We start from the raw sequence: 57,671 nt of genomic DNA, 5'->3' as shown, positions 1-57,671 counted from the left end.
TCGCCGAGCGCGAGCGGCCCGACCACCATCCCGACATCGGCCTTCTTCGAGTTGCCCACCGAGCTGCGAAAGTCTCCCCGTCGGACGCTGCCCGTCGAGGACGCCCTGCCGAAGTTGTGTGCCAACGAGTTCGGCACCGGAGGCCGGCAGGTGACGGCGAGCGCCGCGATGACCGTCACCTACCAGTCGGCGGGCGCCACCGCCGGCGATGTGGCGCAGGGGACGATCCACCAAACCATCTTCACCTTCGACGGCGACGGCGCCACCGCGTACATGGCACGTCTGCGTACCGCCCTGGAGGCGTGCCCCACCTACCAGCAGTTCGGGAACCGGGCCACCGCCAAGAGCAAGGCCGTGCCCGGTGTCGGCGACGAGGCGCTGCTGCTGACCCGCACGTGGCCCGAGACGAGCCTGAACGGCGAACACACCGGCCGCGAGGCGACCAGCCAGATCGCGGTGGCACGCGTCGACACAGTGGTGACCGTGTTCGACGACCAGGGCTGGGAGGGCACCAGCGGTAACCCCGCCGTCCTGGACCGGGCCCTGCGTGAGGGTGTCCGGACCATCGACGCCTGGCAGGGGTAGTCCCCTCCGGTCCCGGGGTCTTCGGCGCGTCCAGTGCTCTGCCGCGATCGGTCCCGGTGGCGCACGCGCCGAAGACCCGCCGCTGGCGAAGTGGTGGCTCACCGCCTTGCGATGATGCGGTCCGTGACCTCCTCCTCCCCCGATCCGCTCGACCTGCGTGGCGTACGACGTGCCTACGACACCGTCGCCGAGGACTACGCCACCCTCCTGCCAGACACCCGCGCCGAGGCCGCACTCGACCTCGCCATCGTCGACGCGTTCGCCGAGGCGGTGACATCGGGCGGCGACCCCCGGGTCCTCGACGCCGGCTGCGGCCCGGGCCGGATGAGCAGGTACCTCACCGACCGTGGGTGTCTGGTGCACGGCGTCGACCTGTCACCGGGCATGATCGCCCGCGCCCGGCGGGACCACCGCGACCTGATGTTCGCCGTGGGCTCGCTGACCGCCCTGCCCTACCCGGACGCCCGGTTCGCCGGTGTGCTGCTGTGGTATTCCACAATCCACACACCTCCCGCCGGGCAGGCGCGCGTCTTCGCCGAGGCGGCCCGGGTGCTTCGCCCAGGTGGCCACCTGCTCGTCGGATTCCAGGCCGGTGACGGCACACGCGACCTGTCCGCGGCCTACCGCCGCCGGTTCGGGCACGAGATCCAGTTGGCGCGACACCGCTACCCGCCGGATCGGGTCGCCGCCGAGATCGAGGCCGCCGGCCTGCGGGAGGAGTGCCGCCTGGTGCGACGCGCTCGGGGCACGGAGAGGGACGACCGGGCGTTCCTGCTGGCCACGGCTCGTCGCGTCAGCGGTTGAAGGCGAGGTAGAGCCCCAGGCCGAAGTTGACCACCAGGACGATCGCGCCGACCACGGCGAACGCGCGCTGCCAGGCCGTCCACCGGACCTTCCTCTTCGACGCGGCGAAGCCCGCCTCCTGCACCCGGACCGCGGCGATGTTGTCGCGTTCCCTGGTGTCTCGAAGATCCGAGGTCACACTGGCAGTGAACACGGCCGCGTTGGCGCGAAGCTCCTCGGTGAGACTCTGCAACGCCCGGGTCATCGAGTCGATCGAACCGTTGATGTGCCGCAGGTGCTCGTCGTGCCCGTCCAGACGCTGCTCGACCCGGCCGGCATCGAGACCGCGGTTGTAGGCGGCCGCCTTTTCGTTGGTGTCTTCCGGGCTCGTCATCATCGTCTCGGCGGGCACGACGAGGCGGCATCGGCCCCGCGCGCCGGTGTGCCCTCCATGGCGACCCGTCGCAAGGGTCGGCGCCGGAGGGCGGTGCTGGTGGTACGCATGGACGGAACCTCCTCCCGACCACCGCGCCGCCGGTTGGTCGTGCCTCAGTGGTACCACTCCAGCATCGCTAACACCACTGTCCAGATCCGACAAACTCCCAGGTCAGAGCATCGCAGACGTCCCCCGCTGGGGTGGGTGGTCAATCCTCGCGTAGGGCGTCGAGGCGCGCTCGCAGCGCCGCCGCGATCTCGCCCGCCGCGCCGATCTGGTCCGGCGTGAGGGCGTCGACGAAGAGTTCACGAATGGCGCGCAGGTGGGGAAACGTGGCTTTGCCGAACGCCTCGGCGCCGGCAGTGGTGAGCAGTACCTCCGCCCCCCGGGGGACTGTCGCGCACTCCTGGCGGCGGATGAGGCCGCGCCGCTCCATCCGCCCCAGATGGTGGGAGAGGCGGCTGCGTTCCCAGCCGATGTGCGACGCGAGTGCGGACGAGCGCATCGCCTGCTCCGGTGCCTCGCTGAGAGCGAGCAGGACGGCGTAGTCCCCCGTCGACAGGGAGGAGTCGCCCTGGAGACGGGATTCGAGCCGGGAACCCAGCGCCGCAGTCGTCTCGATGAAGTCCCGCCAGATCCGCAGCTCCTGCGCCGTCGGCAGTTGGCGTCCTCCCCGCCGGGCAGGTGTGGTCTCCGTCATGCCATTCTCCCGGGAATTGACGTGTCAATCGCCAAGTTAGCATCATTGACACGTCAACCGATAGGTCCGCTCCCGCGGATCTCCCACGGGGAGCACCGAGGAGGACACGATGACAGCCGCAGATTTCGAACTGGGGCTCAACTCGTTCGGGGAGGTGGCCACCGACGGCGACCGGGTCCTGAGCGACGCCGAGACCGTACGGCTCCTCGTCGAGGAGGCACGACTCGCCGAGTCGGTCGGGCTCGACGTGTTCAGCCTCGGTGAGCACTACCGGGAGGGCCACAACGACTCGGCCACACCCGTGTTGCTCGCGGCAGCCGCGACGGCGACCGAGCGGATTCGCCTCGGCACCTCGGTCACGGTGCTCAGCACGAACGACCCGGTACGCCTCTACCACGAGTTCGCCACCCTCGACGCCGTGTCCGACGGCCGCGTCCAGATGGTCCTCGGACGCGCGTCGGCGACCGAGTCGTTTCCGCTGTTCGGCTACGACCTGGCCGACTACGAGCGGTTGTTCGAGGAGAAGTTGGACCTCTTCCTCCGGCTTCAGCGCGACGAATCGGTCACCTGGTCCGGAACGGTACGAAGTCCCCTCACCGGCCAGCGCCTGCATCCCCGGATGCGGCCCGGCGGCATCCCGACCTGGATCGGCGTCGGGGGCAGCCCGAACTCGGTGATCCGCGCCGCCCGGTACGGTCTCCCGCTCCTGCTGGCGATCATCGGTGGGCGACCACAGCGGTTCGCCGGCCACGTCGACCTCTACCGCAAAGCGCTCGAACAGTTCGGGCATACCCCGCAGCCAATCGGGCAGCACTCCCTCGGCCTTGTCGCAGACACCGACGAGGAGGCGGTGGAGACGTGGTGGCGGTACTGGCAGCCGGTCGCGGCGGCGCTCGCCGCGGAACGCGGCTTCTACAAACCGGACCGCGCACGCTACGAGGCCGAAATCGACCACGGCGCGCTCTTCGTCGGGTCGCCCGAGACGGTGGCCCAGAAGATCGCCACGGTCGCCCGCGACCTGCGGCTGAGCCGCTTCGATCTGAAGTACGACATCATGCACCTGCCCCGCGAGGCACGCGCGCGCACGATCCAACTGCTCGGCAGTGCGGTCGCACCGCGAGTCCGGGAGCTGCTGGCGAAGGAGCCCACCCATGTCTGATCTCTCGTTCGGCCTGGACACGTTCGGCGACGTACCGCAGGACGACACCGGCAAGCTCGTCTCCCACGCCGCGGCGATCCGCCAGGTCGTCGACGAGGCCGTGCTCGCCGACCAGCTCGGGGTCGACGTCATCGCGCTGGGCGAGCACCACCGGCCGGAGTACTCGGTGTCGACGCCGGAGACGGTGCTTGCGGGCATCGCCACCCGTACCTCACGGATCCGACTGGCCTCCGGCGTGACAGTGCTGAGTTCGGACGACCCGGTCCGGGTGTTCCAGCGTTTCGCCACGGTGGACGCGTTGTCGCAGGGCCGGGCCGAGGTCATCCTCGGTCGCGGCTCGTTCACCGAGTCGTTCCCCCTCTTCGGCTACGACCTGCGCGACTACGACACGCTGTTCGAGGAGAAGATCGAGCTGTTCGTCAAGCTGCTCGACGAGAAGCCGGTCACCTGGAGCGGCACCCTGCGTGCCCCGCTGGAGAATGCCGACGTCTTTCCCAAGACGGAGTCGGGACACCTGAGCACCTGGGTCGGCGTGGGCGGCTCACCACAGTCGGTCGTCCGCACCGCCCAGTACGGGCTCCCCCTCATGCTCGCCATCATCGGCGGCGCTCCCGAACGCTTCGCGCCCTACATCGACCTGTACCGCCGGGCGGCCGACCAACTCGGCACGACCGCGCACCCGGTCGGCATGCACTCGCCCGGCTTCATCGCGGACACCGACGAGCAGGCCAAGGAGATCTACTGGCCGCACTACCGGATCATGCGGGACCGGATCGGCAAACTGCGCGGCTGGCCACCGATCCGCCGCCAGGAGTTCGACTCCGAGGTGGAGAACGGCTCCCTCTACATCGGCTCGCCGGAGACCGTGGCCCGGCGGATGGCCCGCGCGATCCGCAGCCTCGGCGTCGGACGGTTCGACCTCATCTACTCGGCCGGCGCCCAACCGGTCAGTGCCCGGATGCGGGCCGTGGAACTGTACGGCTCCAAGGTGATCCCCATGGTCCGCGAGCTGCTGGCCTGATCAGCACGTCAGAACCGAGAGGACGACATGTTCGACAACGACCGACCCCAGACCCTTGGTGTGCTCGGGGCCGGCAAGGTGGGCACGGTGCTCGCCCGGCTCGCCGTCGCCGCCGGCTACCGGGTGCGGGTCGCCGGCTCCGGCGACCCGGCGAAGATCGCCCTCACCGTCGAGGTGCTCGCTCCGGGGGCGTCGGCCACCACGGCGGCCGACGCGGTGGCCGAGGCCGACATCGTGATCCTCGCCCTGCCGCTGGGTAAGTACCGCAGCGTTCCCGCCGAGGCACTGCGCGGCAGGCTCGTCGTCGACGCCATGAACTACTGGTGGGAGATCGACGGCATCCGCGACGACCTCACCGACCCGCGTACCTCGTCAAGCGAGATCGTCCAGGCGTTCCTGTCCGGGTCCCGGGTCGTCAAGGCGTTCAACCACATGGGCTACCACGACCTTGAGGACGAGGCGCGGCCGGCGGGATCGGCCGGCCGCAAGGCCATCGCGATTGCCGGCGACGACGCCACGGACCTCGCCACGGTCGGGGCCCTCGTGGACGCGCTGGGTTTCGATCCGGTCGTCGCCGGCCCCCTGGCCGAGGGCGTACGTCTCGAACCGGGCAGCGAGTTGTTCGGTGCCAACGTGAGCGCCGACGAGGTGCGGGCCATGCTCGACCGCTTCCCTGACTCCGAGCGTGGACGGACCATTGCCGCTGCCCGGGAGGCGTCGTAGTCGTCGGGCTCCTACCGCGCCCCGTGGGCGTACCGGAAGGTGGCCGCCGCCTGACCGCGGCCGGGGCGACCCGCGGTCAGCGCTGGTCGGGTGCGGAAGCGGCCTACCGATCAGGAATCGAGAAGCCCGGCCGGTGTCGCCCGGTCTAGCCTTTTCCCAGGTCGCCGGCAGCACGCCGAGACCGGACGACGAGAGGGAGCCCGCGAATGTCCGCGATGACCACCACGACCGGGTCCGACGGTTTCAGCCCGGAGGAGCGGGCCGCGATGAAGGAGCGCGCCGCCGAGTTGCGCGCCGAGGGCAAGAAGGGCGCGAAGAAGGCCGACGGGCTACAGGCGATCCTGGACCGGATCGCGCAGATGGAACCGGACGACCGGGCGCTCGCCGAGCGCGTGCACGTGACGGTCACCGCCGCCGCCCCGGATCTGTCACCCAAGACGTGGTACGGGATGCCCGCCTACGCGAACGCCGACGGCAAGATCGTGGTCTTCTTCCAGGACTCCGGCAAGTTCAACTACCGCTACTCGACCCTGGGCTTCCAGGACGCGGCCAACCTCGACGACGGCGACCTGTGGCCGGTGGCGTACGCCCTCCAGAAGTGGAGCCCCGCGGTGGAGAAGAAGGTCGTCGAGCTGGTGCGGGCGGCGATCTCCTGACCGTCGTCCCCCCTTGCCGCGAGGTCCGGCGGGGCAGCGGAACGATGTCGTAGTTATCGACATGTGAAAATGCCCCATTGCCTGCCGGAGACGGGTGGATTCCCGTCGGAAGGGCCAGTCATGATCCCGTGCGGGGTGACGACCCGTCACCCCGGACGGGGAGAACAATGCTTCACAGACCATCATTCGTCGGCACCCGCGCCGCACTGGCACGCCGGGTTGCCGGCGCGACCGCCGGGGTGACCCTGGTCGCCGCCACCGCGGTCGGCGTGCCCGGGCCGGCCCTCGCCGCGGTGGGCGCGGCCGCACCCACCGCCGCCGCGGACAGCGCGACCCGCCTGCCCGACGTCACCGACGTCTTCGACACCGCCGCCGGAGGCGGCAGGGTCTTCGTCTCCACGACGGACCGGGTGCTCGTCGCCGATTCGACAGGCACCGTCACCGACACGGTGGGTGGGCTCGCCGGCGCGCGCGGCCTCGCGATCACGCCCAGCGGCGACCGCCTCTACGTGGCGCTGTACGACGGCGGTGCGGTGGCCGAGATCGACACCAGCACCGGGGAGGTCGTCCGCAGAATCGACATCGGGCAGCGTTGCCCCCGGCACCTCGCGCTCTCCGGCAGCCGAGTCTGGGTCGGCTACGGCTGCGAGCGCAGCGGGGCGGGCGGAGCGCTGACGCTTGACCTCGCCGCCGCCTCCCCCACCGTCGTCAGCATCACCGACAACCTGTTCGGTGCCCCGGCTGTCGCCGCGGCCGGCGGCGTGCTGGCCCTCGGAGAGACCGAACTGCACCCGTCGACGGTCCACGTCTACTCCGTCGACGGCCAGCAGGCCACCGAGCGCGGCACGATCGAGGTGCCCGTGCTCGGCGACCTGACGCTCAACCCGGAGGGCTCGCTGCTGGTGGCCGCCTGGGGCGGGGAGTCCGAGGCTCTCGCCTACGACACCGCCACCCTCGCCGAGGTGCACCGCTACGGCGGCTCGTCAGGATGGCCGACGGCGGTGGCGTTCAGCCCGGACGGTCGACACCTCGCTGCCGGCCACTACGTCCCCGAAGGCCCGGCGCTGATGATCCACGACACCGTCAGCGGCAAGGTGATCAACACGGCCAGCACCGAGCTGGGTCAGATGGTTCTCGGCACCGCGACCGTCCTCGGCAGGGACGTCTTCGCGGTCATCGAGCGCGAGGGCGCGTTCCGGCTCTGGCACGTGGTCGACGCGACGCTTCCGACGTCGGCCATCTCCCTGACCGCGCCCACCTCCGGCACCGCGCTCGACCCACTGCGCATCACCGGCCGGCTCACCCTTGCCGACGGCACCGACCCGGGGGTGCAGGAGCTTCAGGTCACCCGCACCATTCCGGACGGCACCTGGGTCGTCCTCTCGGCCACCACGGCGGCCGACGGCAGCTTCACCCTCACCGACGTCCCCCCGCTGAGCGGGCACCTCCGCTACGACGTCTACTGGAATCCGACAGGCAACTACCACGGCAGCACGGCCTCGGCCACGGTTCCGGTGGCCGGGCGCGCCGCGACGCTCACCCTCGGCGGGCCGGGTAACGGCAGGGACGGCAGGCAACTGTCGCTCTCCGGCGTCCTGGGCCTCGACGGCAGGGCTCCCGCGCAACCGCAGACCCTGGCGGTGACCCGGGCGATCTGGAACAACCGCCTCGACGGTGCCGTCGAGCAACTGCCGAACGTCACCACCGACAGCCGCGGTGCCTTCACCCTCCTCGACACGCCCAGCCAGGGCGGCCGGTACGTCTACACCGTCACCTGGCACGGCGACTCGGTGTACGCGTCGCCGTCCGCCAGCCACGAGGTCACGGTGTCGTCCACGGACTCGCACGTCGCCGGGCAGGTGGCCGACCCGGCGTACATCGGGGTGCCGTTCCGGGTCACCGGCGCCGTCACCTACGACGTCGGCGCGTGCCAGGGCCCGACGGTGGTGCACGTGAGCCGGCGGGTCGACGGCGGCGCGGCGAGCCGACTGCCGGACGTCACCACCGACGCCTCCTGCGGTTTCGGTTTCGACGACACCGTGAGCAGGACGGGGCCGGTGGCCTACACCGTGACGTGGGCCGGCAACTCCACCCACCGGAGGAGCACCGGCACCGTCTCCGGCACCGTGCAGAAGCAACCGTCCTACATCGAGGCCACCTCTCCCGACCGCACCCTTCTCAACGGGCAGCAGGCGGTCATCGAGGGCAGGGTCACCGATCTCAACGGCGGGTCGATCAGCGGGCGGTGGAAGCTGACCGTGCGGCGGATCGGCCCGGACGGCTCCGAGGTCACCCTCCCGGGCGTGACCACCGCCGCCGACGGCACCTTCTCCTACCGCGACTCGCTGCCGACCATGGACGCCAGCACCTACCCGCAGTTCCAGTACGAGTTCTCCTGGTCCGGCACCGCCACGTACCGGGCGACCACCGGACATGTCTTCTTCTACATCGTGCCGCCCGACTGCGATTGCTGACGCGGTCGCGATGCCGCCCGCCCGGTCGACCGGGCGGGCGGCATCATGTCAGACATGTCGATCAGTGATCACGCGCTGGCCATCGAGGCGGCGGAGGCCGGAGCCGCGGTCGTCCGCTCGCAGTACGGGTCATCGCTGGCCCGTTTCCCGAAGACCGCCGCCGACGAGCGGACGCACGCTGCCCTCCTGGCTCTCATCGACAACCAGCGGTGACTCTCGGGCCGACGGCCACGGCACGAGGGCCTGGGCTCGCCCCCGCGACCATCCGGGCCGGGGACGTGCGCGGCGGCGAACATGATCCGACCCACCCCTTGACATGAAGTCAAGTTCAGGTTTTAGCGTCCCCTTGTCGATCAGGTCGCGGCCCGGGAGGCGGACGGGCGGTAGGGCTGTCCGGCCGGACGTTCGTCACCTTCGCACCGCTGTCGGAAGGACCCTGATGCATCTGCCACGCCCACGTCGCCCGCGCATCGTCGCGAGCGCGCACTGCGATCTGCCCTGCGGCGTCTACGACCCGGCCCAGGCGCGGATCGAAGCCGAGTCGATCAAGGCGATCGCCGAGAAATACCAGGCCAGCACCGATCCGGAATTCCGGACCCGGGCGCTGATCATCAAGGAGCAGCGCGCCGAGCTGGTCAAGCACCACCTCTGGGTCCTGTGGACCGACTACTTCAAGGCCCCGCACTTCGAGGCGCACCCCGAACTGCACGGCCTGTTCAACGAGGCCACCAAGCTGGCCGGGGCCGGCGGCGCGAAGGGAACCGTCGACCCGGCGGTCGCGGAGCAGCTCCTGGCGAAGATCGAGGAGATCTCGAAGATCTTCTGGGAGACGAAGCAGAGCTGACCAACCGCCGAGGTGTTCGGCTGACAGGTGCTCGCGCGTGGCGGGAGCGACAGGTTGCGCCGCTCCCGCCCGCGCACGCTAGCTGGCGTACGTCTCGAACTCGCCGACCCGCGGCGTACCGCCGGAGCTGTTGATCCTGAAGTTGATCTTGCTGAGGGCGGTCGAGGAGAACGTGATGGAGCCCGCCCCGCTGCCGGAGGCCAGGACGGCCCCGTTGTCGTTGTTGATGAGCTGCCAGGCCCCGATGGAGCCCTGGGTCCCGGACGGCTCACGGATGACCACTCGGGACACCCGCGTCGCGGAGCCCCACTTGATCGAGATGGTGCCGGTCGCTCCGGCCGGCGACCAGTAGGTGCCGATGTTGCCGTCCCGCACGTTGCCGTAGCTGGTCCCGCTGGCCTTGCTGGACCCGTCGGCACCGGCGCCGAGGCTGAGGTTGGTCCCGCCACCCGGCGGCGGCGTGGTCGGCGGGGCGCTCGTCGGCGGCGGCGTGGTCGGCGACGGACTCTGCGGCGAGCAACTGCCGTTCGACACCCGCAGACCCGTGTTGGGGCCCGCCGTCTGCCGGACCACGTCCGGGACACAGCTCGCCCCGTCGAGGCTGTACGCGTACGGGATGGTGACAGTGGTGTTGGACGTCGGGTTGGGGCCGGCGGGGTAGTTGTCGCTGCCGGTGCCGGACCAGGTGACGTTGTCGAAGATGTTGCCGCTCACCTGCCAGTAGCCGCGCTGGTCGGTGTAGAAGGTGCCCAGCACGTCCTTGGAGTTCTGGAAGTAGTTGTTGTCGACCTTCGCCTTCGCCCCGGCCCGGGAGTTGATGCCCGACTCGCGCAGGCTCACGTAGTGGTTGTTGTAGATGTGGGCGGTGCCGCCGCGCAGCAGCGGCGTCCGGGAGTCGATGTTCTCGTACCGGTTGTGGTGGTAGGTGATGAAGCTGTTGGAGAGGTCGGTCTCGCTGGACCCGACGAGGCCGCCGCGCCCGGAGTTGCGCAGGATGCTGTAGGACAGGGTGACGTACTGGGTGTTGTCCTTCATGTCGAAGAGGCCGTCGTACCCCTCCGACTCCCCGCCCGACGCCTCCAGCGTGACGTGGTCGACCCAGACGTTGCGGACCGTGCTCTCCATGCCGATGGCGTCCCCGCCGTTGGAGATGGGCGAGCCGGACTTCTTGACGTTCCGGACCGTCACGTTCTGGATGATGATGTTGCTGGAGTCGCGGATGTGGATGCCGAGCTGGTCGAAGACCGCCCCACTGCCGACACCGATGATGGTGACGTTGCTGATCTGCTTGAGCTCGATCACGCCGGCGGCCGTGTTGCAGCTCGCCCCCGACACCTTGGCGGTGTTGCCGTGGTTGATGGTCCCGGTGACCTCGATGGTGATCGGGGTGCTGCTGCTGGGGCGACCGCAGAGCGCCGCGTGGATCGCGGTGCCCGTGGTGGCGCGCACGGTCTGCCCGCCCGCACCGCCGGTGGTCCCGCCGTTCTGGGTGGCATAGCCGGTGGCGCTGCCGGCCGCCGCCGACGCCTGCGGGGTCGGCAGGGCCACCGCGACCGCGATCCCGACGGCCGCCGTGGCCAGCACCGCCTGAAGTCGCAGAGCGACATGTCTTTTCATCTCGCCTCACCTTCACATTCGAGAGGTCCATCGCCGGATGGCGGCCCGTGGGACCGCGCGCTTGCTCGGTGGAAACCCTGCCGACCGCTCGACATCACCGACGGCCTGCCGGCATCCGCCTCGCCCTGATAAGCGCAGGGAACCGGCCGCGCAAGCGGTGCACCCGAGGTGGCGTTGATCGATGTGTGATCGCCCGGCTCACAGATGGAACATCGATGTACCGCAATGGTAGGAAAGCGTTTTCCCCCAAGGCAAGGGTTAGCGTTTGCAGGTTTGTTGCAGCCCCGCGGGCCTGCACGGGGCGCCCACCATCCGACGACGCGAGTGCGGCGCGCGGCAGACTACCGGCGGGCGTCGCCCGGGTCGGGCTCAGCGCCAAAGGTCCCGCCTCCGACCCGCACCGACTCCTGCCCCTCCTGCCGACCCTCCTGGCGGGCACGGGCGAGCAGCCCGGCCAGCCGACGACGGCGGTGCCGGACCATCGCCCGCAGACCGACGAGCAGTACGCCGAGCAGAACCAGCAGCGCGAGCTGCGCCCACGGCACGACCCAGGTGGTGACGGTGGCGGAGACCGGCCGGAGATCGGCACCGACCTGGGCGTCGCCGAGCAGGGCCGGTGACGTGGTGACGGTCGTGCGGAGGCGTACCAGCGCCCAGACGCCGTCGGCGCGGGTCTCCACCTGCCGGCTGCCGGCCGGGAGCAACTCCTCGACCGTACGTGTGGCGTCGTGGCTGGTCCGTCCGAAGAGGTCGGACACCACCACCCGGCTCGTTCCGCTGACCCAGACGTTGCCCGCGTTCCCGACGGTGTAGCGGACCCGCAGCGTGCCACCGGCGAAGGGATTCCACGACGGCGTGTACCTCGCGCTGAGGCCCTGAACCGGCAGGGTCGCCTGGGCGGACCCGTTGACCCGGACCATGACCCGGAAACCCACCCGGCTCTCGACGTTGACCGTGCCACCGGTGCTGGTGACGGTCGCGGCGATGCCGGCGGGGTGGTCCCCCGGCGTGGCGCCCTTGGGCACCGTGATCGTGAACGGCACCACCCTCGTCTCGTTCGGGCCGACGGTGACCTTCTCCTGCACGTCGATCCAGGTGCCGCCGTCGACCGAGGGGCGGTCGGACGAGAACATGTTGAAGCGACCCTTGTCGGTGAGATAGCCGTCGGCGGCCTTCAGGGAGAAGGCGACAGCGTTACGGCTGAAGTTCCGGACCGCCAGGTGCTCGGTCACGACCGCCCCCGGGTCGAGGCTGGCGTTGATCCACCGGCGCTGGTCGGGCCCGCTCGGGGTGGCCGGCTGGACCGTCCAGGTCAGGGCCTTCGGGTCTGGCTCCGCCGCCGCCCCGACCGGCGCAACCCCCACCGTGAGGGCCCCGACCGTGAGGGCCACGGCGGCGAGGACGGTGAGCACCCGGCGCAGCGGGGAGACGGTCATGCGGATGGGCCCTTCGGCGGGGGGCTTGGCGGGGGCCCGGACCGGGCCCCCGCCACACCACTACTCGAACAGGGAGAGCGTGAGCGTCGAGCTGTACTCGCCGGCGGCGACCTCCGCCGGGGTACGCAGGTACAGGTCGGCGTTGACGGAGTAGGAGTCGCTGGCGACGGCCTCGGAGTCGAAGGCCGAAACCAACAGCTCCTGGTCGACAAGGCCGACGTTGTTACCCGGCAGGGTCTCCTCGTCCAGCGCGGTCACGACCTCCTCGCCCTCGGTGACCAGGCCGCTGTCCCCGCCGTCGAGCAGGCGGGGCTTCCACCCGAGGTGGTCGGCGGTGATCGGCGCCTGGCCGGAGGTGCCCGCGAAGTCGGTGGCGCTGCCGAGCACCGCCCAACCGACGCCGTCGGGAACCTCGTCGGCGACGCGGGTGTCGGTGACCGTCACCGTGGGCAGCGTACCGACGAACTGCCGAACCAGCAGGGTCGAGCCGTCCTCGGACAGCGCGACGGCGTCGCCGGCGATGGACAGGGCCAGGACGCCCGGTTCCCTGACCTCGTCGATGTCGACAGTCACCCGCACGCTGGCGTCGTCGTCGGGCTCGGCCAGGGCGGGCGACGGCAGCACCGCGGCCCCGACCAGAGCCGCGCCGGCGGCACCGGCCGCGAGCATCCGCCGCCGTTTGTCTGTGTTCATGTGATCTCCGTTCTCGTCCAGAAGGGGTTATCCGCCACAGGTGCCGGCGGGGTGTTGCACGGTGCGGACGGTCGTCACGTCCTGTCCACCGACCGCCCCGGTCACCCGGACCGTCGCCGAACCCGCCGGCACCGAGACGGCGCGCGTGTTGAACGACTGGTAGGCGTTCGCGCCCGGCGCGACGGCCGCGAACGAACGCTCGCCGTACGCGGTCTCCAGCGCGATCCCCACCGGCGCGTCATGGTCGTTGCGCGCCTGCACCGCCACGTAGACCTTGCCGCCCACGCACCGCGCCGACGCGGTGACCGTGACGGGCAGCTCCAGGGTGGCCGCCTGGAAGGCCCAGTTGTCGATCTCGAAGAGGTCGACGCCGGCCGGACCGGTGTAGGTGAAGTAGACGTCGTGCACACCGCTGACGCCGGCAAGCTCGGCGGTCACCTCGGCCCACTGGCCGACCGGCGTGTCGACGGCGGCGGTGCCGACGACCGGACCGGTGGCGGAGTCCAGCCGGACCTGGATCTGCCCGCCGGCGGCGAGCGCCCGTACCTTCGCCGTCACGCTCCGCGCGCCGTTGTCGCCGAAGTTCACCGACGACAACGCCGTCCAGTCGCCGTTGTCGATGTCACGGACCACCAGGTTCGGTGCCGCGCCGCCGAACTGGGCGGAGCCGCCGTCGACCTTCGTGGTCGCGACGCCCTTGCTCCAGCCGAACGTCTCGGCCTCGAAGACACGGTACGGGTCGAAGTCGCGCACCTGGTTCACACCGGCGTAGGTGCCGACGACCTGCTGGATCGTGCCGTCCGGGTTGAAGGCCAACTCCTGGATGTGCGGGCTGCGGTACCCCTGCGTCGTGTTGCCGTTGATGCGCTTGTTCAACGTCGGCGCGTGGTAGGTGAAGTAGTACTTGCCCTCGAACTCGAAGACCGACTGGTGGTTGTTGCCACCGGTGCCGGACCCGAAGAACTGCGACTGGTTCGGGAAGAGCACGCCGGCGTAGGTCTCCTTGGGCCACGACATCGGGTTGTCGGAGATCAGGTAGCCGATCTGGCCACCACCGGGGTAGCCGGGGAGCGGCTGCTGGCTGCCACCGAAGTCGTTCCCACCGAAGTGCGACGAGTACGAGAAGTAGTACTTGCCCTGCCGCTTGAAGACGTGACCCGCCTCGAAGGCCACCGGGGCGTCGACCACCGCGGCCGTTCCCTGGGTCGCGACCATGGTGTCGTCGAGTTCGATGGCCCGGATGTTCTTCGGGTTGTTGAAGCGCTCGGCCGGCGGCATGCTCGTCGAAGCGGGGCCACCACCGAAGTAGAGGTACGGCTGGCCGTCGTCGTCGACGAACGGGGCCGGGTCGAACTTCCACGCGACGTTCTCGGCACCGGGGGTGCGGCCGTCGATAAGCGTGCTCGTACGCTCGCTGGTCCACGGGCCGAGCGGCGACGCGCCCGTGATCACGTTGCTGGAGCCACCGCCGTTGGCGTAGTAGAGGAAGAACTTCTCCACCCCGTTCACCACCTTCTTGGTGATGCCCGGAGCCCACGAGTTGGCGGTGAACGGGGCCACCCCGTTCGGGCCGGCGACCTGGATCTCACCGTGGTCGGTCCAGTTCACCAGGTCCGCCGAGGAGATCACCGTGATCTGGTTGATGTCGCCGTAGTTGATCCCCGGCGAGACGCCGGTGGCCGGGTTCGGGGCGTAGCCCTGGGTGTCGTTTGTCATGTACATGTACACCCGGCCGTCGTGCACGAGGCCGAAGCCGTCGGCGCCGAACTTGTGCCCGATCAACGGGTTGTGCTCCCCGGGCAGCTTGCCGACCACCTCGATGGTCTTCGACGCCGGTGCGGGCGGCGCGGCGCCGACCACCGACACGTCGTCGAGCTTGAAGTCCATGAGATGCAGGTCCGGGTCCGTGGACGGGGTGGCGGTCCAGGGGGTCTCGAAGAACAGGCGTGCCGTCGACACGGTCTGCGTCGCCGGGATCGTGAACGTCCCGTTGAACTGCGCCCACTGGCCCTTCGTCGCCGTCACGCTCACGAGGTTGGTGTAGGTGCCGCCGCCGTAGTGCATGGTGGCGAAGAACTGCTTGGTGGCCGGTCCGCTCGCGTTCTCGTACTTGATGCGGGCCGTCAGCGTGTAGGCCTGACCGGCCTGCACCTTGCCGCTGAGGTCCTGCATCGGCCCGGACCCGGTCGTCGTCCGGCTGGTCACGAGCGCGGCGTTCGCACCAGCGTAGGCATCCGAGGTGGCCGACAACTGGGCGCCGTCGCCGGCGTTTCCGTTGTTGACGAACCAGTTGGCCAGGCCGTCCTCGAACCCGCCGTTGACGACGAGATTCGTGTCGGCGGCCTGGACCGGCGCGGCCCCGGCGCCGAACCCGGCGGCCAGCAGCAGGCCGACTGTCGCGAGCGCCGCGACCCGTCCTCGGGTCGGCCGTCGCATTCGTTGTTCCACGAAACGTCCTCCTTCATCTCTGACGTGCGGTCATCGGTGTACGGGGGATCGGTGGGTGGTCCGGACATCAGGGGTCGACCGCCGCCACCGGCTCGACCGCGGCCGGCGGAGCGGAACAGGTGCGCTGTTCCGCGCCGCACGGCCGGTCGCCGGTGGTGCGTGTCGTTGAGCCGAGGGCTCGTGGTGGGGTTATCCGCCGCAGGTGGCGCCGGGGTGTGGCGCGGAGTGGTCGGTGGTCACGTCCCGGCCGGCGACCGTGCCGGTCACCCGGACCGTCGCCGAGCCGGCCGCCACCGACGCCGCACGCGTGGGGAACGACTGGTAGACGTTCGCCCCCGGCGCCACGGTCGCGAACGACCGGTTGCCGTACGGGGTCTCCAGGGTGATCCCGACCGGCCCGTCCGAGTCGTTGCGCGCCCGCACCGCCAGGTACGCCCTGCCAGCCAGACACCGCACCTCGGCGCTGGCCGTGACCGGCAGTGCCGCGAGCACGCCGAGTCGGGCCAGTTGGTAGCTGAGTGCGCGCTCCGGGGCGTCGATCTGGTTCTGGGTGCCGAACTGCCCGGCCCGCGCCGACGTCGCCGCCGCGAGTGCGGACTGCGTCGCGGCCCAGGCGTCGGGCGGGTAGTGGCGCACGTCGAGCGTGCGCGCGTGGGCGATGGCCGCGTCGAGGGCGACGGTGTCCAGCGGCCGGGCCTGCGCGGTCAGCACGTCGCTGAGCAGGTAGTTGTCGAAGTCGACGTGCCCGCCGGTCTCCTGGGTCGCGTAGGTGAACAGGCCCACCCGGTGACCCATGAAATGGGCGAGGCTGCCGTCCAGCGTCTGCGGGCCGACGCGGTTGCCGAGCCGGGTCCACGTCAACCCGTCCAGGCTGTAGTAGAACGTCGTCCACAACTGGCCGACCGGCGAGGCGAAGTCGAGGTCGGCCTTCACGTGCACCTCGGTCGCGTCACCCAACGCCACTGTCGTGCCCGCCACGAAGTTTTCCAACGTCGACTGGTCGAGGTCGACGGCGAACGGCTGCGACCGGTTGACGACGCCGAGGGTGTTGACACCGTCGACGCGCTTGACCGCCACGTAGGAGAAGCCGCGGTTGTAGGCCGCCAGGCCCGCGACGTCGCCGTTCCTCATCCCGGAGATGTCCATCCGGGTCTGCACCGACTGCCGTGGCCCGAAGGTCCGCTGCGAGAGCGTGTTGCGGGCCTCCTCGAACCAGGCCAGCTCGGCCCGGTTGGACAGCTTCGTGTAGACGTACTGGCCGGTGACCACCTTGCCGGCCGTCAACCGCAACCAGCCGTCCCGGTCGGTGAGCGACCAGTACCGGTTGTCCGGTGCGTGGTTCCACTCCCACGCCAGGTCCAGCCGTGACCCGTTGGGGGCGACCTCCGCCGGGTCGAGCGGCGCCGGCACGGTCCACTGCTCGTCCTGGTACGCCCTGTGTGGCGCGTCGTTGGCGAAGTCGTCCGAGGCGACGATGCTCTTCTGCCGCTCGAAGACCTCCTCGGCCGGGCTGAGCCGGATCGGCTTGTCGAACACGCCGTTGACCGGCACGACCCCGCCTGCGCCGAAGGTCGGCCACCCGTCCTGCCAGGTGGCGGGGATGAGCGCCGGGATCCGCCCGATCGGGAACGTGTCGCGGAAGAACATGCCGTGCCAGTCGGTGCCGCCGCCGGCCCGGCCGATCGGCACCAGGCTGCCCTGGGCGAAGCCGTTGGAGTTGAGCACGCCACGCGCCTCGTAGGTGTTCACCCCGCCGGCCGAGGTGTAGCGGCCGAGCAGGTCCTTCGACCGGAACATCACGACCTGGCGGCCCTGCCCGGACGGCCAGGTGATGATGACGGCGTAGTACCAGCCGTCGATGTGGTAGAACTGCGCGCCCTCGAACAGGCCACCGATGAACGGCTGCCCGGCGTAGTTGTTCGCCGTGAAGATGTTCGGATAGTCCTGCGCGATGGCCGTCAGGTCGGCGTTGAGGCGTACGGCGCTGGTGCCGCCGGAGCCGTAGAAGATGTACGGCGTGCCGTCGACGTCGAAGAAGAGCGACGGGTCGTGCAGGCCACGGCCGAGGGCGGTGCGCTGCCACGTGCCGTTCTCGATGTCGTCGGTGCGGTAGAGGTACGCCCCGTTGAGGTTGTTGGTGTTGAAGGCGACGTAGAACATGCCGTCGTGGTAGCGCAACGACGACGCCCACTGGCCCTGACCGTACGAGTTCTGACCGTTGCGCAGCGAGAACGAGTCGCCGATGCTGGCACGGTCGAAGACGTAGTTGACGATCTCCCAGTTGACAAGGTCGTACGACTTCATGATCGGCGCGCCCGGGCTCAGGTGCATCGTGGTGCTGATCATGTAGTAGAGGTCGCGCCCCTCGTCGTTCTCCGCGGCGGGCACCCGTTCGACGCTGATGTCCGGCACGTCGGCGTTGAGCAGCGGCACCGAGTAGGTGCCGGCGCCGGTGTCGGTCGAGGTGTACGACGAGCGGGGTGACCAGACCTCGGCGGCGTGGGCAGCGGCGGGTGTGGTCACCAGGCTCGCACCCAGGAGGACGGCGATCGATGCGAGCGTGCGGAAGCGGCTGGGAACTCGCGGGCGGATCGACACGGCCAAGGTGGACTCCAGACGCGAGAGCGGCGTGAAGCCATCGTGTTATCGCTAACAATGCCTGTCAAGAGCATCAATGAAACCTGCCCGAAGTTTCCGCGTAACCTCAGGCCGACCAGGACGCACCATGCGGACCCGGGCCGGGGCGAGACCGCCCCAGCCCGGATCCGCTGCTGTCCGTGGTTACGTCAGCTACGCACCTGCCAGCGCTGGTTCGTACCGCCGCTGCACGCCCAGAGGATCAACTTCGTGCCGTTCGCCGTCGCGGCGCCGTTCGCGTCGAGGCAGAGACCCGACTGCACGCCCGTGATGGTGCCGTTGGAGTTGATGTTCCACTGCTGGTTGACACCACCGTTGCAGTCCCAGATCACGACCTTCGTGCCGTTGACGGTGCCCTGGCCGGAGGCGTCCAGGCACTTGGTGCCGTAGATCATGAGCTGCCGGCTCGCGGTGTGGGTCCACCGCTGGTTGGTGGCGTTGCTGATGCAGTCCCAGATCTGGGCCTGCGTGCCGTTGGTCGTGCTGGAGTTGCCGATCTCGGCACAACGACCCGACTGAGCGCCCACGAGCTGCACGTTCGTCGGGTTGGTGCTGCCACCGCTCTGCACGCCGGCCGTGTTGATCACCGTCTGCGCGCCCGACGGCCAGTTGCCGTTGCTGACCGTGACGTTGCCGTTGACGACGTTGCCGCGGTCACCGTTCGTCACGTTCGTGCCGCTGCTGGTCGACCAGTTGTTGGTGACCGTGAAGTTGCCCATGTTCTCGGCGTAGTAGTAGTTGGCGGTCGCCCAGGTGCCGGTGGAGGAGAACACGTTGTTACGGGCGGTGTAGTAGCGCGAGCCCTCGTCGAAGTAGAGCCCGAACCAGCCGTTGGTCCGCAGGCAGTAGTTCTCGGCGATCAACCCGCCCGGGTTCGCCGACAGCGAGTAGATGCATCCGCCGTCGGTCATCTGCTGCATGACGTCGTGCACGTAGTTGCCGATGACCTGGTTGTTGGCCGCCGTGGTCGCGGTCGAGTACCGCGGCTGGTAGTTGTACAGGCCACGGTTGGCGTAGTGCTGGCTGCCGCCGGCGTCGTTGGCGCCCCACCCGTAGCCGATCGACATGCCGGTGTACGGCATGTTGTAGACCTCGTTGTGCGAGACCAGCGAGGTGTTCACGTAGGTGGTCAGGATCGAGACCACGCCCCGGTACTCCAGGCCGAGATCGTGCACCTTGTTGTTGCTGATGGTGACGTTCCGGTTGACCATCCGCTGGTCGGTGGGGTGGTGGGCGTCGGCCCGCACGCCGCCGACCACGACGCCACCGGCCGAGTTGCGGGCGATCTCGGAGCGGGTGACGGTGATGTTGTTGACGCCCAGGCCGACGCCGCTGGCGTGGGCGTTGGCGTCGTTGCCGATGCCGATCGCCGTCTGCCCCAGGTTGACGAACTGGGAGTCGCTGAAGCTGATGGTGTTGGCGGCGGAGACCTGCACCGCGGCCGGCATCTGCGCCCAGCTCGGGCGGGTGGCCTCGAACAGCGAGCAGCCCTCCTGGCAGGAGGTCAGCGCGTCGGACGGACGGGCCCAGGTGCCGACGATGTGCGCGCCGGTCTGCTGGTCGGCGAAGCCGTTGTTGCTGCTCGGGCCGAGCCAGCTGGTGCCGGTGAAGGTGATCCCGCTGAACGAGATGTGGTGCGCCGGCGCGTCGTAGGTGCCGCCGACGTTCACCAGGGACTGCAACTGCGGCAGCTCCACGCTGACCGAGCTCATGTTCTGCCCGGCGAGCGGGATGTAGTTGAGCTGGCCGCTGCTGGGGTTGAGATACCACTCCCCCGCCGAGTCCAGGAACTCGTACGCGTTGGCCAGGTAGAACGGGCCGGCGCGGTGCGGACGGGACAGCGTGTCGAAGCCGAAGGTGTTGTTGTTCCATGCCGGCTGCTGCATCGTCAGGAAGTTGCCGCTGATGCTCTGCACCGGCGAGTACCGGTCGGTGAACGAGCCGACGCTCTCCACCTCGACCCGGTTCTGGTTGCCGAGGTTGTTGAGGTAGTTGAGCGCGCTGTTGGTGAACCGCATGCCGGACGTGGTGAAGGTGAAGTCGGCGCGGTTCACGGCGGTACGTGCCCGCGTGGCGACGGCCCCGTTGACGTAGAGCTGACGCGAGTCGAGCCCGGCGGGAACGTTGGCCCGCCAGATGTTCTTCCCGGCGTCGACCTGCGTCCAGCCGGTGACCGCCCGGGCGCCGGTGATCGTCGGACGCGCGCCGGTGGCCGCCCGCCAGATCACCTGGTAGCCGTTGTTGCCGGAGTCGGCCGCGGTCAGCCGCAGCGGCGCGGACAGCCGGTACGCGCCGTCGGCCAACTCCACGACGATGTCACCGGACATCGTGGTGTTGGCCGCCCGCACCGCGGTCTGTGCGGCGGACAGCGAACACGGTTGGGCAGCCGAGCAGCTGGTGCCGGTGCCGGAGGGCGACGCGTAGAGGGTGGTGGTGGCCGCGAGCGCGGGGGACGCCGAGGCGGCCACCGCGACCAGCGCGGTCAACGCGGACGCGGCGACGCCGGCCAGCATTCGCCGCAGCGGCGGAGTGGGGGAGATGGACACGGGACGGTGCTCCTGACATGAGAGGGGCGGAGGGGGAATGGTGCGTGGTGGTCAGCTGAGGGTCTCCCGGAGATAGCGCAGGCCGTCCGTGGCGAGACGGTCCTGTGAGGGTGCCAGCGGACGCCAGATCGCCGCGGCGACCGCGATGGACTCGTTCTCCCCCGTGAACGACTCGATGCAGATCGCACCCTGGTAACCGGTGTCCCGCAGGACGGTGAAGAAGCGGGGCCAGTCGAAGTGGTCCGCACCGGGAGCGCCCCGGTTGCTGCCGCTGACCTGCACGTGCTTGATGTGCGGGGCAGCGGCAGCGAGAGCCGCGTAGGGGTCGGCCTCCTCGATGTTCATGTGGTACGTGTCGATCATGATGCCGACGCTCTGCGGGAGCCCGTCGATCAGCTCGATCGTCTGCTCGATCGTGTTGACGACGCTCGTCTCGTAGCGGTTCAGCGCCTCGACACCGATGCTCACGCCCAACTCGCCGGCCTGCTCGGCAACCGGCGCCAGGGCTCGCCGGAAATCCGCGTAGCAGGCCGCGCGAGCCGCCGGTGACATCCGCCAGGTGCGGCCGACCGAGGCGTACACCGGGCCGCCGACGCATCCAGCGCCGACGGCCGCCGCGCTCGCCACGCAGCCCTTGAGGTACGCCACCGTCGACTCGACCACCGCTGGCGCGGCGTCGACCAGTTCCCGCCCCGGCGAGAAGGCCGCGCAGACGCCGGCGGCGACGAGGCCGTGCTCGGCCAGCAGGTCCCGGGTGCGGACCGGGTCCCAGTCGCCCGGCTGCTCGATCGGCAACTCGACCGCGTCGAAGCCGAACGAGGCGATCCGCGGGATCAGCTCGGCCAGCGCCTCGTCGTCGACCGGCGAGGCCCACACCCAGGGGTTGACGCCGATGGCGTACATCAGGGCCCTACTTCCAGCGCTGCGGATAGCCGGGCAGGTCGGTGCAGCCGCACATCGCGTAGTGCAGCGGCGGCATGTTCGCGTCGAGATACTTGTCCAGGTTGTCCTGGGTGACGGTCGGCTGCGGCAGCTTCCACGGGTTGGAGACCTGCTCGCCGTCGAGGATCCGCAGTGCCGCGATGATCGGCGTACGCCACTGGTAGGTCGGGTACGTCGGCGCGATGGCGGTGAGGTTCTTGTCCTTCCAGATCTTCAGGAAGTCGAGCTGGTCCTCGCCGTTCATCGGCGGAACGGGCTTGCCCGCGTCCTGGAACGCCTCGACCGCCGCGACGGCCGTCGCTCCGGCGTCCATCCAGACACCGTCGATCGTGCCGTACCGCTGGATGTAGTCGTCGACGATCTTCTTGGTCTTGGCCGGGTCGCCGTCGGTGAACTCGACACCCACGACGTCGACCTTCGCCTTGTCGAACGCCACCTTCGCCGCCGACCAGCGGGTCTCCAGGACGTCGACACCGGGCAGGATCCGCAGGGCGAGGACCTTACCGCCCGGCTTCATCTTCTGGCTGACGAACTCGGCGCCGACGTGGCCGAACCCGTAGCCGCCGATGGGGTTGATGAACGTCACCGGGCACTTCGTGTTGACACCCCGGTCGAAGACGACCACCGGCAGCCCCGCCTGGCAGGCCGCCTCGACGGCCGGGGTCAGCGTGGCGGTGGTGTTCGGCGAGACGATGAGCGCGGAACACCCCTTGCCGAGCAGGTCGTTGATGTCCGCGATCTGCTTCTGGTCCTTGCCCTCGGCGTCGACGTGCACGAACTCCTTGATGCGGCTCTTCTGCGCCTCCACCTCGGCCTGCATGGTCTTGAACCCGACCTGCCGCCACGGGTTGTTCAACGCCGCGTTCGAGAAGCAGATCTTGTGCGGGCCCTTCTTCTTGAACTTGGCGGTGTCCACCAGCTTCGGGTTGAGCACCTGCTCCCACGGCTTGTCGGCCGGGCCCGTCGCCGTGGCGCTGAGCAGTGCCAGCTCGGCGTCGTAGTCGGCCTGCACGAAGAACTTCGACTGCTCTCCGGTGCCCGATCCGGCGGCGGTGGAGGCACCGCCCGACGGGCCCGCGGCCGGCTCGTCGGTGGCACAGGCGGTGAGGGACAGCAAGGTGACAGCGGCCAACGCCGCCATGGAACGTCGCACTATGGATTCCCCTTTATCTCGACGAAGAACGCGTTGCCGAGACCGCCACGGCGAGCAGGATGATCCCGCCCTGGACGGTCGACCTGAGGGCGCCGGAGACGCCGTAGAAATTCATGAGGGCGAACAGCAACTCGAGGGTCAGCGCACCGAGCATCGCGCCGACAACCGAACCACGGCCCCCGCCCAGTGCGACGCCACCGAGGACGACCGCGGTGATCGCACCGAACTCCAGCCCCGCGCCGGCCTGGAACGACACGCCGCTGTAGCCGCCCAGCAGGATCGCCGCGACCGCCGCCGCGAGGCCGCTGAGGATGAAGGCGAAAGTCCGGGTACGCCAGACGCGTACGCCGCTCAACTCGGCGGTGCGCGGATTGTCGCCGACGGCGACGAGCGTCCGGCCGAAGTCGGACCGCATCAGCAGCACGGCCACCACCGCCAGGGCCACCAGGACCAGCAGCGCGAACGGCACGCGACCGAGCACCGGCACGTCCTCGAAGGCCCGCCGGCCGAACCGCCGGAACTCCTCGGAGAGCCCACCCTTCGGAGCACCGTCGGACCACAGGTAGACCGCGCCGACCAGGATCAGGAACATGCCGAGGGTGGTGATGAACGACGGCACCCGCAGCCGGGTCGTGATCACGCCGTTGACCAACCCGACGAGTGCGCCGAAGGCGAGCAGGAGCGCCACCACGGGCCAGGTACGCGTCGGGTCGCTGTCGATGAGCCGGGCGGCCACGACCACCTGCGCGGTGACCAGGGAGCCGACGGAGAGATCGAACTCGCCGGAGACGATCACGAAGTACTGACCGGCGGCGAGCAGGATGATCGGCGCCGAACGCCCGAGGAACGACATCAGCGACGGAGGGGCGAGGAAGTCGGGCTGTCGAATGCCGACGAGCACCACCAGCACCGCGAGGATCGCGAGGATCGGCAGGATGCCACCCGGGCGGACCCGCGGGAGACGCAGCGGCAGCGTACGACGCTGAACGGTCTGCATGGCTAGGCAGCCGCCTTTCGCATGGCCCGGCGGGCGTAGACGGCGACCGCGGCGATGATGATGGCGCCCCGGATCACCTGCTTGAAGAACGCGTCGACCTCGAGCTGGTTGAAGATCGCGTCGATGCTGGCGAGCAGCAGCACTCCACCGACCGTGCCGATGACGCCGCCGCGCCCGCCGGCGAGGGCGGTGCCACCGATCACCACGGCGGCGATCGACTCCAGGTCGTAGAGGCCCTCGGTGCCCACCCGGGGCGCGCCCGAGCCGAGCCGACTGGCGAGGTAGATGCCGGCGAGCCCGGCACACATCGAGCACAGCACGTGGGCGGTGACGAGGACCCGGTCGTTGCGGACGCCCGAGAGCCGGGCAACCTCCGGGTCGCCGCCGACGGCGACCAGGTGGTGACCGAAACGGGTCTTCGAGAGCGCGAACCAGGCCGCCGCGGTCACGGCGACCAGCAGCAGGAACGACACCGGCACCGGGCCGATGCGCTGGTAGCCGAGCGCTTGCACGAGCGACGGCGCGGTGGTGCCGGCCGGCCCGTCGTAGCCGTTGTCGAGGTAGCCCTTGAGCAGCAGCCCGACGCCGAGGGTCGCGATGAACGCGTTGACCCGGAGCTTGGTGACGAGGAGCCCGTTGAGCAGCCCGACGCCGGCACTGACGACGAGCACCAGGCCGATCGCCGGCAGCACCGCGCCGTCACTGCCGTTCATCGTCTCGGCGGCGACGAGGGTGCTGAGGCTGATCACGTACGCCACCGAGAGGTCCAGCGACCCACCCAGGATGACCAGCGTCTGGCCGACGGCGACGAGCCCGAGGCCGGCCGCCACGTGCAGCAGACTCACGGTCGTGGACTGGTTGAAGAGTTGGCCCCCGTCGACGAGGACGACGAGCCAACCGAGCGCGAGGGTGAGGGACAGGGCCACGAAGACGCCCGGTACGGTGCGGCGGGCCGGCAGCAGCGACAGCGCGCTCACTGGGCGGTCTCCATTCGCGACTGTGGGGCTCGCAAACCCGGCTCACTCCTCGCGCTCATCGGGCGGCCTCCGGCACGGCGCCGACCGCCAGGGTGACGACCTCTTCCTCGCTCGCGCCGGCGGGCAGCTCGCCCGCGACACGGCCGTCGCGCATGACGACGATGCGGTCACTCATGCCCAGCAGCTCCGGCAGATCAGACGAGATCATCAGCACCGCCGCGCCGTCGCGGGCGAGACGGCGGACGAGGTCGTGGATGGCCGACTTCGCACCCACGTCGATGCCGCGGGTCGGCTCGTCGAAGAGCAGGATCCGTGGGTTGAGCGCGAGCCAGCGGGCCAGCACGACCTTCTGCTGGTTGCCGCCGGACAGGAAGCGGATCTCCTGGTCGTCGCCCGCGCCACGAACCTCCACGGCGTTGAGCAGCTCGCGCACCCGAGCGGTCCGGGACGCACGGCCGGACCGGGCCGCGAAGACGGCCCGGCTGGCGAGCAGCGCGTTGTCGAGCACCGACTGCCGGGGCACGATCCCCTCACCCTTGCGGTCCTCGGTCACATAGGCGATGCCGGCCCGCATCGCGGTGCGGGGTGAGCGCAGTCGGACCGGCCGGTCGTCGAGCGTGACGTCGCCTGTCGTGAACGGCGACACCCCGAAGATCGCACGGGCCAGCGCGGACCGCCCGGAGCCCTGGAGGCCACCGATGCCGAGCACCTCGCCGGCGCGCAACTGGAGGTTGATGTCTTGCAGCTTCCGGTTTCCCACGTCGCGAAGGTTGAGCCGCACCGGACCCCGGTCCTCGGGGGCGGCCCGGTCCGGGTAGTAGCTGGACAGCTCCCGGCCGACCATGTGCCGCACCAACTCGTCGGCGGTGGTGTCCGCGGTGTCCACGGTGGTGACCCGGCGGCCGTCCTTGAGCACGGTGATCCGACTCGACAGGTCGAACACCTCGGCGAGCCGGTGCGAGACGTACAGCAGGCCGATGCCGCGTTCCTGGAGTCGGCGCACCAACCCGTAGAGCAGCTCGACCTCGTGGTCGGCCAGCGCCGCGGTCGGCTCGTCCATGATGAGCAGCCGTGCGTCCAGGGCGAGCGCCTTGGCGATCTCGACGACCTGCTGCTGCGCGACACCGAGTTGCCCCACCCGGGCGTCGGCCGGCAACGTGGTCTCCCCGATCGAGGCGAGCAGCCGCGTGGTGTTGTCGAGCATCGCCCGCCGGTCGACCAGACCACGCCGGACCGGCTCGTGCCCCAGGTAGACGTTCTCCGCGACGGTGCGCTCCGGCAGCAGGTTGAACTCCTGGTGGATGATGCCGACGCCAACCTGCTGGGCATCGCGTGGCCCACGGAACGTGCGCGGTTCACCGGCGAACTCGACGGTGCCCTCGTCCGGGGCGTACCCACCCGAGACGATCTTCATGAGAGTCGACTTCCCGGCGCCGTTCTCACCGACGACGGCGTGGACCTCGCCCGGTACGACATCGAGGTCGACACCGTCGAGGACGCGAACCCCAAGGAAGGACTTACCGATGCCCCGAAGGGTGAGCAGCGGCGACGGCGGTGGGTCTGACATCCGGAAGGCCCTCACAGATAGTAGTCATCGACACGGTGCACGGGTCGGCGGCTGACCCACTCGCGGCCTGACCACGAACTTTCGCAGCCGGCCGCGGAGACTTACGTTTTTATGTTGCGAACATTCCCTTGACATCGACGAAACATCACACGTATGAAGAAGATAGATGTTTGGATGCAGGTCCGCAATCCTCGACCGGGGCCGATTGCCAGGGCCGTCACTCGATCGGCAACGTCGCCGTACTCGAGAGATTCGGACATGGCCGTCGTCATCAGGGCAAGACGTCGGACGTTACCCCATTCATTGACACGGCTCTATTCCTAGCTCATCCTGGCCTCGTGGACCACGGGACAAGAACCACAGCCGCCATCACCCTCTGTGACGTCCCGCGGGTCTGACTGCCGTTTCGGCGAACGGCACGAGGACAGCCCAGCGCACTCGTGTTCACCCATGCGTCCAGGCACAACCTGACGCAGGGTGGGCCCGTGGGCGCAACCGGAGTTGCCCGTCCAACCAAGGAGACGCCATGCGTCGCAATACGATGATCATTTCGGTGATCGCGGGCCTGTTACTGGCTCTCGGACTCGCCCCACCGGCGTCGGCGGCCCCGGCCTTCCGCGCCCTGGTGTTCACCAAGACCACCGGCTACCGACACGACTCGATCCCCGCCGGGATCTCCATGATCCAGCAGCAGGCAGCCGCCAACAACTTCGAAGTGGTGGCGACCGAGGACTCAAGCGTCTTCACCGCCAGCAACCTGGCGACCTTCGACGTCATCGTGATGCTCCAGACCTCCGGCATGGTCTGGACCTCGGCCGCCCAACGCCAGGCGGTGGAGGGCTACCTCGCCAGCGGCAAGGGCATCGTGGCCATCCACAACGCCACCGACATGGGCATCGACACCGAATACCCGTGGTGGGACAACACCATCAACGGCGGCGCCCACATGCCGGAGCACTCCCCCGGCGTGCTGCCCGGCACCGCCATCGTCGCCGACAAGCAGCACCCGTCGACGGCCGGCCTGCCGGACAAGTGGAACCGCAGCGAGGAGTGGTACAACTTCGACTCCAACCCGCGTGGCAAGGTGCACGTGCTGGTGACGGCCGACGAGCGCACCTACAACCCGGGCTCCCGGGCGATGGGCCCGGACCACCCGATCTCCTGGTGTCGCAACACCGGCGGCGGGCGGGTGTGGGCCACCGCGATGGGCCACGCGATCGCCTCCTACAGTGAGACGAACTTCCAGAACCACGTCCTCGGTGGCATCAAGTGGGCCGCCGGAAACCTTCCCGGCGACTGCGGCGGCACCGTCTGGGGCAACTTCGAGAAGCGCACCCTGGACGACAACACCGTCGACCCGATGGCGATGGCGGTGGCCCCGGACGGACGGGTGTTCTACGCCCAGCGCGGCGGGCAGCTGAAGGTCTTCAAGCCCTCCACCAACAGCACGGTGACCGCCGGCACGCTGAGCGTCTACACCGGCGGTGAGGACGGTCTCACCGGCATGGCGTTGGACCCCAACTTCGCCACCAACGGGTACGTGTACCTGTACCACTCGCCGGCGAGCAGCTCGACGGACGTCAACCGGGTCTCCCGCTACACGATGAGCGGTGACACGCTGAACATGTCCAGCGGCGTGACGATCATCGACATCCCGGCGTACCGGGACCGGACGTTCCCGGAGCCCGGCCACACCGGCGGGTACATCGAGTTCGGCCCGGACGGCAACCTCTACATCGGCACCGGCGACGACACGCCCCCGAACCTCGACCCCAACTGGCAGGGCTACGCCCCGCTGGACTGGCGCTCGGGCAAGTCCAACCTGGACGCCGCACGCTCCGCGGGTAACACCAACGACCTGCGTGGCAAGCTGCTGCGCATCCGCCCCGGGGCCACCGGCAGCTACACCATCCCGAGCGGCAACCTCTACCCCCAGGGCACGGCGCAGACCAAGCCGGAAATCTACGCCATGGGCTTCCGCAACCCGTTCCGCTTCTCGATCGACCCCGCCAACGGCTGGGTCTACCTGGCGGACTACGGCCCGGACCGCAACCCGCCGACCACCAACCGTGGTCCCGAGGGCCTGGTCGAGCTCAACGTGATCAAGACGCCCGGCAACTACGGCTGGCCGTTCTGCCACGGCAACAACCAGCCCTACGCGCCGTACAACCCGGACACCGGCGTCGTCGGCTCGAAGTTCAACTGCTCGGCACCTGTCAACAACTCGCCGAACAACACCGGTCTGGTCAACCTGAAGCCGGTCGTCATGCCCAACATCTGGTATGGCTACCCCGCCTCGACGACCTTCCCGGAGCTCGGCTCCGGCGGCTCCGCGCCGATGGGTGGCCCGGTCTACCGGTACGACGCGGCGAACCCCTCCCAGACGAAGTTCCCGCCCTACTACGACGGCGTGCACTTCTTCTACGAGTGGGCGCGCAACTACGTCAAGGAGGTGCACTTCGACTCCTCCTCGGCGGTGACCCGCACCAACCCGTTCCTGCCCGGCGGCAACTTCAACAAGCCGATGGACATGGAGTTCGGCAAGGACGGCTCGCTCTACCTGCTGGAGTGGGGCACCAACTTCGGCGGCGGCAACAGCGACTCCGGGCTCTACCGGATCGACTACATCCAGGGCGGTCGGTCCCCGATCGTCAAGGCCACCGGCACTCCCACCAGCGGCAGCGCACCGCTGACCGTCCAGTTCAGCAGCGCGGGCACGTCCGACCCGGACGGCAACACGCTGAGCTACCTGTGGACGTTCGGCGACGGCACCACCTCCACGGCGGCCAACCCGTCGAAGGTGTACACGTCCAACGGCAACTACACGGCCCAGTTGAAGGTCACCGACAGCACCGGTAAGACCGGCTTCGCCAACGTCCCGATCACCGTCGGCAACAGCGCCCCGGTTGTCACCATCACCACACCGGGCAACGGCGGCATGCTGACCTTCGGTGACAAGGTGTCGTACCAGATCACCGTCACCGATCCGGACGGCGGCACTGTCGACTGCTCGAAGGTGTTCCTCAACCCGGCACTGGGTCACGACGACCACGCCCACGAGACCACCGAGTACCCGGGCTGTTCGGGCACCATCTCCACCGACCTGCTCGGCGGGCACCCCGACGGCGCCAACCTGTTCTACGTGCTGAACGCCCGGTACACCGACAACGGTGGCCCCAGCGGTGGGGCACCGCTCACCGGTACGGCACAGGCGATCCTGCAACCGAAGCACAAGCAGTCCGAGTACTTCAGCAGCCAGTCCGGCATCCGGGTGATCGACCAGGCGGCCGCGGAGAGCACCAAGCGCGTCGGTGACATCTCCAGCAACGACTGGATCGCGTTCAGCCCGATGAACCTGTCGGGTATCTCGACGGTCAGCTACCGGCTGTCGTCGCCCTCCGGCGGCGGCTCGATCGAGCTGCGGGCCGACTCGCCGACCGGGACCCTGCTGGCCACCACCACGGTGCCCAGCACGGGTGGCTGGGACAACTACCAGTCCACGACACCGGTGAGCGTCGCCGCCCTCGGCGGTACGCACACGCTCTACATGGTGTTCAAGAACGCCAGCAACTCGTTCGATCTGGACTCGCACACCTTCGGCGGCAACGGCGTCGGGACACCCGGTACCGGCACCGGCACCGGCCTGGCCGGTAAGACCTACACGGTCACGGCGCAGCACAGCAACAAGCTGTTGGACGTCAGCGGTGTCTCCACCGCCGACGGCGCCCAGATCACCCAGTGGGCGTCCACCGGCGGCAACAACCAGAAGTGGCAGGCCGTCGACGCCGGTAACGGCGCGCTCTACCTCAAGGCCGTGCACAGCGGCAAGTGCGTCGAGGTGGTCGGTAGCTCGACCGCGGCGGGTGCCTTCCTCCAGCAGGCCACCTGCAACAACAGCAACCAGCAGAAGTTCACCGCCACCGCGACGGGCACCTCCGGCGTGTACACGGTGAAGAGTGCGCTGAGCGGGCTCTGCATGGACGTCAACGGCGCTTCCACGGCCGATGGCGCCCGGGTGTTGCAGTGGAACTGCACCAACGCGACGAACCAGCAGTGGCGGTTCACCGCGCTCTGACCTGCGGATGTCGCGGTAACAGATGACGTCCCGGTCGGGACCGGTATCCGAGAATCGGAGCCGGTCCCGGCCGGGACGTCGTTGTCAGCTCAACTGGACCGGGAGTCCGGGCCGGGCAGCGCGGCGAGCAGCCCGGCCGCGGCCAGGGCGTCCCACAGATCCTCCGGTACGACGGCCTCGGACCGTCGGACCGTCTCGACCATCTGTGCCTCGGTGCGGACGCCGACCACCGTCGACACCACTGCCGGATGCCGACGGACGAAGGCGAGTGCCGCCTGCGGCAGGGTCACCCCGTACGTCTCGCAGACCGCCGCGATCCGCCGCGCCCGCTCGATCAGCTCCGGCGGGGCCTGCTGGTAGTTGTAGACGGCATCGGCCGGCGGCTGGTCCCGCGACAGCAGCCCCGAGTTGTAGACGCCCGCGATGACGATGCCCACCCCCCGGTTGTCGGCGGCGGGCAGCAGGTCGTCGGCCGCGCCCTGCTCCAGCAGGGTGTACCGCCCGGCGCACATCATGACGTCGACGTCGGTCTCCCGCACGAACCGCGTCAGCATCGCCGACTGGTTCATGCCGGCACCGATGGCACCCACCACGCCCTGGTCACGCAGGTCGACCAGGGCCGGCACGGCCTCGTGTGCGGCCTGCTCCCAGTGGTCGTCCGGGTCGTGCAGGTAGACGATGTCGATCCGGTCCAGTCCGGTGCGGTCGAGGCTGGCCTCGATCGAGCGGAGGACACCGTCGCGGCTGAAGTCCCACACCCGCCGATGGGTGGCGGGAACGTCGAACCCGTCGGAGTCGCGTCGGTGCGCGTCCTCGGGTGACGGCACCAGGATCCGCCCGACCTTCGTCGACACGACGTACTCGTCGCGTGGCCGTTGACGCAGCGCGGCGCCGAGGCGGCGCTCGGACAGCCCGAGGCCGTAGTGCGGGGCGGTGTCGTAGTACCGGACGCCCGCCTCCCACGCCGCGTCGACAGCCGAGGCGAACTCCTCGTCCGACGTCCCCCGGTACAGGTTGCCACCCTGGGCCGCGCCGAAGCCCAGCTCGGTGAGACGCACGTCCGGGCGACGCGGGAGCGCTCGGGCCGTCATGACGCCTCCAGCCCGGGTACGCGGCGGACGAGCCTGCCCGGACGGCCGACGACGACGCCCACCGGGGGTACCGGCCCGCCCGTCATCGGCCCATCCAACCGCCGTCGACGGGCAGCACGACCCCGTTGACGTAGTCGGATGCCGACGACGCCAGGAACACCGTGGCGCCGCCGAGGTCGTCGGCACGACCCCACCGGCCGGCCGGGATTCGGGAAAGGATCGCCCCGTTGCGGTCGGGGTCGTCGCGCAGCGCCTGGGTGTTGTCGGTGGCGATGTAGCCGGGGGCGATGGCGTTGACGTTCACCCCGTGGGCTGCCCACTCGTTCGCCAGCGCCTTGGTGAGCCCGGCGACGCCCGATTTCGACGCGGCGTAGCCGGGGACGGTGATGCCACCCTGGAAGCTCAGCAGCGAGGCGGTGAAGATGATCTTCCCTCGGCCGCGTTCGACCATGGTCCGGCCGATCTCCCGGCTGAGGATGAACTGACTGCTCAGGTTCACCTCGATCACGTGGTCCCACATCTCGTCCGGATGCTCGGCGGCCGGGGTACGGGCGATCGTGCCGCCGTTGTTCACCAGGACGTCGATCGGTCCGAGCGCGGTGAGGTCCCGGGCCAGCTGGTGGACGGCCGCCCGGTCGCCGAGATCGGCGCGCAACCCGGTGAACCGGCGGCCGGCGGCGCGCACCCGGCGCTCGACCTCGCTGCCCTCCGATTCGAGTTGGGCGGAGACGCCCACGATGTCGGCACCGGCCAGCGCCAGGGCCTCGGCCATGGCGAGACCGATACCACGCCGGGCCCCGGTCACGACGGCGACGCGGCCGGACAGGTCGAACAGGGCAGTCACTTGTCACCCTCCCGCAGATCGAGCAGCACCTTCATCACGCCGCCACCCTCCAGTGCCGTGAAGGCGGCGCCTGCCGCCTCGACCGGCTCCACCCGGGAGATGAGCTGTTGGGCCGGGATCGCACCCGAGGCGACCAACCGGATCGCCTCCTCCATGTCGTCGCGCTGGTACAACCGCGCGCCGAGGAGTTCCAGCTCACGCCAGAAGAACCGGTGCAGGTTGACCTCCCGGGGCCGGGGATGGATCGCCACCATCACCAGCCGGCCACGGGTGGTGAGAACGTCGACAGCCGTGGTGACGCCGCCGGCGGAGCCGGACACCTCGAAGGCGATGTCGGCGCCCGCGCCGTTGGTGCGTTCGTTGACAAGTGCCACGACGTCGGTCGCGCCCGGATCGACTGCCTCGATCCCGATTCCTTCCGCCACCTCGCGTCGGAACGGGTCCGGCTCGACGAGGAGCACCCGTGCGCCGCGGCCCTTCGCGACGACGGCGATGAGCGCCCCCACCGGGCCACCGCCGACCACGACCACCTGGTCGTCGGCTGTCACGTTCGCCCGGCGGACGTCGTGCACGGCGACCGCGACCGGCTCGACGAGCGCCGCGTGGTCGAGTGGCAGATCCTCGGGGAGCGGTAGGACCAGGTCCGCCGGCACGGTCCAGTAGGACTGCATCGCGCCCGGCGAGTCGATGCCGAGGAAGTTCATCGCGTGGCAGACGTGGGAGTGCCCACGCTGGCAGGCAGGGCACTTTCCGCAGGGCCGGGTCGGCAGCACGGTGACGGGCTGGCCGATGCTCCAGCCGGTGGTGTCCGGCCCCACGGCGGCGATCCGGCCGGACATCTCGTGCCCGATGATCGCGGAGTCACCGACCCGCGCGTCCATGTCGCCGTGGTAGATGTGCAGGTCGGTGCCGCAGATCCCGGTGTACGCCACCTCGATCCGCACCTGGCCCGGGCCCGGCGGCACCGGGTCACGATCCTCGATTCCGAGGTCTCGCGCCCCCCGGTAGACGACTGCCTTCATCGATCCTCCATCTCGCCGGTCGGCACGTCGGACGTGGCGACCGGACATGGTCGTGGGTGCACCGCGGTGGCGGTGCACCCACGTTCTCTCTCTGTTTCTGGCGGTCAGCTCAGTGCTGTGCGGTGGGCGACACCTCGGTACGGGAGTTCAGTGGCACGACCGGCACCTGGCGGGCGGGGACCACCCCGTCAGTGTCGCCCAGCAGCCGCCGGCCGGCCCGCTCCGGCCGAACGTTGGGGCTCTCGGCCGTCTGCACCTGCGGGCGGTGGTCGGCCGCGCGGATCCGCTCCTCGTCGACCCGGACGCCCAGCCCGGGTGCGTCGCCGAGGATGAACGCGCCGTCCTCGACGTGCAGGTCGACGGTGACGCCGACCGGTGGACGCAGGTCCTGCAACTCGCTGGTCAGGTGGTTCGGCACCGAGGTCGCGGCGTGCAACAGGCCGATCGGGCTGTTGCCGATCGGGCTGACCGGCAGGTCGTACGCGTGCGCCAGGGCGGATGCCCGCAGGAAGTGGGTGACCCCCCAGACGGCGGCCATCTGGACGATGTCGACCGCGCCGGCGGCGAGCAGCGGACGATACTGTTCGAGCCCGGTGAGGTTCTCGCCGGTGGCGACAGACGCGCTGACGCCTCGGCTGACGACGGCGAGGCCCTCGGCGTCCCAGCGTCGGACGGGCTCCTCGATCCAGATGAGGTCGAGGGTGCGTTCGAGGTCGCTGACGTGCCGTACGGCCTGCTTGCGGGTCCAGGCCTCGTTGACGTCGAGCATCAGGCCCGGTCGCCGGCCGTGCCCGGCCTCGGTGAGGACCTCCCTGACCAGGGTCAGGCGGTGCCGGTCACGATCGATGTCGAGACCGCCCTTGAGCTTGGCGGCCCGCAGGCCGTGACTGGCGTAGACCTCGTACTCCGCGACGAGTTCCTCGTCGGTGAGCCCGATGTCCAGGCCGGACGCGTAGGCGTTGACCCGCCGGTCACGTCCGCCCAGCAGCCGCCACAGCGGCTCGCCGGCCGCCTGCGCCTTGATGTCCCAGAGTGCGGTGTCCAGTGCGCCGATGGTGCCGAACACCGGGCCCGCGTGGCCGGCCTTGAAGGTGTGCCGCAGCATGCGGTCGTACAGCGTTGTCACGGCACGGGGGTCTTCGCCCTCGATGGCTGCGAAGATCCGCTCGATCTCGACGTGCGGCCCGAGGCCGACTCCCGAGATGCCCTCGTCGGTGTCGACGATGACGATCGAGACCGGAACCACCCCGTCGGGGAACACCCCGTTGGCGTCACCGACGGGCCGCCCCCATTCCTGGACCGTGGAGAGCGTCCGATATCCCGTGATCCGCATGTCAACCCTTCGTGGAACCGGCGGCTACACCGTCGGCAATTTGGCGCTGGAGGAACAGGTAAACCAACAGGACGGGAATGGCGGCGATCAGCACCCCGGAGGCGAAGGTGGGGATGTTTTCGGAGTACTGCCCGCGCAACGAGGTGACACCGATCATCAGCGTCCGGTGTTCGGCCGAGGGCATCATCACCAGCGCCATGAGGACGTCGTTCCAGCAGAACAGGGCGTTGAGGATGCCGACCGACAGCAGTGCCGGGGTGCCCAGCGGCAACATGATCCGGCGGTAGACGCCGTACACGGTGTTGCCGTCGATCCGGGCGGCGTCGACGATCTCCGACGGGATGCCCCGGTAGTAGCTCGTCATCAGGAAGACCGTGAAGGGCAGGAACTGCGCCACGTAGACGAGGATCAGACCGGGGTACGTGTCGATGAGCGCCGTGTCGGCCATGATCCGCGACAGCGGCACCATGACCACCTGGAACGGGATGAAGAGCCCCGCGAGGCAACCCAGGAACAACGCCGACGAGCCACGGAACCGCAGTTGGCTCAGCGCGAAGCCGGCCATCGACCCGAGCAGCAGCAGCACGATCACCGACACCGTCACCACGAGCAGCGAGTTGACGAAGTAGCGGCCCATGCCGACGCTGTTCCACGCCGTGCTGATGTTCTCCCAGCGCAGGGCGTCGGTGAGGGAGAACCGGTCGAGGATGTAGTCACGGCGGGTCTTCATCGCGACGTTGGCGGTGAAGAGCAGTGGGTAGATCGTCGCCAACGCGAGCAGTGACATGGGGATGGCGATCAACCACCATCCCAGGCGGGCCCGAGACATCAGTCCTCCTTTCCGGATCGTTCGAGCAGCTTGATCTGCAACAGCCCCACCACCAGCATGATGATGAAGAGGATCGTCGAGGCGGCCGATGCGAGCGCCGGACGGTTCATCTGGCCCTGCTGGATCCAGATGTAGTACTCCGGCAGGTAGGTCGAACCCTCCGGCCCGCCGCTGGTCATCACGAAGAGCAGCCCGAACATCGAGGTCAGCATCCCGATCATCGTCGTCACGAAGACGAACTGGATGGTGCGCGAGAGACTTGGGATGATCACGTGCCAGACCACCTGGCGAAGCGACGCCCCGTCCACCCGGGCCGCGTCCAGGAGTGCGGGGTCCAGGGTGGCGAAGCCGGCGAGGAACACCACGAGCGCCATCCCGAAGGTGGCCCAGATGTGCACGCCCACCACCATGAACATCGCCAGGTCCGGGTCACCGAGCCAGTCCACCGGGCTGATGCCGAACGACCCGAGAATGGCGTTGAGGGGGCCGTCGAAGGCGAGCAGCAGGTTGAAGATCGCGCCGACGATGACCGGCGAGAGCACCGCGGGGAAGAAGTAGACGCTGCGGTAGAAGCGGTGGCCGGGCACCCGCAGGTAGATGAACGTCGCGAGCAGGCCGGGAATGGCCACCGCCACCGGCAGCAGCAGCACCAGCAGCCCGACGTTGCTCAGCGCGGTCCGGAACAGCGGGTCGTGGAACAGCTCGCGGTAGTTGCCGAATCCGACAGCCGTCCCGTTCTGCGCACCGTCGCCGGTGAAGGAGAAGTTGACGCCGAGGAGTAGCGGATAGAGCCGCAGCACCACGATGATCAGGACGGCCGGAGCGACCAGGATGTAGGGGGCGAGGCGCTCGGCCCGCAGCCCGCCACGGGAGCGACGAGGCTGCGCCCCGTGGCGGTGCACGGCGGGGGTTGGCGCCGCCCCGCCGACCCGTCCGGCCTGAGCCAGACGGGCCGACGGTTGCGTGTTTCCAATTGACACGAGGGTCAGCCCGCCTGGTCGGAAGCGGCCAACTGCTTCACCACCTCGTCGACGGTGATCGACCCGCTGAGCAGCTGCTGGGACAGCCGACCCATCAGGTCGATCGTCTTCGAGGAGAGCGCCACGTGCAGAGCCGGCTTGCCGGTCTTCAGCTCGCCGACGATCGTGGAGACGGCCGGGCCGCTCTGGGACACGTCGACAGTGGTGTCGGCGACGATCGCGCCGGCGTCGGCGTAGAATGCCTTCAGCGCGTCGGCCGAGGTCAGGGAGCGCACCAGGTCGGCGGCCACCTTCGGGTCCTTCGTCCACTTGGCGACGCCGTAGCCGATACCACCGTCGTACGGCAGGCTCGGGGTGGTGCCGGCGGTGACGATCGGAGGCTTCATGACGCCGAGCTTCTCCGGGGTGAGGAACTCGTTGAAGTCCTTCCAGTGCCCGACGTCCGACATCAGACCCATGACGTGGGCGGCCTTACCGGACTGGAAGTACGCGAACGAGTCGTTGAACATCGCGGTCGAGTTGGCCCCGTCGCTGTTCATCTTCTTGTCGCCGGTCTCCTTCCAGAGCTGGAAGATCCGCTTGACGTTCGGCGAGGTCCAGTCGCGCTTGCCGGTGATCCAGGCGTCGTACTCGGCGGCGGTGAGGGTGACCGACCCCATGCTGGAGAGCCAGAACTGGATGCCGACACCCTCCTTGTTACCGAGGGCGAAGCACTTGGCGCCGGCCTTGGCGATGGCGGCGCAGTCGGCGACGAACTTGTCCCAGGTGGCGGCCGGGGTCGCCGGGTCGAGGCCGGCCTTGCGGTAGATCTCCTTGTTGTAGTAGATGGGGTAGCCCTGCAGCGTCACCGGTTCGGCGTAGACCTTGCCGTCCTTGGTGAAGGCGTCCCACCCGGCCAGGCGCTGCTTGTCCTCGGCCACGTAGTCGGTGATCGGCACCAGCGCGTCCACCCGGTCGCGGATCTGGCCACCACCGTTGAACAGCATGACGTCCGGGCCCTTGCCGGACTGGATCGCCGCACCGAGCAGCGTGTAGTACTGGTCGAAGGGCTGTGCGACGAACTCGACCTCAACCTTTGGGTGCTTCTTCTTGAAGTCAGCCTTGGCCTTGTCCAGATAGGATTTGGCGAACGCCTCACCAGACTTCCAGTCCCACACCACCAACTTGCTGTCGGACCCGCTCGACGAACTCGAATCGCTAGCACTTCCGCAACCGGCCAGGGCTAGGCCCACAACGAGGACGGCCGACCATATCGCGCGCTGTCTCATCAGTTGTCACCTCAGAAAGTGGGGTGGCCGGCGGGCGTGCCGCCGTGCCAATGTTGCCCGGAACGTAACTCGTATGACGTGTGACGTCAATACTCAGCCGTACACTGAGCCAGACGTCGTGCCACGGCGAGCCTTTCGGAGGGGACATGACGCTATCGCAGGAAACAGCCCTGAGCAGCCCGGTGACACCGGCATGGGTGCGTCGGCCGACCAACCTCGCCAGGGCGGTCACCGCCGAGCTGGTGGAGCGGATCGTCCGTGGCGTCCATAAGTCCGGTACGTCCCTACCTCCCGAGCCGATCCTCTGCGAGACGTTCTCCGTGAGCCGGACCGTCGTCCGGGAAGCAGTCAAGATCCTCCAGGAGAAGGGGCTGGTGCAGGTTCGCCAGGGTGCCGGCACCATGGTCACCCCGGCGGCGCAGTGGGACATGCTCGACGAACTCGTCCTCGGGGCCACCATCGCCGAGGACGACAGCCTCGACATCCTCGACGATCTCGTGGTCACCCGGCGTGTGCTGGAGTCCGACATGGCGAACGTCGCCGCCCGCCTCGCCGACGCCGGGACCATCAGCCGGCTGCACGCGATGGTGGACCGGATGGACGAGCTGGTCAACGACCACGTCACCTACCACGAGCACGACCGGGCCTTCCACGACGCGATAATGCAGACCTCCGGGAACCGCATCGCCCGCGGCGTGGTGCGGGCGCTGGAAAGCCAGGTCATCAACACCGCCCGCTACATGGGCCGCACCGAACGGTCGCTGTGCGTGGCGTCCAACCGGGGTCACCGGCGCATCTACGAGCGCATCGCCGCGCACGACTCCGAGGGTGCCGCCGACGCGATGTTCACCCACATCACCGAGGCCTGGCTGGTCCGCCGCAGCGGTTCGGGCAAGCCGGTCCGGCTGCAACGCTGACGGTCGCCGGCAACGAGACGGCGCCCGCCCCCCGAGGTTCGGGAGCAGGCGCCGCCAGCTGAGGCAGACCGGCCTCACGAGAACTGTGCGAAGAACCTCCAGATCTCACCCTTGGTCCAGGTCGTGATGCCGCTCTCGGCGTAGGTGCCGTCCACCGGGCCCGGCATGTGACCGTTGTCGTACGCGGCCCACTGCACCGGGTAACCAGACCGGCAGCCGGAGTACGTGGTCGTGACGTGCGTGCGGCTGCCGGCGGCCGGCTCGCGCGGGCTCTGCGCGGTGCAGCCGTTGTTCCGGACGAACGTGTCGCGCAACGCCCGGCCCCCGGAGATGTTCAAGACGTTGTCCGAGATGCCGTGCAGCCCGAAGTACGCGATGGGCTGCGTACCGCCGCTGCAACCGCTGATCTGCCCACCCGAGATGACCGCGACGGCGCGGAAGACGTTGGCCCGCGCGCAGGCGACGGCGTAGCTCATGCCGCCACCCCAGCTGAAGCCGAGGGCGAACCGCTGCCTCGGGTTGACGCAGAGGCTGCTCTCGATCCGGCTGATCATGTCGTCGACGAAGACGATGTCCTCACCGCCGGAGTTGCCCCAACCGTTGCCGAACCCCTGGGGCGCGACCAGGATCGCGCTGTTGTTCGACTGCTCCTGCTGCCCGTAGTAGGACCACGCAGTGCCGCTGGTGCCACCCGAGGAGATCTCCTGCATGGTGCCGCCGCGCCAGTGGAACGCGAAGATCAGCCGGTAGGGGTTGCTGTTGTTGTAGTTGGCGGGCACCCGCAGGATGAAGGTGCGGCTCTTTCCGTTGCTCTGGATCGTGTGCGTGCCGCTGGCCAGCGTCGGTGCCTTGCCGCACCCGCTGCCACCCGACGGCGGCGGGTTGCTGCCGTCGGTGGGCACGAGCTGCCACTGCTGGTTGGAGCCGTTCCAGTCGGCGTACTGGACGATGTTGGCGCCGTCGGCGGTGGACGAGCCCTGCACCTCCACGGCCTTGTTGCTGTTGCGGTTGATCAGCCGCACGTAGCCGCCGTCCGAGTCGGCGAGCCGGAACTGCTGGTTGGTGCCGTTGTTGTCGGACCACTGCACGATCGCCCCGCCGTCGGCGGTCGAGCGGCCGCTGACGTCGAGAACCTTGCCGGAGTGCCGGGACTTCAGCCGGTAGAAGCCACTGCCGGAGTCGACGAACTGCCACTGCTGGTTCGCGCCGTTGTTCCGCGTCCACTGGCTGATCCGGGCGCCGTCGTTGGTGGCCGAGGAGACCAGATCCAACGCCTTGCCGCTGTTGCGGTTGACCAGGACGTACCAGGCGTTGGTGTCCACCGTCGCCGCCGCCGCGGGCGCCGCGTTGACCGCGACGAGCGTGCCGGCCGCCATGATCGCTGCCGCCGCCGCGGCCAACCCTGACCGCCAGCGACGTCTCGGTGGAGAGGCGGGACGAACCTCACCGATGGCATTCATGGTCCACTCCTTCGATCGGGGTCACCCACGAGCAGAACGCACGCGCGTGCCCTGGGGGTGCGTGCCAGCGTCCGGTGGTGGCGTCGGCACGTCGGGGGGTGCGGGCGAGATGCGGCCACCGGGAGCACCTGCCCCCTGCCAGCAGTCGACCGTGCGGCCACGCCCGCCCGCGTGTGGAAAATTAGCGTTCACAACGTCATACGTCAAACGACCGACGTCTATCGGGAGCGGCTGCCCGGCACCGGCACCGGACCCACCAGCACGGGCCCGGACCAGCGGACGACCTCGGCGGCGGAAACCATCCCTGAGCTGCGCAGTCTGCTGATGCCGTAGCGGCCCGCCCCGATGGACGGGACGGGCCACCACGCGTACCGAGGTGCCTCGTGACGCTGTTATCCGATGCGGACGAGCTGCCACTGTTGGTTGTTGCCGCCCCAGTCGGAGTACTGCACGATGTTGCCCCCGTCCGCGGTGGACGAGCCCTGCACCTCCACGGCCTTGTTGCTGTTGCGGTTGATCAGCCGCACGTAGCCGCCGCTCGACTCGGCGAGCCGGAACTGCTGGTTGGTGCCGTTGTTGTCGGACCACTGCACGATCGCACCGCCGTCGGCGGTCGAGCGGCCGCTGACGTCGAGGACCTTGCCCGAGAGCCGGGACTTCACCCGGTAGAAGCCACCGCCCGAGTCGGTGAACTGCCACTGCTGGTTGGTGCCGTTGTTCCGCGTCCACTGGCTGATCCGGGCGCCGTCGTTGGTGGCGGAGGCGTACAGGTCGAGCGCCTTGCCGCTGTTGCGGTTGAGCAACACGTACCAGGCGCTGGTGTCCACCCCGGTGCCCGGCGGGGGCGTGGTGGGCGTGGTCGAGCCGCCGTTGAGGGTGTCCAGGACGGAGTTGTACGCCGCCTTCTTGTTGCCCGACCGGTCGAAGAGCAGGGCGTTGTCGTCGCCGCGCCACGAGTCGCTGTCGCGCACACCCCACGTGGTGATGCCGGTGCAGCGCGCCACGGCCAGGCAGGCCCGGGTGACCCCGGCGTAGATGCTGGCCTGGTTGCCGCCGGTCATCACGTCCAGCTCGGTGATCTGCACGTCCACGCCGAGATCGGCGAAACGCTGCAGATTGGCCTGGTAGTCACTGGACAACGACGTGCCCAGGTGCGACTGGAAGCCCACACAGTCGATCGGCACGTCACGGGACTTGAAGTCCCGCACCATGTTGTAGATCCCGGTCGACTTCGCGTTGATCCCGTCGGTGTTGTAGTCGTTGTAACACAACTTCGCACCCGGATCCGCCGCCCGCGCCGCCCGGAACGCCGCCTCGATCCAGTCGTTGCCCGTGCGCTGCAGATTCGAGTCACGCCGCGCGCCGCTGTTACCGTCGGCGAACGCCTCGTTCACCACGTCCCACGCGTAGATCTTGCCCTTGAAGTGGGTCGCGACCTGCGTGACGTGGTTCATCATCGCGCTGCGCAACGCACTGCCCGACATGTCCCGCGCCCAGCCCGGCTGCTGCTGATACCACAACAGCGCGTGACCCCGCACACTCTGACCGTTGGCCTGCGCGTGCGCGACCAGCCGGTCCCCACCGGTGTAGTTGAACCGACCCTGCTGCGGCTCCGTCGCGTCCCACTTCATGTCGTTCTCGGCCACGACACTGTTGAACTCGCGGTTCAGGATGGTCACGTACTGGTTGTCGGAGAGCTTCTGCCCTGCGACGGCCGCTCCGAAGTAGCGGCCCTTCTCGGCCGCGGCCGCCTTCAGGGTCGTGCCGGCACCGCTGGCCGTGGGGGCGAGCACCGCCGTCATGCCCGCGGTGAGGGCGACGGCGAGGGACGCCGCCGCCAGCAGAGTTCTCTTGGGTTTCATGTGGTTCCTTCTCAGTGGTGGTCGCAACGGTGGTGGTGACGTGCCACTTTCTTGCCAGAGTCGGTCCGGGAAGGCTGGCCCTGATCACGACGCGCTCAGAGCGGGTTGGCGGCGGTGCTGTCGGTGCCGACCGCGTCGATGGACGCGCACTGACACCTGTCGTCCGGCGGGCTGACACCGCTGCCGAAGGTGCGTGATCGACGTCCGCATGCCCTGGGGGACGTCGTGATCGTGAGGTGCGACAGCGGCTCGCCCGGTGAGCCATCGCTGGCGTCCTCGATATCGAGGGTGAGCGATAACATGCCGTTCGTCAAGACGTAACATAAGCCCGGATCGATGCTGTGGGGCTCGCGTTCCGTCGCCGCCTGCCTCGTCATCGCCACTCGGTCCGCCGCCCTGCCAGGGGCTGATCCGCGTCACCGGCACCTTACGGACGCGTGCTTGCCGGTGAAACTGTTATCGCTCACAGAACGGCGAGGCGTGACCCGCCGTCAACAGACGACTGCGCCGTGCGCCGGACCCGCCGGCCCCTCGTCGAGGCGTACTCCGGCGAGGATGTCGGCGGTGGTGTGGGCCTCGATGCCGGGTTGCTCGCCGTCGGTGAACCGCGTGACGACGGCCCGGACGTGTCGCTCGGCGGGTGCCGCGAGGCCGTCGTAGACGGCCTCGAACAACTCCCGCGCCGGCCTCCGGAGCCACTTCTTCGGCAGGAGTTCCACCGGCAACTGCGGATCGAGGACGGGAAAACGCCGGAAGGTGTCCATGACCTCGGTCCGTGCCCGCACCGCGGCCGCACCGTCGATCTCCCCGGCCACCACCCGGGGCAACACCGGTGTCCAGCGCTGGAGGAACGCCCGATAGCTCCGGGTGATCCCCTCGATGTCCCAGGCCTCGATCGGGGCGCGGTGGATGGCCGACTCCAGTGCGGTCTGCCGGCCGCGGAACACCGTGACGGCACCGAGGGTGAGCTGGTCGAGCTGCGCCCGGGCCGCCGGGGTCAGGTCGTCCGGAGAGATCCACAGCCCGTCGTACAACGGCGCGTAGCCCAGCCACCGTAGCTGCGCACGCAGGGCCCGCCGCTGCGTGCTCAGCTGCTGCGGCAGCGAGAAGGCGACGACCGTCCAGCACCCGTCCCACGGCACTGTCGAGCTGGTCGAGGCGAGGATCCAGTGGCCGCCAGCGGAGAGGTTGGCGGCCGCCGCGCGGCTGAGCCGGTAGGAGCTGCGCCGCCCCAGCCGGCTGCCCTCCAGGACGCCACGACGGGCCAGCCGACTGATCGCGGTACGCGCGCCAGCCGTGGTCACCCCGGTCTCCGCCAGCAGCGCGACGAGGGCGGCGGACGGGAGCGCGGCACGGGTCCGCAGGGTGTAGTCGGCAAGCAGGGTCACCGCGACGCCCTGCGGCGAGTTGCCGACCTGCCGTCGGGGCAGCCGCAGCGGGTGGTCTCCGTCGTCGGGATAGATCTCGTCGATGTCGAAGGGGCTTGCCACAGGCGCTCCGTGCTCTTCAGGGACGGTACGACGACTGTAGACGGATAGCTGTCGATCCGGCCGGCGCGGCCATTCATCGATAGAGGAGCATCGATTGACACTTCTTGGCCCGAGGAGAACACTAATCGCCACGCGATGAGGTCCTCCAGTCGGGCAGGGCGAGCCACCGGTAGCGGGCATCGCGCGGTCACCGCGGGCATCGGGCGTACCCGCGACCGGATCGCGCGCCCAACCACAGCCTGCACAGGCAATCGAAGGAGTCGTCCGTTGAGAATCAGAAGGAAACTGCTGCTCACCCTGGCCATGTCGCTGGTGGCGGCCGGCCTGGCCATCCCCGCGATCCAACCCGCGTACGCGGCATCGTTGACCGAGGTGACAAGCTTCGGTGACAACCCCGGCCGGATGCGCATGCACGTCTACGTGCCGGACAACCGCCCGGCCAGGCCGGCGACGATCGTGGCCATGCACGGCTGCGGCGGGTCCGGCCCCGGCTTCTACTCCGGCAGCGAGTTCGCCAGCCTGGCCGACCGGTATGGATTCATCGTCATCTACCCGTCCGCAACCCAGCAGGCCGGGTTCGGCAACTGCTTCGACGTCTGGTCGGACGCGGCCAAGCGCCGTGGCGGCGGCAGCGACCCGGTGTCGATCATCTCGATGGTCCGGCACGTGCAACAGCAGTACGCCGCCGACCCGGACCGGGTCTACGCCACCGGCAGCTCCTCCGGCGGCATGATGACCAACCACATGCTGGCCCTCTACCCCGACGTGTTCAAGGCCGGCGCCGCGTTCATGGGGGTGCCGTACAACTGCTTCGCCAACGCGGCCGACTTCCCACCCACCAGCAGCCAGTGCACCGGCGGAAACATGAACCGCACGCCACAACAGTGGGGCGACGCGGTCCGCCAGGCGTACCCCGGCTACTCCGGGCCCCGCCCCCGCGTGCAGTTGTGGCACGGCACCAACGACACCCTCGTGCCGTACTCGCTCCTCCAGGAGACGATCGAGCAGTGGACAAACGTGTTCGGGCTGAGCCAGACACCCACCTCCACCGACACGCCGCAGCCGAACTGGAACCGACGCAGGTACGCCGACAGCAGCGGCACGGTTCAGGTCGAGGCGTACAGCATCCAGGGCGCCGGGCACAGCCTGCCCGCCAGCGGCATGGCCGCCTCCGCGATCGGGTTCTTCGGCCTGACCAGCCCGCCCAACCCGACCACGCCACCGCCCAATCCGACCACGCCGCCGCCGAACCCGACGACCCCACCCCCGGACCCGACCACGCCGCCGCCCAACCCGACGACGCCGCCGCCGGACTCCGGTGCCTGCCGGGTGACGGTCGCCGTCAACGCCTGGAACAACGGGCTGACCGAGAACATCACCGTCACCAACACCGGCACCAGCGCCGTCAACGGGTGGTCCCTGGTGTTCACCCTGCCCGGCGGGCAGACCATCACGTCGGGCTGGAACGCCTCCTACTCCCCGAACTCTGGGCAGGTGACGGCCAGGAACGTCGCGTACAACGGCGGCATCCCCAGCAACGGATCAGTGACCGTGGGCTTCCAGGCCACGCACACCGGTAACACCGCCAAACCGACCTCGTTCACCCTCAACGGCGCCTCCTGCTCGGTGACCTGACACCGGGTGGCACTGCGGGGACGGGCACGTCACGTGCCTCCCCGCAGTGTCGGCGGACCCGCCGCCGACGAGGGCGACATCGACGAGTACGTGCGCCGGTCACCAGCTCGTGGTGACCGGCGCACGTGTTGTCGGGCTAGCGGTAGCCGGCGCTCACGATGCTGGCCTGCACCGCGGCCTCGGTCGCGTCGGACGGGTAGCCGGCGACCATGGCCCCCTCGTAGAAGGTGCCGGCGCTCAGGTTCGCGCCGCCGTCGGGCTTGCAGCAGTCACCGCCACTGCCCAGGATGATCGCACCCTGCTTCTTCATCGGGCTGTAGCCCGGCGGGAGCGAGCCGTCGTACAGCGTGTAGAGGCTGCCGGACGTGGCGTCGCTGCCCTTGATGGCGAAGCGGGACGTGCCGTTGTTCTTCAGCGTCGCGGTGACGAACTTGCTGGTGAAGGCGCGCTGGTTCGGGTTCCAGCTCTGGCTGCCGCCGGGGAAGAGACCCCACTCCAGGTCCGCCTGCACCCAGGGCCCGCTGCCGGAGCAGCCACCGAACCAGCACTGCTTGCTGAAGTTGATGGCGTCCATCGCACCGGCGGCGTCGGCCTTGCGGGTCGTCTCGCTGTTGCCGTAGTCGAAGCAGCAGCCGCTGTTGACGTGGGTGCCGCTGGTGACCATGTACATGCCCTCGGGCGCGGCACCGGTCGGCACCCCGGTGAGGTGCCCGTCGCGCCAGTAGCTGTTGCCGGGGTTGATGTAGAGCGAGTACGCCTTGGCGCCGCCCACGCTCAGCGACTCGGTCGTCGCGACCGCCGGCCTGCTCTGCGGGCTGCCCGGAACCACGCTGGACCCCTGGTACCACAGGTCGTTGCCGCGCCCGGACTGGTCGTAGACCACGGTGATGACGCAGGTGGTGCCGGTGCAGAACGAGTCCTGCGTCGCCGCGTTGGCGGTGCCGCCCGTGCCGGTCAGCCCGACGTTGCGGGTCGTGTTGTCCGACGAGCGTCGCACCTGGTAGAGGTTGCCGGCGTACGACGCGAAGAGGGCGCGGGTCGTGCTGTGCGCCGCGATGCACGGGGTGCCGCCGGAGGCGTAGATGTCGCACGGGCGCGAGCCGCTCGGCGGCGGGCTGGTCGGCGGTGCGGAGGTCGGCGGCACGGAGGTCGGCGGCGTGTTCGGCGAGGCCCACTGCTGGTTGGCGCCACCGTTGCAGGCCCAGAGGATGATCTTGGTGCCGTTCGCGGTGGCGGCGCCGTTGGCGTCGAGGCAGAGCCCGGACTGCACGCCGGTGATGGTGCCGTTGCTGTTGACGTTCCACTGCTGGTTGTTCTGGCCGTTGCAGTCCCAGATGATCGCCTGGGTGCCGTTGGTGGTGCCCCGGCCGGAGGCGTCCAGGCACTTGTTGCCGTACACCTGGAGTTGCTTGCTCGACGTCCAGGTCCAGGTCTGGCCGGCGGCGCCGCCGCAGTCCCAGAGTTGCGTCTGGGTGCCGTTGGTGGTGCTGGAGTTGGGCACCTCCAGGCAGCGACCGGACGGCGTGCCGACGATCGGGGTGCTCTGCCCCGGCTGGATGGTGGCCGCCGCGGCGGCCTCGGCGGCGAAGGGCGAGCTGGTGGGGTTGGTGGCGGCACCGACGCCGACGACGACGAGCACCCCGGCCAGGGCGCCGGCCAGGAGGGTCAGACGTCGGACGCGTTGGCGTCTCGGGATGAGGTCGCGGGCTGTTCCTGGCCCACTACGGGACGGGGTTCGCACGAGGTGGCTCCTCGGAGTCGTGGAAGCGCAGGGGGATTGTCGACGCGCCACGGGCGGTGGTGGCGAGGACGAGTCGAATCGCAGCGAATCGTATGACCTTTACTTAATTCATGTCAATGAATGCAACGCCGGGTGACGCGCTGGCCGGGGGGCGGAGGCCAGCGCGTCACCCGCCCGGGACGACTACCGCCCCAGGAGCCGCCAGGTCTGGTTCAACGAGGCGTTCTGGTTGACCGCCTTGCAGGTCCACTGCAGGACAGTTGCGCCAGCCGCCGTGGAGACGCCGTTGACGTCGACACACTTGCCGCTGTGTCGGGCGAGCAGCTGATAGTCGTGCGAGTCGTTGCCCGAGTAGGTCACCTTGCGGAGGGTGAACTGCTGGTTCGAGCTGTTCAGGCAGGTCCGCTGGCTCACGGCAGCGCCGTCGGCGGTGGACGCCCCGTTGACCTCGAGGCACTTGCCGCTCTGCTGGTTGACCACGGTGTAGGTGTTGGCCACCCCCGCGACCGGGCGGAAGTTCCAGAGCTGCTGGTCGCCGCCGTCGCAGTAGTTCTGCTGTTGGCCGTTGCCGTCGGCGGTGCTCAGGCCGGTGTTGTTGAGGCACTGCTGGGAGTGCTGGGCCACCGCCACCGACTGGAAGCCACCATCCGACGGGGGCAGCAGGGTGACGGCGTAGGTGTCGGTCTGGTTGGTGTACGGCAGGGTCACTGTGGCGTTGTTGTTGGACACGCCGACCACGCTGTTCGAGACCGTGATCGGCCCCGGCACGGCACCACCGTTGTTGTGCGGGATGCGTTGGGTGAGCACCCGGACCTGGTTGTTCTGCACGATGCCGCTGGTGGTGTCCAGACCCTGCAGGTTGACGGTCAGGTTCCCGGTGGTCCGACCACCGCCGATCAGGATCTTGGCCACGCCGTCCGCCTTCGTGGCGTACGCGTCGTACGACTGGCTGGGGGTGACCCCGACGATCTGCCCGGTCTGCGAGGCGTAGAAGCGGTAGTTCCACCACTCACCCTTGGGCTGGTGCTGCCCGGCCGAGTTGCGGATCAACAGGTTGCCGAGGTCGTTGTGCAGGCTGCCGCCGCTGGCCCAGTTCGCCCGGAGGCCGTCGGCGCGGGCCCGCTCCAGCCGTGCGATGTACCAGGCGCCGTCGGCCGGGTTCTGCTCGTCGGGCGCGCCGTACTCGTTGATCTGGTAGGGACGCGGGTGGGCGATGCCGCGCGGATCGAGGGTGGCGTTGGCGGCGGCGACGTTCGCGACCGGGTCACCCGGCAGTGAGTGCCAACTGATGATGTCTGGAACCGTGTTGGTCGAGCGGACGAAGTCCAGGTACTGGTTCCAGAAGGCGTGGTTGGTCGACGGGACGCAGGCACAGCTCGGCCCGACGATGAGCTGGCTGGGGAACTCCGTCCGGATGCGCTGGTAGGTGCGGCGCCACAGTTCCAGGTACTGGGAGATCGGGCGGTTCCAGAAGATGGTGATGTTGGGTTCGTTCCAGATGTCCCACTGCACGCTCAGTCCGGAGGCCCGGACGTCGCCGATGAGCCGGGTCAGGAAGTTGTCGTAGTCGGTCCAGTTGCCGTTGTCGCCGGGGAAGCGGGAGATCCCGGCGCCGTCGGCGCCCCACAGGTCGTGCGGCAGGATGATGAACTTCCCGCCGAGGGCGGTGGTCCGACGCGCCTGGGCGAGGGTGGAGTTCCACCGGCGGTCGTACGTGCCGCCGACCCAGCCACTGCCGGGCAGCTGCGCGCCGCCGGCCCGCATGGCCTGGAACTTGACGTCTCGGTAGAAGTGGTCCGCTGGACCGCTGGCGTTCTCGGTCATGCCGTAGATCCAGCCGGACGCGCGGTAGGTCGGCGCGCCGTTGTCCGTGGCGAAGTTGACGCTTATCGACTCGTTGGCGGCCTGCGCCGGAGGCGCGGCGACGGTTACGGCGGCGGTGGCGGCGAGCAGGCCAACCGCGAGTCGGGCGGCGAGCGCGCGGGTTCGGCCGGACCTGCCGGGGGACGGGGTTTTCACGGGCGGCTCCTTGGTGGGGCGCGGGGGACGCTCTCCGGAGGGCTGCTTGCGAATCGATTCGCACGGATCGTAGGACCAGGAACTGAACGATGTCAATGAAGTGACGACGCGGTGAAGGTGGCGTTTCACAGCGCAACCTTCAGAACCCTCGCGCATCTCTTGACCAGGCGCCAGGGGCGGACCTATCTTCGTGCGAACCGATTTGTCGAATCGGTTCGCCTCATGGTCGGACGACGTCCGACCCGCGACGGTCAACCCGCACACCCCACCTGACATCGACTGAAGTGAGGCACCACATGACAGGATTCAGTCGTCGACGGCGCCTGGCCGCCGTCGCCGTGATAGCGCTCGCCGCAGTGACAGCCAGTGCCTGCTCGTCGTCCGACGGAGGATCCGGCGACGGCGGCGGCGCGTACCTCGTCTGGGACCCGTATCCGCAGTTCGCCAACGACTCCGAGTGGGTCGCACTGCTCAAGAAGTGCGGCACCTCGGCGGGGGCGGCGACTGTCGAGCGGACCGGCTACGACACCACCGACCTGACCAACAAGGCACTGCTCGCCGCCCAGCAGGGCAACTCGCCGGACGTGCTGATCGTGGACAACCCGGTCATCTCGACACTCGCCGAGGCCGGCGCGCTCACCACCACCGACGACAACAAGCTCGATGTCTCGGCGATGGCCCCGAACCTGCTCGGCGCCGGTCAGAGCGCGGGCAAGACGTACGGGGTGCCGATCGGGGCGAACACCCTCGCTCTCTACTACAACAAGGACCTGCTGACCGCCGCCGGCGTCGATCCGGCCTCGATCACGGACTGGGCGTCGCTGACCACGGCACTGACCAAGGTCAAGGCCAAGGGGAAGAAGGGCATCACCTTCTCCGCGATCGGCACCGAGGAGGGCAGCTTCCAGTTCCTGCCCTGGTTCTGGGGATCGGGAGCCCAGCTGACCAGCCTGGACTCGCCGCAGGCGGTGTCCGCGTTGACGCTCTGGACCGACTGGCTCCGGCAGGGCCTCGCCCCCAACTCGGTCATCAACAACACCCAGACCACGAGTTGGCAGGAGTTCGCCACCGGCGACTTCGCGTTCGCCGAGAACGGCACCTGGCAGCTCGCCAACGCGGAGAAGCTCGGCTTCTCCTACGGCACCATCGCGATCCCGGCCAACGCGGGCGGCCCGGCACCGGCGCCCACCGGCGGCGAGTTCGTCTCCATCCCGGTGCAGAAGAAGACCGCCAGGTACGAGACGTCGCAGAAGATCGTCGCCTGCCTCACCAGCGCCGACAACCTCCTCACCACCGACACCACGCTGTCCTACGTCGCGCCCGTCGCCGCCGTTCAGGATCGGCAGGCCGCCGCGGACCCCAAGCTCAAGGTCTGGGTGGAGGCGGTCCGGGCAGCCAAGGGCCGCACCGGTGACAACCTCGGCACGAAGTACCCGAAGATCTCGGAATCCCTGTGGACCGCGGTGCAGGCCGCCCTCAGCGGTGGGAAGTCACCGAAGGACGCGCTGACCGCCGCCCAGGCCGCGACCAGGTAGCCACGCCGAACCGACACCATGCTCCCCACGACACACAGCTCCACTGCCGCACCGGACCAGGGTGGGGCGGCCAAGGCCGCCCCACCCGGGCCTGCCCCGTCCCGCTCCCGCCGGCCCAGCCGGTGGCTCGCGTGGGCCTTCCTGGCACCCGTCACCCTCTACCTGTCGGCCTTCTACGCCTACCCGCTCTACCGCAATCTCGACCTGAGCCTGCGCGAGTACACAGTCCGTTCGTTCGTGCAGGGCGGTGCGCCCTTCGCCGGCTTCGACAACTACCGGACGGTCCTGACCGATCCGGCGTTCGGGTCCACCCTGGCGCACACCCTGATCTTCACTGCCGCGTCGCTCGTCTTCCAGTTCAGCATCGGCATGGCGCTGGCGCTCTTCTTCCACCAGCACTTCCCGCTGTCCCGCACGTTGCGGGCGTTGTTCCTCGTACCGTGGCTGCTGCCGCTCATCGTCTCGGCCTCGACCTGGTCATGGCTCCTCAACAGCGATTCGGGGCTGGTCAACGCGGCACTCGGTGTGGTGGGGATCGACCAGGTCAACTGGCTCACCTCGCCGGGCTGGTCGCTCACCTCGGTGATCATCGCCAACATCTGGATCGGCATCCCGTTCAACCTGGTGGTCCTCTACAGCGGGCTACAGGCGATCCCGGTCGAGATGTACGAGGCGTCCGCGCTGGACGGCGCATCGAGCTGGCAACGGTTCTGGGGGATCACCTTCCCGCTGCTGCGCCCCGTCTCCGCGATCACGCTGCTGCTGGGGCTGGTCTACACGCTGAAGGTCTTCGACATCATCTGGATCATGACGAAGGGTGGGCCGAGCGACTCCTCCGCCACGCTCGCGACCTGGTCGTACCGACTCGGCTTCGGCAACCTGCTGCCCGAGTTCGGTCCGGGTGCGGCAGTCGGCAACCTGCTCATCGTGATGGCCCTGGTCGCCGGGCTCGTCTACATCAGGATCCAGCGGAGGCAGAACCTGTCATGACCACCTCCACACCTCGGGTCTGGTGGAAGACCGCGGTCGGCCTGGTGCTGACCGGGCTGATGCTCTTCCCCGTCTACTGGATGATCAACGTGTCGTTCACCCGGGACCAGGACATGCGGGCCAGCCCGCCGCACCTGTTCCCGACCAACGGCACCCTGGACGGCTACCGGGCCGTCCTCGACCAACAGTTGCCGTACCTCGGCACCAGCTTCCTGGTCGGTCTCGGCACGGTGGTGTTGACCGTGGCGCTGGCCGCCCCCGCCGGATACGCGCTGGCGAAGCTGCGGCCGCCCGGCGGCACCGCACTGAGCTTCGTCCTGCTGATCGCGCAGATGATCCCGGGCATCATCATGGCGATGGGCTTCTACGCCATCTACCTCAGTCTCGGCATCCTCAACACGCTGCCCGGCCTGATCCTGGCCGACTCGACACTCGCGGTGCCGTTCGGCGTACTGATCTTCACAGCCTTCATGTCCGGAATTCCCGACGAGCTGCTCCAGGCCGCCGTCGTCGACGGCGCCGGCCGGCTGCGGACCTTCTGGTCGGTCGTGCTCCCGATCAGCCGCAACTCGATCGTCACGGTGTCGCTGTTCGCGTTCCTGTGGTCGTGGTCGGACTTCATCTTCGCCTCGACACTCGCCGGCGGCGGCGACCAGCAGCCCATCACCCTCGGCATCTACCACTACATCGGCAACAACAACCAGCAGTGGAACGCCATCATGGCCACCGCTGTCGTCGCCTCCATCCCCGCCGCGGTGCTGCTCATCCTGGCCCAGCGCTACGTCTCGATGGGCGTGACCGCCGGCGCCGTCAAGGACTGACCACCCGCAGCACAGAAAGGCATCCGCCACCCATGACCGTCGTCCCGTCCGGTCCGGAGTTCCCCGTCCAGGACATCCCGTTCAGCTGCCGAGGATCCTGGTTCAACATCTCCCCGGTGGTAGCCGAGAAGACGTACGCCGACGATCTGCACCTGGTCTCCCACCAGACCGGACTCCACGCCGTACTCCGGTTCTCCCCCGCGGTCGCCGGCACCACTGTCGTCGCCACACCCGCGCTGCTGACCTGGCGAAACGGCACCGACCGGATCGAGGCGGTCTACGACGGGCCGGACACCCTGCGGATCCGGGGCCGACGGCTCGGCCTGCGGGTCGCCGCGGCCGCGGCCACCCTCACCCCGTTCAGCGGCACCTACCTCTACCACGACCCGGTCGACGGATCCCACGTGTTCACCTCGTACGAGACCGGCCGTCGCTACCGGATCACCGTGCTCTCCGGTGCGCTCCAGCGCACCGACGGTGTCGAGGCGCTCGGCACCGCGGACCGGTCCGTCGACCTCCCCGGTGACCAGCCCTGGGAGATCGCGATCGAGGAGTACGCCACCGCCCGCCGCCCGTACGTCGAATCCGCCACCTTCGACCAGCTGTGCCGCGACCGGGCCGCCGAGTTCACCGCGTTCGTCGACGCGGTCGCGCCGTGGCGCGGTGCGGAGACCCCGGCCGCCGAGCTGGCCGCCTACGTCCTGTGGTCGGCCACCGTCGGCCCGGCGGGCTTCGTCACCCGGCCCGCGGTCCTCATGTCCAAGCACTGGATGGACAAGGTGTGGAGCTGGGACCACTGCTTCAACGCGATCGCCCTGGCCGCCGGCGAGCCGGAGCTGGCCTGGCACCAGTTCCACCTGCCCTTCGACCACCAGGACGAGGCCGGCGCGCTCCCCGACTCGGTCACACACTCCGAGGTCCTGCACAACTACGTCAAGCCGCCCATCCACGGTTGGGCGCTTCACCACCTGCGTCAACGCCTTCCCCAGCAACCGGACCGGGCGGCGTTGGCGCAGACGTACGACCGGCTGGCCCGCTGGACCCGGTTCTGGCTCGACGCCCGTCGGGCCCCCGGCCAGGAGCTGCCCCACTACCAGCACGGCAACGACAGCGGTTGGGACAACGCGACCACCTTCGACGGCAGCCGGGTCCTCCAGACGGCCGACCTGGCCGCCTTCCTGGTGTCCCAGCTTCGCTGCCTCGCCGCCCTCGCCACCGAGCTGGGTGAGCCCGCCGACCAGTGGTCCCGGGAGGCCGACCGGGTCCATGGCGCCATGCTGCGGGACCTGTGGGACGGCGAACGCTTCGCCGCCCGCAACCCGCACACCGGCCACCGGCGGACGAGTCGGAGCCTGCTCGACCTGATGCCCGTCGCGCTCGGGGCCGACCTACCCGCTCCGGTCGCCGTCGCACTGGCCCGGGGCGTCGAAACCCACCTGACCACGCACGGGTTGGCCACCGAGCCGGTCGACTCGGCGCACTATCTCGCCGACGGCTACTGGCGTGGCCCGATCTGGGCGCCCTCCACGGTGCTGGTCGAGGACGGCCTGCGGCGGGCCGGGCAGACCAGGGTCGCCGACGAGATCAGCCGGCGCTTCCTCGCGCTGTGCGAGAAGTCCGGATTCGCGGAGAACTTCGACGCCGAAACCGGGGCCGGGCTCCGGGACCGCGCGTACACCTGGACCGCCAGCAGCTATCTCATTCTCGCCGCCGGCCAGGAGGAACGGCGGGTCAGGAGGGGGTAGCCGCACCGGCTCAGCGGGCCCGGACCGGCCCGGTGCTCAGGCGCAGTGAGATGGGCGGGCTGTACAGCCGGTGTCGTGGCACGGCGCCCGGGGCGGCGATGCTCTCCAGCAGCAGCGACACCGCCTCGGCGCCCATCTCGACCATCGGGACGTCCGCGGCGGTCAACGGTGGGCGGAAGTCCTCCGCCCAGTGCTGGGCGGCGACGCCGGTGACGGAGAAGTCGCGCGGTACGGACAGACCGGCGCTGGTCAGCGCGCGCTGCATGCCGGGCAGTGCGGCCTCGTTGATGGTGGCGATGGCCGTGACGTCGGGATGTGTCACGAGCAGCTGTTCCACGCACGCCTCGCCGGAGGCCGTGTCGTCGCCGCAGCAGACCTCCACGCCGGTCAGCCCCCGGTCCGCCGCCGCCGCCCGGAACCCGGTGAGCGCTCGATGGCTGGGGCCGTATCCCGCGGCGACCAACTCGGCGGAGCGGTTGACCATGGCCACGTGCCGGTGCCCCAGATCGGCCAGGTGGTGCACGCAGCGGGCGATCAGCCCGGAATAGTCGATGTCGATCCAGCTCATGTCGTCCGGCTCGGCGATCCGCCCGATCGTGACGAAGGGCAGACCGGTCTTGGTCAGGCGGGTCACCCTGTCGTCCTCCAGGCGGATCTCCATCAGGACGACGCCGTCCACCCGGCGCCCGGTGACGATCCGCTCGAACGACCGGTCGTGGTCACCCCCGGACGGGGACAGCAGCACGTCGAGGTCGTGGCGCGCGGCCGCCTCGACGACGCTGGCGACGAAGCCCAACTGCATGTCGGTCAACCGCTGGCTGGCCGGGGGGATCACCAGCCCGAGGGTGCGGGTGCGACCCTCCTTGAGCGCGCGGGCGCTGGCGTTCGGTCGGTAGTCCAGCTCGTCGATGACCGCCTGGATCCGCTGCCGGGTCCCCTCCGACACGGTCCGTTTCCCGCTCAGGACGTAGGAGACGGTGCTGCGGGACACCCCCGCCCGGCGGGCGATCTCCCCGATGTTCATGCCGCGCCCTCGAATCGATTCTTGCCCCGACACGGGCACGCACCATCTTTCCCTGACGAGCATATCCGCCCGGAAACTCGAACCCCGAGTCAGCGAACTCCGCGGCCAGCGGGCGGACGACCGACGGTGGCGCCCCGGGGTGCGTCGACGTGGACCGGTTATCGACCGGGTCGGATGCGACGGCCCCACGGACGGTGGCGCGACGAATGGACGAGCATTAATGTGAGCAGGTATGACGTGTGACGTCGACCTGGCTCGGTAGCGAGGCTCGAACCACCGCCATCCACGGCACCAAGCGTATCGATCCGGGTCGGTTCGGCAACACCGGCTCGCCCCGCCACCACCGCGCTCCACCACACCGCCGAGAGGATCCGATGAATGTGAAGAGACGACTGAGTCGTCTGCTCGCCGCCACGGGAACCCTGCTGGTTCTCGCTGTCGGTGCCAGCATCTACGTGGTCTCGGACGCGCCGGGTGTCGCCCGCGCCGCCGGCACGGGACCGTGCGACATCTACGCCTCGGGTGGCACCCCGTGCGTGGCCGCGCACAGCACCACCCGCGCGCTGTACGGCGCGTACAACGGCCCGCTTTACCAGGTCCGCCGCTCGTCGGACAACACCACCCGTGACGTCGGCGTGCTGAGCGCGGGCGGGTACGCCGATGCCGCCACGCAGGACACGTTCTGCGCCAACACCAACTGCGTCATCACGATCCTCTACGACCAGTCCGGCCGCAACAACCGCCTCACCCAGGCCCCTCCCGGCTACTTCGCCGGCCCCGCCGCCGGCGGATACGACAACCTCGCCGACGCGAAGGCGGCACCGGTCACCGTCGGCGGCCAGAAGGCGTACGGCGTCTACATCGCCCCGGGCACCGGCTACCGCAACAACAACACCAACGGCGTCGCCACCGGCGACCAGCCCGAGGGCATCTACGCCGTCGTCGACGGCACGCACTACAACCAGTGGTGCTGCTTCGACTACGGCAACGCGCAGACGAACAGCCTGGCCGACGAGCGCGCGATCATGGAGACGGTCTACTTCGGCGCCAACAAGCAGTGGGGCTACGGCGCCGGCGCCGGCCCCTGGATCATGGCCGACCTGGAGTGGGGTCTGTTCTCCGGGGTGAACGCGGGTTACAACAACATCGCGTCCATCAACCACCGCTTCGTCACGGCGATGGTCAAGGGCGAGCCCAACCACTGGGCCATCCGGGGCGGAAGCGCCCAGTCCGGCGGCCTGACGACCTACTTCGACGGGCGACGCCCCAACGGCTACCACCCGATGAAGAAGGAGGGGGCGATCCTGCTCGGCATCGGCGGTGACAACAGCATCACCGGCCGAGGCACCTTCTTCGAGGGGGTGTTGACCTCCGGCTACCCGACCGCGGCGACCGAGGACGCGGTGCAGGCCAACATCGCCGCCGCCGCGTACGCGCCGGCCGGTGGCGGTAACCCGCAACAGGGCGTCCAACTCGTCGGTGCCCAGTCCAACCGCTGCGTCGACGTGCCGAACGGCACCACCACCAACGGCACCCAGGTCCAACTCTGGGACTGCGTCGGCAACACCGCCCAACGCTGGACCCACACGGCCGGCAAGCAACTGCAGGTGTTGGGCAACAAGTGCCTCGACGCCAGCGGCCAGGGCACCGCCAACGGCACCCAGGCCATCATCTGGGACTGCCACAGTGGCACCAACCAACAATGGAACATCAACTCCAACGGCACCATCACCGGCGTCCAGTCCGGGCTCTGCCTCGACGCCAGCGGCGCCGGCACCGCCAACGGCACCAAGCTCCTCCTCTGGGCCTGCAACGGGCAACAGAACCAGCGGTGGTCCACCCGGAGCTGATCCGTACCACCACCCGATCGGCGGTGCCGGAAGCTGCCGAACCGCCAGGGCGCGGTCGCAGGTCACCGCCGCAGCGGCGCAGGGTGGTGGCCGCCCGGTACTGGCGCGATCTTCCTCGGCCGGCGACCGTGTTGAGGGCGATGGCCGCGCCGGGTTCGGTCGGAGAGATTTTTCGCCAGGCTGTCGATCCGCGGCCCCGCTGGCTCGTCGTGAGAATAGAGGCCACCACCGAGGGGCCGGCACACGATGGGATACCAGTCATGGCGAAGTACATGATCCTCATCTACGGGGACGCGCAGCAGTGGGACGCGATGACCGACGAGCAGTGGAAGGCGCACGACGCTGCCCACGTGGCGTTCGTGGCCGAGGCCGGCGCGCGGATCCTCGGCGGGCAACAGCTGGAACCGGCGCCCACGGCCACCTCGCTGCGCGCGGACGCACTCGGTCAGCTCGACACGACCGACGGCCCGTTCCTGGAGACCAAGGAGGCGCTCGGCGGCTACTACCTGCTGGAGGCGACCGACCTGGACGAGGTGCTGTCCCTGGCGGCACTGCTGCCCGAGGTGCGCGCGGCACACAGCGGTGTGGAGATCCGTCCGGTGGTCGACCACGGATGAACGACACGGTCGTGGGGGGGGGGGGGGGGGGGCGGCGCCCGGCCGGGGGGCCCGCGCGGCGGCGCGCCCCCCCCACGCCCCGGGGCCCCCCCCCGCACGCGGGGAGGGGGCACCGGGCGCGGGGGGCGT

General features: G+C 69.3%; 44 protein-coding genes and 1 pseudogene (1 of these 45 cut by a window edge). 18 read left to right on the top strand and 27 right to left on the bottom strand.

Annotation, left to right across the window (positions count from 1 at the left end; translation table 11 throughout):
* On the top strand, positions 1 to 585 hold the 3' portion of the coding sequence (locus ACGFIW_RS04510; protein WP_393310900.1) for a hypothetical protein. 138 nt of this gene lie to the left of the window's left edge; 585 of the gene's 723 nt are visible here — the last part of the coding sequence; the start codon falls outside the window, past its left edge; its stop codon occupies positions 583 to 585.
* Between the two features lie 123 nt (positions 586 to 708).
* A complete protein-coding gene (locus ACGFIW_RS04505) occupies positions 709 to 1,389 on the top strand; it encodes a class I SAM-dependent DNA methyltransferase (protein WP_393310899.1) in 681 nt (226 codons plus the stop codon).
* Here ACGFIW_RS04505 and ACGFIW_RS04500 read toward each other — a convergent pair.
* A complete protein-coding gene (locus ACGFIW_RS04500) occupies positions 1,379 to 1,762 on the bottom strand; it encodes a hypothetical protein (RefSeq protein WP_393310898.1) in 384 nt (127 codons plus the stop codon). The genes ACGFIW_RS04505 and ACGFIW_RS04500 overlap by 11 nt on opposite strands.
* 250 nt (positions 1,763 to 2,012) lie before the next feature.
* Positions 2,013 to 2,504 carry a MarR family winged helix-turn-helix transcriptional regulator gene (locus ACGFIW_RS04495; RefSeq protein ID WP_393310897.1) on the bottom strand — a complete coding sequence of 164 codons (492 nt, stop codon included), beginning with the start codon at positions 2,502 to 2,504 and terminating at the stop codon, positions 2,013 to 2,015.
* 109 nt (positions 2,505 to 2,613) lie between these two features.
* On the opposite strand from ACGFIW_RS04495, the gene ACGFIW_RS04490 reads away from it, so the two are divergent.
* The 7 genes and pseudogenes from ACGFIW_RS04490 (at position 2,614) to sodN (ending at position 9,381) form a co-directional block, all read left to right on the top strand.
* Positions 2,614 to 3,663, top strand: coding sequence for an LLM class flavin-dependent oxidoreductase (locus ACGFIW_RS04490; RefSeq protein WP_393310896.1), 1,050 nt, complete (start codon positions 2,614 to 2,616; stop codon positions 3,661 to 3,663).
* Positions 3,656 to 4,684 carry an LLM class flavin-dependent oxidoreductase gene (locus tag ACGFIW_RS04485; protein ID WP_393310895.1) on the top strand — a complete coding sequence of 343 codons (1,029 nt, stop codon included), beginning with the start codon at positions 3,656 to 3,658 and terminating at the stop codon, positions 4,682 to 4,684. The genes ACGFIW_RS04490 and ACGFIW_RS04485 overlap by 8 nt, the downstream gene beginning before the upstream one ends.
* A 27-nt stretch (positions 4,685 to 4,711) precedes the next feature.
* Positions 4,712 to 5,407 (top strand): NADPH-dependent F420 reductase, encoded by a 696-nt coding sequence (locus ACGFIW_RS04480; protein ID WP_393310894.1) that lies wholly within the window; start codon positions 4,712 to 4,714, stop codon positions 5,405 to 5,407.
* Between the two features lie 206 nt (positions 5,408 to 5,613).
* Positions 5,614 to 6,063, top strand: a complete 450-nt coding sequence (locus ACGFIW_RS04475; RefSeq protein ID WP_393310893.1) for an iron chaperone — start codon at positions 5,614 to 5,616, stop codon at positions 6,061 to 6,063.
* A gap of 167 nt (positions 6,064 to 6,230) precedes the next feature.
* Positions 6,231 to 8,537, top strand: a complete 2,307-nt coding sequence (locus tag ACGFIW_RS04470) for a hypothetical protein (RefSeq protein WP_393310892.1) — start codon at positions 6,231 to 6,233, stop codon at positions 8,535 to 8,537.
* A 54-nt stretch (positions 8,538 to 8,591) separates the two neighbouring features.
* Positions 8,592 to 8,729: pseudogene (locus tag ACGFIW_RS04465) on the top strand (phosphatase); the annotation flags it as partial.
* A gap of 247 nt (positions 8,730 to 8,976) precedes the next feature.
* Positions 8,977 to 9,381, top strand: a complete 405-nt coding sequence (sodN, locus tag ACGFIW_RS04460; RefSeq protein WP_393310891.1) for a superoxide dismutase, Ni — start codon at positions 8,977 to 8,979, stop codon at positions 9,379 to 9,381.
* Positions 9,382 to 9,459: 78 nt separating this feature from the next.
* Here the strand turns inward: sodN and ACGFIW_RS04455 are convergent, their stop codons facing one another.
* The 11 genes from ACGFIW_RS04455 to ACGFIW_RS04405 form a co-directional block, all read right to left on the bottom strand.
* Positions 9,460 to 10,998, bottom strand: coding sequence for a polysaccharide lyase family 1 protein (locus ACGFIW_RS04455; RefSeq protein WP_393310890.1), 1,539 nt, complete (start codon positions 10,996 to 10,998; stop codon positions 9,460 to 9,462).
* 341 nt (positions 10,999 to 11,339) lie between these two features.
* Positions 11,340 to 12,434 carry a hypothetical protein gene (locus tag ACGFIW_RS04450; protein ID WP_393310889.1) on the bottom strand — a complete coding sequence of 365 codons (1,095 nt, stop codon included), beginning with the start codon at positions 12,432 to 12,434 and terminating at the stop codon, positions 11,340 to 11,342.
* A 60-nt stretch (positions 12,435 to 12,494) separates the two neighbouring features.
* Complete coding sequence (locus ACGFIW_RS04445) at positions 12,495 to 13,127, bottom strand: hypothetical protein (RefSeq protein ID WP_393310888.1); 633 nt, start codon at positions 13,125 to 13,127, stop codon at positions 12,495 to 12,497.
* A 27-nt stretch (positions 13,128 to 13,154) separates the two neighbouring features.
* A complete protein-coding gene (locus ACGFIW_RS04440) occupies positions 13,155 to 15,575 on the bottom strand; it encodes a family 43 glycosylhydrolase (RefSeq protein WP_393310887.1) in 2,421 nt (806 codons plus the stop codon).
* A gap of 189 nt (positions 15,576 to 15,764) precedes the next feature.
* Complete coding sequence (locus ACGFIW_RS04435) at positions 15,765 to 18,098, bottom strand: glycoside hydrolase 43 family protein (RefSeq protein ID WP_393310886.1); 2,334 nt, start codon at positions 18,096 to 18,098, stop codon at positions 15,765 to 15,767.
* Positions 18,099 to 18,361: 263 nt separating this feature from the next.
* Positions 18,362 to 20,758 (bottom strand): ricin-type beta-trefoil lectin domain protein, encoded by a 2,397-nt coding sequence (locus ACGFIW_RS04430; protein WP_393310885.1) that lies wholly within the window; start codon positions 20,756 to 20,758, stop codon positions 18,362 to 18,364.
* A gap of 51 nt (positions 20,759 to 20,809) precedes the next feature.
* Entirely contained in the window at positions 20,810 to 21,661 is an 852-nt protein-coding gene (locus ACGFIW_RS04425; protein WP_393310884.1) for a sugar phosphate isomerase/epimerase family protein, read from the bottom strand.
* 7 nt (positions 21,662 to 21,668) lie between these two features.
* The gene (locus ACGFIW_RS04420; RefSeq protein ID WP_393310883.1) at positions 21,669 to 22,853 is read right to left on the bottom strand and encodes an ABC transporter substrate-binding protein; all 1,185 of its coding nucleotides are present in this window, start codon (positions 22,851 to 22,853) and stop codon (positions 21,669 to 21,671) included.
* Positions 22,854 to 22,866: 13 nt separating this feature from the next.
* Positions 22,867 to 23,850 carry an ABC transporter permease gene (locus ACGFIW_RS04415; RefSeq protein ID WP_393310882.1) on the bottom strand — a complete coding sequence of 328 codons (984 nt, stop codon included), beginning with the start codon at positions 23,848 to 23,850 and terminating at the stop codon, positions 22,867 to 22,869.
* 2 nt (positions 23,851 to 23,852) lie between these two features.
* Entirely contained in the window at positions 23,853 to 24,827 is a 975-nt protein-coding gene (locus ACGFIW_RS04410; RefSeq protein ID WP_393310881.1) for an ABC transporter permease, read from the bottom strand.
* A gap of 55 nt (positions 24,828 to 24,882) precedes the next feature.
* On the bottom strand, positions 24,883 to 26,394 hold the full coding sequence (locus ACGFIW_RS04405; RefSeq protein WP_393310880.1) for a sugar ABC transporter ATP-binding protein: 1,512 nt from the start codon (positions 26,392 to 26,394) through the stop codon (positions 24,883 to 24,885).
* 526 nt (positions 26,395 to 26,920) lie between these two features.
* On the opposite strand from ACGFIW_RS04405, the gene ACGFIW_RS04400 reads away from it, so the two are divergent.
* Entirely contained in the window at positions 26,921 to 30,469 is a 3,549-nt protein-coding gene (locus ACGFIW_RS04400) for a ThuA domain-containing protein (RefSeq protein WP_393310879.1), read from the top strand.
* Between the two features lie 89 nt (positions 30,470 to 30,558).
* Here the strand turns inward: ACGFIW_RS04400 and ACGFIW_RS04395 are convergent, their stop codons facing one another.
* The 7 genes from ACGFIW_RS04395 to ACGFIW_RS04365 form a co-directional block, all read right to left on the bottom strand.
* A complete protein-coding gene (locus ACGFIW_RS04395) occupies positions 30,559 to 31,560 on the bottom strand; it encodes an aldo/keto reductase (RefSeq protein WP_393310878.1) in 1,002 nt (333 codons plus the stop codon).
* A gap of 82 nt (positions 31,561 to 31,642) precedes the next feature.
* Positions 31,643 to 32,404, bottom strand: a complete 762-nt coding sequence (locus ACGFIW_RS04390; protein ID WP_393310877.1) for an SDR family NAD(P)-dependent oxidoreductase — start codon at positions 32,402 to 32,404, stop codon at positions 31,643 to 31,645.
* Entirely contained in the window at positions 32,401 to 33,426 is a 1,026-nt protein-coding gene (locus ACGFIW_RS04385; RefSeq protein ID WP_393310876.1) for a zinc-binding dehydrogenase, read from the bottom strand. The genes ACGFIW_RS04390 and ACGFIW_RS04385 overlap by 4 nt, the downstream gene beginning before the upstream one ends.
* A 109-nt stretch (positions 33,427 to 33,535) precedes the next feature.
* Complete coding sequence (locus ACGFIW_RS04380; RefSeq protein WP_393310875.1) at positions 33,536 to 34,759, bottom strand: mandelate racemase/muconate lactonizing enzyme family protein; 1,224 nt, start codon at positions 34,757 to 34,759, stop codon at positions 33,536 to 33,538.
* 1 nt (position 34,760) lies between these two features.
* A complete protein-coding gene (locus tag ACGFIW_RS04375; RefSeq protein ID WP_393310874.1) occupies positions 34,761 to 35,588 on the bottom strand; it encodes a carbohydrate ABC transporter permease in 828 nt (275 codons plus the stop codon).
* A complete protein-coding gene (locus ACGFIW_RS04370; protein WP_393310873.1) occupies positions 35,588 to 36,568 on the bottom strand; it encodes a carbohydrate ABC transporter permease in 981 nt (326 codons plus the stop codon). Before ACGFIW_RS04370 ends, ACGFIW_RS04375 begins: the two co-directional genes overlap by 1 nt.
* Positions 36,569 to 36,573: 5 nt before the next feature.
* On the bottom strand, positions 36,574 to 37,725 hold the full coding sequence (locus tag ACGFIW_RS04365) for an ABC transporter substrate-binding protein (RefSeq protein ID WP_393310872.1): 1,152 nt from the start codon (positions 37,723 to 37,725) through the stop codon (positions 36,574 to 36,576).
* A 257-nt stretch (positions 37,726 to 37,982) separates the two neighbouring features.
* Between ACGFIW_RS04365 and ACGFIW_RS04360 the strand changes: the two genes are divergently transcribed.
* Positions 37,983 to 38,753, top strand: a complete 771-nt coding sequence (locus ACGFIW_RS04360; RefSeq protein WP_393310871.1) for a FadR/GntR family transcriptional regulator — start codon at positions 37,983 to 37,985, stop codon at positions 38,751 to 38,753.
* 74 nt (positions 38,754 to 38,827) lie between these two features.
* Here the strand turns inward: ACGFIW_RS04360 and ACGFIW_RS04355 are convergent, their stop codons facing one another.
* The 4 genes from ACGFIW_RS04355 to ACGFIW_RS04340 form a co-directional block, all read right to left on the bottom strand.
* Positions 38,828 to 40,213: an RICIN domain-containing protein gene (locus ACGFIW_RS04355; protein ID WP_393310870.1), complete on the bottom strand. Its 1,386-nt coding sequence runs from the start codon at positions 40,211 to 40,213 to the stop codon at positions 38,828 to 38,830.
* A gap of 392 nt (positions 40,214 to 40,605) precedes the next feature.
* Positions 40,606 to 42,075 (bottom strand): endo-1,4-beta-xylanase, encoded by a 1,470-nt coding sequence (locus ACGFIW_RS04350; protein ID WP_393310869.1) that lies wholly within the window; start codon positions 42,073 to 42,075, stop codon positions 40,606 to 40,608.
* A 95-nt stretch (positions 42,076 to 42,170) separates the two neighbouring features.
* Positions 42,171 to 42,452 (bottom strand): hypothetical protein, encoded by a 282-nt coding sequence (locus ACGFIW_RS04345; protein ID WP_393310868.1) that lies wholly within the window; start codon positions 42,450 to 42,452, stop codon positions 42,171 to 42,173.
* 114 nt (positions 42,453 to 42,566) lie between these two features.
* Positions 42,567 to 43,565: a PaaX family transcriptional regulator C-terminal domain-containing protein gene (locus ACGFIW_RS04340; protein WP_393310867.1), complete on the bottom strand. Its 999-nt coding sequence runs from the start codon at positions 43,563 to 43,565 to the stop codon at positions 42,567 to 42,569.
* A gap of 267 nt (positions 43,566 to 43,832) precedes the next feature.
* Here ACGFIW_RS04340 and ACGFIW_RS04335 point away from each other — a divergent pair, with 267 nt between their 5' ends.
* Positions 43,833 to 45,200 carry a PHB depolymerase family esterase gene (locus tag ACGFIW_RS04335; protein WP_393310866.1) on the top strand — a complete coding sequence of 456 codons (1,368 nt, stop codon included), beginning with the start codon at positions 43,833 to 43,835 and terminating at the stop codon, positions 45,198 to 45,200.
* 136 nt (positions 45,201 to 45,336) lie between these two features.
* Here the strand turns inward: ACGFIW_RS04335 and ACGFIW_RS04330 are convergent, their stop codons facing one another.
* Together ACGFIW_RS04330 and ACGFIW_RS04325 are read right to left on the bottom strand one after the other, a co-directional pair.
* Positions 45,337 to 46,941: an arabinofuranosidase catalytic domain-containing protein gene (locus tag ACGFIW_RS04330; RefSeq protein WP_393310865.1), complete on the bottom strand. Its 1,605-nt coding sequence runs from the start codon at positions 46,939 to 46,941 to the stop codon at positions 45,337 to 45,339.
* Between the two features lie 183 nt (positions 46,942 to 47,124).
* Positions 47,125 to 48,960, bottom strand: a complete 1,836-nt coding sequence (locus tag ACGFIW_RS04325; RefSeq protein ID WP_393310864.1) for an RICIN domain-containing protein — start codon at positions 48,958 to 48,960, stop codon at positions 47,125 to 47,127.
* Between the two features lie 296 nt (positions 48,961 to 49,256).
* Between ACGFIW_RS04325 and ACGFIW_RS04320 the strand changes: the two genes are divergently transcribed.
* The 4 genes from ACGFIW_RS04320 to ACGFIW_RS04305 are packed head-to-tail and all read left to right on the top strand — an operon-like array spanning position 49,257 to position 54,051.
* Positions 49,257 to 50,495: an extracellular solute-binding protein gene (locus ACGFIW_RS04320; protein WP_393310863.1), complete on the top strand. Its 1,239-nt coding sequence runs from the start codon at positions 49,257 to 49,259 to the stop codon at positions 50,493 to 50,495.
* An 18-nt stretch (positions 50,496 to 50,513) separates the two neighbouring features.
* Positions 50,514 to 51,485 carry a carbohydrate ABC transporter permease gene (locus ACGFIW_RS04315; protein WP_393310862.1) on the top strand — a complete coding sequence of 324 codons (972 nt, stop codon included), beginning with the start codon at positions 50,514 to 50,516 and terminating at the stop codon, positions 51,483 to 51,485.
* A complete protein-coding gene (locus ACGFIW_RS04310; RefSeq protein WP_393310861.1) occupies positions 51,482 to 52,306 on the top strand; it encodes a carbohydrate ABC transporter permease in 825 nt (274 codons plus the stop codon). Before ACGFIW_RS04315 ends, ACGFIW_RS04310 begins: the two co-directional genes overlap by 4 nt.
* A gap of 32 nt (positions 52,307 to 52,338) precedes the next feature.
* The gene (locus ACGFIW_RS04305; RefSeq protein ID WP_393310860.1) at positions 52,339 to 54,051 is read left to right on the top strand and encodes an amylo-alpha-1,6-glucosidase; all 1,713 of its coding nucleotides are present in this window, start codon (positions 52,339 to 52,341) and stop codon (positions 54,049 to 54,051) included.
* A gap of 10 nt (positions 54,052 to 54,061) precedes the next feature.
* On the opposite strand, the gene ACGFIW_RS04300 is transcribed toward ACGFIW_RS04305, so the two are convergent.
* Positions 54,062 to 55,075: a LacI family DNA-binding transcriptional regulator gene (locus tag ACGFIW_RS04300; RefSeq protein WP_393310859.1), complete on the bottom strand. Its 1,014-nt coding sequence runs from the start codon at positions 55,073 to 55,075 to the stop codon at positions 54,062 to 54,064.
* Positions 55,076 to 55,449: 374 nt separating this feature from the next.
* On the opposite strand from ACGFIW_RS04300, the gene ACGFIW_RS04295 reads away from it, so the two are divergent.
* Positions 55,450 to 56,925, top strand: a complete 1,476-nt coding sequence (locus ACGFIW_RS04295) for an arabinofuranosidase catalytic domain-containing protein (protein WP_393310858.1) — start codon at positions 55,450 to 55,452, stop codon at positions 56,923 to 56,925.
* Positions 56,926 to 57,185: 260 nt separating this feature from the next.
* Complete coding sequence (locus ACGFIW_RS04290; protein ID WP_393310857.1) at positions 57,186 to 57,542, top strand: YciI family protein; 357 nt, start codon at positions 57,186 to 57,188, stop codon at positions 57,540 to 57,542.
* Positions 57,543 to 57,671 lie beyond the last annotated feature (129 nt).

The sequence above is a fragment of the Micromonospora sp. NPDC048935 genome (assembly GCF_043197875.1).
Classification (GTDB): Bacteria; Actinomycetota; Actinomycetes; order Mycobacteriales; family Micromonosporaceae; genus Micromonospora.
Note: the sequence above shows the minus strand (reverse complement) of the source record. Positions and strands in the feature narration are given on the sequence as shown.

Coding starts and splice junctions, on each gene's coding strand:
- ACGFIW_RS04480 (WP_393310894.1), top strand. CDS start 4,712: ATGTTCGACAACGACCGACCCCAGACCCTTGGTGTGCTCGGGGCCGGC.
- ACGFIW_RS04290 (WP_393310857.1), top strand. CDS start 57,186: ATGGCGAAGTACATGATCCTCATCTACGGGGACGCGCAGCAGTGGGAC.
- ACGFIW_RS04385 (WP_393310876.1), bottom strand. CDS start 33,426: ATGAAGGCAGTCGTCTACCGGGGGGCGCGAGACCTCGGAATCGAGGAT.
- ACGFIW_RS04315 (WP_393310862.1), top strand. CDS start 50,514: ATGCTCCCCACGACACACAGCTCCACTGCCGCACCGGACCAGGGTGGG.
- ACGFIW_RS04350 (WP_393310869.1), bottom strand. CDS start 42,075: ATGAAACCCAAGAGAACTCTGCTGGCGGCGGCGTCCCTCGCCGTCGCC.
- ACGFIW_RS04405 (WP_393310880.1), bottom strand. CDS start 26,394: ATGTCAGACCCACCGCCGTCGCCGCTGCTCACCCTTCGGGGCATCGGT.
- ACGFIW_RS04470 (WP_393310892.1), top strand. CDS start 6,231: ATGCTTCACAGACCATCATTCGTCGGCACCCGCGCCGCACTGGCACGC.
- ACGFIW_RS04415 (WP_393310882.1), bottom strand. CDS start 23,850: ATGCAGACCGTTCAGCGTCGTACGCTGCCGCTGCGTCTCCCGCGGGTC.
- ACGFIW_RS04355 (WP_393310870.1), bottom strand. CDS start 40,213: ATGAATGCCATCGGTGAGGTTCGTCCCGCCTCTCCACCGAGACGTCGC.
- ACGFIW_RS04475 (WP_393310893.1), top strand. CDS start 5,614: ATGTCCGCGATGACCACCACGACCGGGTCCGACGGTTTCAGCCCGGAG.
- ACGFIW_RS04320 (WP_393310863.1), top strand. CDS start 49,257: ATGACAGGATTCAGTCGTCGACGGCGCCTGGCCGCCGTCGCCGTGATA.
- ACGFIW_RS04425 (WP_393310884.1), bottom strand. CDS start 21,661: ATGTACGCCATCGGCGTCAACCCCTGGGTGTGGGCCTCGCCGGTCGAC.
- sodN (WP_393310891.1), top strand. CDS start 8,977: ATGCATCTGCCACGCCCACGTCGCCCGCGCATCGTCGCGAGCGCGCAC.
- ACGFIW_RS04295 (WP_393310858.1), top strand. CDS start 55,450: ATGAATGTGAAGAGACGACTGAGTCGTCTGCTCGCCGCCACGGGAACC.
- ACGFIW_RS04450 (WP_393310889.1), bottom strand. CDS start 12,434: ATGACCGTCTCCCCGCTGCGCCGGGTGCTCACCGTCCTCGCCGCCGTG.
- ACGFIW_RS04445 (WP_393310888.1), bottom strand. CDS start 13,127: ATGAACACAGACAAACGGCGGCGGATGCTCGCGGCCGGTGCCGCCGGC.
- ACGFIW_RS04380 (WP_393310875.1), bottom strand. CDS start 34,759: ATGCGGATCACGGGATATCGGACGCTCTCCACGGTCCAGGAATGGGGG.
- ACGFIW_RS04310 (WP_393310861.1), top strand. CDS start 51,482: ATGACCACCTCCACACCTCGGGTCTGGTGGAAGACCGCGGTCGGCCTG.
- ACGFIW_RS04345 (WP_393310868.1), bottom strand. CDS start 42,452: ATGACGAGGCAGGCGGCGACGGAACGCGAGCCCCACAGCATCGATCCG.
- ACGFIW_RS04305 (WP_393310860.1), top strand. CDS start 52,339: ATGACCGTCGTCCCGTCCGGTCCGGAGTTCCCCGTCCAGGACATCCCG.
- ACGFIW_RS04485 (WP_393310895.1), top strand. CDS start 3,656: ATGTCTGATCTCTCGTTCGGCCTGGACACGTTCGGCGACGTACCGCAG.
- ACGFIW_RS04395 (WP_393310878.1), bottom strand. CDS start 31,560: ATGACGGCCCGAGCGCTCCCGCGTCGCCCGGACGTGCGTCTCACCGAG.
- ACGFIW_RS04375 (WP_393310874.1), bottom strand. CDS start 35,588: ATGTCTCGGGCCCGCCTGGGATGGTGGTTGATCGCCATCCCCATGTCA.
- ACGFIW_RS04495 (WP_393310897.1), bottom strand. CDS start 2,504: ATGACGGAGACCACACCTGCCCGGCGGGGAGGACGCCAACTGCCGACG.
- ACGFIW_RS04300 (WP_393310859.1), bottom strand. CDS start 55,075: ATGAACATCGGGGAGATCGCCCGCCGGGCGGGGGTGTCCCGCAGCACC.
- ACGFIW_RS04400 (WP_393310879.1), top strand. CDS start 26,921: ATGCGTCGCAATACGATGATCATTTCGGTGATCGCGGGCCTGTTACTG.
- ACGFIW_RS04360 (WP_393310871.1), top strand. CDS start 37,983: ATGACGCTATCGCAGGAAACAGCCCTGAGCAGCCCGGTGACACCGGCA.
- ACGFIW_RS04455 (WP_393310890.1), bottom strand. CDS start 10,998: ATGAAAAGACATGTCGCTCTGCGACTTCAGGCGGTGCTGGCCACGGCG.
- ACGFIW_RS04500 (WP_393310898.1), bottom strand. CDS start 1,762: ATGACGAGCCCGGAAGACACCAACGAAAAGGCGGCCGCCTACAACCGC.
- ACGFIW_RS04490 (WP_393310896.1), top strand. CDS start 2,614: ATGACAGCCGCAGATTTCGAACTGGGGCTCAACTCGTTCGGGGAGGTG.